This window comes from Streptomyces canus (assembly GCF_030815415.1).
In the GTDB taxonomy this organism is placed as follows: Bacteria; Actinomycetota; Actinomycetes; order Streptomycetales; family Streptomycetaceae; genus Streptomyces; species Streptomyces canus_F.
Window position 1 is genome coordinate 5,743,505 of sequence record NZ_JAUSWW010000001.1, and the last position, 56,334, is coordinate 5,799,838.

Annotated in this window: 49 protein-coding genes and 2 pseudogenes (2 of these 51 only partly in view); 25 read left to right on the top strand and 26 right to left on the bottom strand. The window is 71.0% G+C overall.

The features are described from left to right. On the bottom strand, positions 1 to 24 hold the 5' portion of the coding sequence (locus tag QF037_RS26715; RefSeq protein WP_046262934.1) for a TetR family transcriptional regulator. 612 nt of this gene lie to the left of the window's left edge; 24 of the gene's 636 nt are visible here — the first part of the coding sequence; the start codon lies at positions 22 to 24; its stop codon lies off the left edge, out of view. Between the two features lie 133 nt (positions 25 to 157). Here QF037_RS26715 and QF037_RS26720 point away from each other — a divergent pair, with 133 nt between their 5' ends. The 3 genes from QF037_RS26720 to QF037_RS26730 all read left to right on the top strand — a co-directional run bounded on the left by QF037_RS26720 (position 158) and on the right by QF037_RS26730 (position 4,120). Further along, positions 158 to 904 (top strand): VOC family protein, encoded by a 747-nt coding sequence (locus QF037_RS26720; RefSeq protein ID WP_307029366.1) that lies wholly within the window; start codon positions 158 to 160, stop codon positions 902 to 904. Positions 905 to 1,074: 170 nt separating this feature from the next. Beyond that, a complete protein-coding gene (locus tag QF037_RS26725) occupies positions 1,075 to 3,411 on the top strand; it encodes an outer membrane protein assembly factor BamB family protein (protein WP_307029368.1) in 2,337 nt (778 codons plus the stop codon). A 214-nt stretch (positions 3,412 to 3,625) separates the two neighbouring features. Further along, entirely contained in the window at positions 3,626 to 4,120 is a 495-nt protein-coding gene (locus QF037_RS26730) for a hypothetical protein (RefSeq protein ID WP_307029370.1), read from the top strand. 1 nt (position 4,121) lies between these two features. On the opposite strand, the gene QF037_RS26735 is transcribed toward QF037_RS26730, so the two are convergent. From QF037_RS26735 to QF037_RS26745, 3 genes are read right to left on the bottom strand one after another with little or no spacing between them, the layout of a single operon-like run. Next, positions 4,122 to 4,895 (bottom strand): enoyl-CoA hydratase/isomerase family protein, encoded by a 774-nt coding sequence (locus QF037_RS26735; protein WP_307029372.1) that lies wholly within the window; start codon positions 4,893 to 4,895, stop codon positions 4,122 to 4,124. Continuing rightward, complete coding sequence (locus QF037_RS26740; protein ID WP_307029375.1) at positions 4,892 to 5,299, bottom strand: Zn-ribbon domain-containing OB-fold protein; 408 nt, start codon at positions 5,297 to 5,299, stop codon at positions 4,892 to 4,894. The genes QF037_RS26735 and QF037_RS26740 overlap by 4 nt, the downstream gene beginning before the upstream one ends. Before the next feature lie 10 nt (positions 5,300 to 5,309). Then, entirely contained in the window at positions 5,310 to 6,458 is a 1,149-nt protein-coding gene (locus tag QF037_RS26745) for a lipid-transfer protein (protein ID WP_307029377.1), read from the bottom strand. Between the two features lie 94 nt (positions 6,459 to 6,552). Between QF037_RS26745 and QF037_RS26750 the strand changes: the two genes are divergently transcribed. Then, positions 6,553 to 8,130, top strand: coding sequence for a FadD3 family acyl-CoA ligase (locus QF037_RS26750; RefSeq protein ID WP_307029378.1), 1,578 nt, complete (start codon positions 6,553 to 6,555; stop codon positions 8,128 to 8,130). 103 nt (positions 8,131 to 8,233) lie between these two features. Here the strand turns inward: QF037_RS26750 and QF037_RS26755 are convergent, their stop codons facing one another. Beyond that, the gene (locus QF037_RS26755; protein ID WP_307029380.1) at positions 8,234 to 8,434 is read right to left on the bottom strand and encodes a hypothetical protein; all 201 of its coding nucleotides are present in this window, start codon (positions 8,432 to 8,434) and stop codon (positions 8,234 to 8,236) included. A gap of 224 nt (positions 8,435 to 8,658) precedes the next feature. After that, positions 8,659 to 11,613 (bottom strand): AfsR/SARP family transcriptional regulator, encoded by a 2,955-nt coding sequence (locus QF037_RS26760; protein ID WP_307029382.1) that lies wholly within the window; start codon positions 11,611 to 11,613, stop codon positions 8,659 to 8,661. 208 nt (positions 11,614 to 11,821) lie between these two features. Between QF037_RS26760 and QF037_RS26765 the strand changes: the two genes are divergently transcribed. From QF037_RS26765 to QF037_RS51040, 7 genes and pseudogenes are all read left to right on the top strand, one after another. Continuing rightward, entirely contained in the window at positions 11,822 to 13,063 is a 1,242-nt protein-coding gene (locus QF037_RS26765) for an amidohydrolase family protein (protein WP_307029384.1), read from the top strand. Between the two features lie 14 nt (positions 13,064 to 13,077). Continuing rightward, a complete protein-coding gene (locus QF037_RS26770; RefSeq protein WP_307037383.1) occupies positions 13,078 to 13,986 on the top strand; it encodes an LLM class F420-dependent oxidoreductase in 909 nt (302 codons plus the stop codon). An 11-nt stretch (positions 13,987 to 13,997) separates the two neighbouring features. Continuing rightward, positions 13,998 to 14,768, top strand: coding sequence for an SDR family NAD(P)-dependent oxidoreductase (locus tag QF037_RS26775; RefSeq protein ID WP_307029386.1), 771 nt, complete (start codon positions 13,998 to 14,000; stop codon positions 14,766 to 14,768). Between the two features lie 100 nt (positions 14,769 to 14,868). After that, entirely contained in the window at positions 14,869 to 15,987 is a 1,119-nt protein-coding gene (locus QF037_RS26780) for an LLM class flavin-dependent oxidoreductase (RefSeq protein WP_095046904.1), read from the top strand. Positions 15,988 to 16,108: 121 nt separating this feature from the next. Then, on the top strand, positions 16,109 to 17,839 hold the full coding sequence (locus tag QF037_RS26785) for an N-acyl-D-amino-acid deacylase family protein (RefSeq protein ID WP_307029388.1): 1,731 nt from the start codon (positions 16,109 to 16,111) through the stop codon (positions 17,837 to 17,839). Next, positions 17,836 to 19,287, top strand: coding sequence for an aldehyde dehydrogenase family protein (locus tag QF037_RS26790; RefSeq protein WP_307029390.1), 1,452 nt, complete (start codon positions 17,836 to 17,838; stop codon positions 19,285 to 19,287). The genes QF037_RS26785 and QF037_RS26790 overlap by 4 nt, the downstream gene beginning before the upstream one ends. 153 nt (positions 19,288 to 19,440) lie before the next feature. Beyond that, positions 19,441 to 19,788: pseudogene (locus QF037_RS51040) on the top strand (alpha/beta fold hydrolase); the annotation flags it as partial. Positions 19,789 to 20,058: 270 nt separating this feature from the next. On the opposite strand, the gene QF037_RS26800 reads toward QF037_RS51040, so the two are convergent. After that, positions 20,059 to 20,454 (bottom strand): nitroreductase/quinone reductase family protein, encoded by a 396-nt coding sequence (locus QF037_RS26800; RefSeq protein ID WP_307029392.1) that lies wholly within the window; start codon positions 20,452 to 20,454, stop codon positions 20,059 to 20,061. Between the two features lie 36 nt (positions 20,455 to 20,490). On the opposite strand from QF037_RS26800, the gene QF037_RS26805 reads away from it, so the two are divergent. Next, positions 20,491 to 21,324 (top strand): endonuclease/exonuclease/phosphatase family protein, encoded by an 834-nt coding sequence (locus QF037_RS26805; protein ID WP_307029394.1) that lies wholly within the window; start codon positions 20,491 to 20,493, stop codon positions 21,322 to 21,324. Between the two features lie 11 nt (positions 21,325 to 21,335). On the opposite strand, the gene QF037_RS26810 is transcribed toward QF037_RS26805, so the two are convergent. Further along, on the bottom strand, positions 21,336 to 22,853 hold the full coding sequence (locus QF037_RS26810) for a CehA/McbA family metallohydrolase (protein ID WP_307029396.1): 1,518 nt from the start codon (positions 22,851 to 22,853) through the stop codon (positions 21,336 to 21,338). 129 nt (positions 22,854 to 22,982) lie between these two features. Here QF037_RS26810 and QF037_RS26815 point away from each other — a divergent pair, with 129 nt between their 5' ends. The 3 genes from QF037_RS26815 to QF037_RS26825 all read left to right on the top strand — a co-directional run bounded on the left by QF037_RS26815 (position 22,983) and on the right by QF037_RS26825 (position 27,696). Then, positions 22,983 to 23,828, top strand: coding sequence for an LLM class F420-dependent oxidoreductase (locus tag QF037_RS26815; RefSeq protein ID WP_307029398.1), 846 nt, complete (start codon positions 22,983 to 22,985; stop codon positions 23,826 to 23,828). 169 nt (positions 23,829 to 23,997) lie between these two features. Next, the gene (locus tag QF037_RS26820) at positions 23,998 to 26,583 is read left to right on the top strand and encodes a bifunctional FO biosynthesis protein CofGH (protein WP_307029400.1); all 2,586 of its coding nucleotides are present in this window, start codon (positions 23,998 to 24,000) and stop codon (positions 26,581 to 26,583) included. A 555-nt stretch (positions 26,584 to 27,138) separates the two neighbouring features. Next, on the top strand, positions 27,139 to 27,696 hold the full coding sequence (locus QF037_RS26825; protein ID WP_307029402.1) for a L,D-transpeptidase: 558 nt from the start codon (positions 27,139 to 27,141) through the stop codon (positions 27,694 to 27,696). Here QF037_RS26825 and QF037_RS26830 read toward each other — a convergent pair. Beyond that, positions 27,693 to 28,187 (bottom strand): DUF2165 domain-containing protein, encoded by a 495-nt coding sequence (locus QF037_RS26830; RefSeq protein WP_307029405.1) that lies wholly within the window; start codon positions 28,185 to 28,187, stop codon positions 27,693 to 27,695. The genes QF037_RS26825 and QF037_RS26830 overlap by 4 nt on opposite strands. Positions 28,188 to 28,583: 396 nt before the next feature. Here QF037_RS26830 and QF037_RS26835 point away from each other — a divergent pair, with 396 nt between their 5' ends. The 4 genes from QF037_RS26835 (at position 28,584) to QF037_RS26850 (ending at position 31,322) form a co-directional block, all read left to right on the top strand. Continuing rightward, on the top strand, positions 28,584 to 29,366 hold the full coding sequence (locus tag QF037_RS26835; protein WP_307029407.1) for a helix-turn-helix domain-containing protein: 783 nt from the start codon (positions 28,584 to 28,586) through the stop codon (positions 29,364 to 29,366). A 100-nt stretch (positions 29,367 to 29,466) separates the two neighbouring features. Continuing rightward, entirely contained in the window at positions 29,467 to 29,814 is a 348-nt protein-coding gene (locus QF037_RS26840; RefSeq protein ID WP_307029409.1) for a DUF6247 family protein, read from the top strand. Continuing rightward, positions 29,811 to 30,071: a hypothetical protein gene (locus QF037_RS26845; RefSeq protein WP_307029411.1), complete on the top strand. Its 261-nt coding sequence runs from the start codon at positions 29,811 to 29,813 to the stop codon at positions 30,069 to 30,071. Before QF037_RS26840 ends, QF037_RS26845 begins: the two co-directional genes overlap by 4 nt. A gap of 135 nt (positions 30,072 to 30,206) precedes the next feature. Continuing rightward, positions 30,207 to 31,322, top strand: coding sequence for an ADP-ribosylglycohydrolase family protein (locus QF037_RS26850; RefSeq protein WP_307029413.1), 1,116 nt, complete (start codon positions 30,207 to 30,209; stop codon positions 31,320 to 31,322). Positions 31,323 to 31,337: 15 nt separating this feature from the next. Here QF037_RS26850 and QF037_RS26855 read toward each other — a convergent pair whose 3' ends face one another. Beyond that, positions 31,338 to 32,906, bottom strand: coding sequence for a sodium:solute symporter family protein (locus QF037_RS26855; protein WP_307029415.1), 1,569 nt, complete (start codon positions 32,904 to 32,906; stop codon positions 31,338 to 31,340). A 127-nt stretch (positions 32,907 to 33,033) separates the two neighbouring features. Continuing rightward, on the bottom strand, positions 33,034 to 33,819 hold the full coding sequence (locus QF037_RS26860; protein WP_307029417.1) for an SDR family oxidoreductase: 786 nt from the start codon (positions 33,817 to 33,819) through the stop codon (positions 33,034 to 33,036). Positions 33,820 to 33,896: 77 nt separating this feature from the next. Here QF037_RS26860 and QF037_RS26865 point away from each other — a divergent pair, with 77 nt between their 5' ends. Then, complete coding sequence (locus QF037_RS26865) at positions 33,897 to 34,760, top strand: hypothetical protein (protein ID WP_307029418.1); 864 nt, start codon at positions 33,897 to 33,899, stop codon at positions 34,758 to 34,760. A gap of 108 nt (positions 34,761 to 34,868) precedes the next feature. Here the strand turns inward: QF037_RS26865 and QF037_RS26870 are convergent, their stop codons facing one another. The 3 genes from QF037_RS26870 to QF037_RS26880 all read right to left on the bottom strand — a co-directional run bounded on the left by QF037_RS26870 (position 34,869) and on the right by QF037_RS26880 (position 37,252). Continuing rightward, positions 34,869 to 35,060, bottom strand: a complete 192-nt coding sequence (locus tag QF037_RS26870; protein WP_307029419.1) for a DUF397 domain-containing protein — start codon at positions 35,058 to 35,060, stop codon at positions 34,869 to 34,871. Positions 35,061 to 35,291: 231 nt separating this feature from the next. Continuing rightward, positions 35,292 to 36,149 (bottom strand): helix-turn-helix domain-containing protein, encoded by an 858-nt coding sequence (locus QF037_RS26875; RefSeq protein ID WP_307029421.1) that lies wholly within the window; start codon positions 36,147 to 36,149, stop codon positions 35,292 to 35,294. Between the two features lie 347 nt (positions 36,150 to 36,496). Continuing rightward, a complete protein-coding gene (locus QF037_RS26880) occupies positions 36,497 to 37,252 on the bottom strand; it encodes a GOLPH3/VPS74 family protein (RefSeq protein WP_307029423.1) in 756 nt (251 codons plus the stop codon). 964 nt (positions 37,253 to 38,216) lie between these two features. Here QF037_RS26880 and QF037_RS26885 point away from each other — a divergent pair. Next, positions 38,217 to 40,598 (top strand): D-alanyl-D-alanine carboxypeptidase, encoded by a 2,382-nt coding sequence (locus tag QF037_RS26885; RefSeq protein WP_444972133.1) that lies wholly within the window; start codon positions 38,217 to 38,219, stop codon positions 40,596 to 40,598. Positions 40,599 to 40,803: 205 nt separating this feature from the next. Next, the gene (locus QF037_RS26890) at positions 40,804 to 42,675 is read left to right on the top strand and encodes an MFS transporter (RefSeq protein ID WP_307029427.1); all 1,872 of its coding nucleotides are present in this window, start codon (positions 40,804 to 40,806) and stop codon (positions 42,673 to 42,675) included. A gap of 7 nt (positions 42,676 to 42,682) precedes the next feature. Here the strand turns inward: QF037_RS26890 and QF037_RS26895 are convergent, their stop codons facing one another. Genes QF037_RS26895 through QF037_RS26905 form a run of 3 tightly spaced genes read right to left on the bottom strand, consistent with a single transcriptional unit; the run spans position 42,683 to position 45,185 of the window. Next, positions 42,683 to 43,549, bottom strand: a complete 867-nt coding sequence (locus QF037_RS26895; protein WP_307029429.1) for a MerR family transcriptional regulator — start codon at positions 43,547 to 43,549, stop codon at positions 42,683 to 42,685. A 56-nt stretch (positions 43,550 to 43,605) separates the two neighbouring features. Continuing rightward, positions 43,606 to 44,112: a glutathione peroxidase gene (locus tag QF037_RS26900; protein WP_307029431.1), complete on the bottom strand. Its 507-nt coding sequence runs from the start codon at positions 44,110 to 44,112 to the stop codon at positions 43,606 to 43,608. 47 nt (positions 44,113 to 44,159) lie between these two features. Beyond that, positions 44,160 to 45,185 carry an ArsR/SmtB family transcription factor gene (locus QF037_RS26905; RefSeq protein WP_307029433.1) on the bottom strand — a complete coding sequence of 342 codons (1,026 nt, stop codon included), beginning with the start codon at positions 45,183 to 45,185 and terminating at the stop codon, positions 44,160 to 44,162. Positions 45,186 to 45,256: 71 nt separating this feature from the next. Between QF037_RS26905 and QF037_RS26910 the strand changes: the two genes are divergently transcribed. Next, complete coding sequence (locus QF037_RS26910) at positions 45,257 to 46,495, top strand: MFS transporter (RefSeq protein ID WP_307029435.1); 1,239 nt, start codon at positions 45,257 to 45,259, stop codon at positions 46,493 to 46,495. On the opposite strand, the pseudogene QF037_RS26915 reads toward QF037_RS26910, so the two are convergent. From QF037_RS26915 to QF037_RS26935, 5 genes and pseudogenes are all read right to left on the bottom strand, one after another. Beyond that, positions 46,466 to 46,570, bottom strand: a pseudogene (locus tag QF037_RS26915) (DUF397 domain-containing protein); the annotation flags it as partial. The gene QF037_RS26910 and the pseudogene QF037_RS26915 overlap by 30 nt on opposite strands. Then, positions 46,567 to 47,400, bottom strand: a complete 834-nt coding sequence (locus QF037_RS26920; protein ID WP_307029437.1) for a helix-turn-helix domain-containing protein — start codon at positions 47,398 to 47,400, stop codon at positions 46,567 to 46,569. The gene QF037_RS26920 and the pseudogene QF037_RS26915, both read right to left, overlap by 4 nt. 31 nt (positions 47,401 to 47,431) lie before the next feature. After that, complete coding sequence (locus tag QF037_RS26925; RefSeq protein WP_307029439.1) at positions 47,432 to 49,462, bottom strand: tetratricopeptide repeat protein; 2,031 nt, start codon at positions 49,460 to 49,462, stop codon at positions 47,432 to 47,434. After that, positions 49,459 to 49,887, bottom strand: a complete 429-nt coding sequence (locus tag QF037_RS26930) for a hypothetical protein (RefSeq protein WP_307029441.1) — start codon at positions 49,885 to 49,887, stop codon at positions 49,459 to 49,461. Before QF037_RS26930 ends, QF037_RS26925 begins: the two co-directional genes overlap by 4 nt. Before the next feature lies 1 nt (position 49,888). After that, positions 49,889 to 50,869 (bottom strand): toll/interleukin-1 receptor domain-containing protein, encoded by a 981-nt coding sequence (locus QF037_RS26935; protein ID WP_307029443.1) that lies wholly within the window; start codon positions 50,867 to 50,869, stop codon positions 49,889 to 49,891. 185 nt (positions 50,870 to 51,054) lie between these two features. On the opposite strand from QF037_RS26935, the gene QF037_RS26940 reads away from it, so the two are divergent. Together QF037_RS26940 and QF037_RS26945 are read left to right on the top strand one after the other, a co-directional pair. Next, a complete protein-coding gene (locus QF037_RS26940) occupies positions 51,055 to 52,164 on the top strand; it encodes a GNAT family N-acetyltransferase (protein ID WP_307029445.1) in 1,110 nt (369 codons plus the stop codon). 112 nt (positions 52,165 to 52,276) lie between these two features. After that, complete coding sequence (locus tag QF037_RS26945; protein WP_307029447.1) at positions 52,277 to 53,515, top strand: DegT/DnrJ/EryC1/StrS family aminotransferase; 1,239 nt, start codon at positions 52,277 to 52,279, stop codon at positions 53,513 to 53,515. A gap of 269 nt (positions 53,516 to 53,784) precedes the next feature. Here QF037_RS26945 and QF037_RS26955 read toward each other — a convergent pair whose 3' ends face one another. The 4 genes from QF037_RS26955 to QF037_RS26970 all read right to left on the bottom strand — a co-directional run. After that, positions 53,785 to 54,549 carry a hypothetical protein gene (locus tag QF037_RS26955; protein ID WP_307029449.1) on the bottom strand — a complete coding sequence of 255 codons (765 nt, stop codon included), beginning with the start codon at positions 54,547 to 54,549 and terminating at the stop codon, positions 53,785 to 53,787. Positions 54,550 to 54,668: 119 nt separating this feature from the next. Continuing rightward, positions 54,669 to 55,343: a polysaccharide deacetylase family protein gene (locus tag QF037_RS26960; RefSeq protein ID WP_307029451.1), complete on the bottom strand. Its 675-nt coding sequence runs from the start codon at positions 55,341 to 55,343 to the stop codon at positions 54,669 to 54,671. Further along, on the bottom strand, positions 55,343 to 56,023 hold the full coding sequence (locus tag QF037_RS26965; protein WP_307029453.1) for a glycoside hydrolase family 11 protein: 681 nt from the start codon (positions 56,021 to 56,023) through the stop codon (positions 55,343 to 55,345). Before QF037_RS26965 ends, QF037_RS26960 begins: the two co-directional genes overlap by 1 nt. A gap of 239 nt (positions 56,024 to 56,262) precedes the next feature. Continuing rightward, on the bottom strand, positions 56,263 to 56,334 hold the final stretch of the coding sequence (locus QF037_RS26970; RefSeq protein WP_307029455.1) for a hypothetical protein. Its footprint extends 81 nt past the window's final position; 72 of the gene's 153 nt are visible here — the last part of the coding sequence; its start codon lies beyond the right edge, outside the window; the stop codon is at positions 56,263 to 56,265.

Sequence of the window (56,334 nt, forward strand, 5' to 3'; positions counted from 1 at the left end):
CACGCGGCCGTCGACGGTACGCACTTGTCCTGTCATGCCGTCAGCTTACCGAGGGGGGATCGGAGCGCGATTCGGCCGACTGCAAATGGGGTGCGAGGGCACTTCGGGACTGGTGCGCTGGTCTGCGCGCTGCGTGAGTCGCCGCTAGTTTGGCGGTATGGCCGAAAACAGGGCATCCGCGTACGGAGAGGGCGTCCCGTGCTGGGTGGACGCGCAGCTTCCCGACGTGGAGGCGGGCAAGCGGTTCTACGGTGAGCTCTTCGGATGGACCTTCGAGGAGCAGCGGTACGGCGGGGCCGTATGGGCCCTGAAGGAGGGCGAGCCCGTCGCCGCGCTCGCGCACAAGACGGACGGGCGGATGCCCACCGTCTGGACGGTGTACTTCGCGACCCCGGACGTCGAGGGCCTCGCCGACCGGGTCTGGGCCGCCGGCGGACAGGTCGTCACCGCCCCCATGCCGGTCGGCGACCTGGGCACCAGCGCCCTGGTCACCGACCCGGACGGCGCCGTCTTCGGTCTGTGGGAGCCGGACTCCCACACCGGTTTCGGCGTACGGCACGAGCCGGGCACCTTCGTCTGGGCCGAGCTGTACGCCCGGGACACCGAGGGCGCCAACACCTTCTACGGCGGGCTGTTCCACGACGCCCTGTTCGGACCGGACGCGAGGCCCGATTTCGGCCGCGCCCCCGTCTCCGACGTCTTTCCGGCCGAGATGCCGCCCCACTTCCTCGTCCACTTCGGAGTCGAGGACTGTGAGGCCGTTCTCGGGACGGTGAACCGGCTCGGCGGGCGGGTCCAGGCTCCACCCTTCGAGACGTCGTACGGCAAAGTCGCCGTCGTCACCGACAATCAGGGGGCGTCGTTCGCCGTACTGGAACGTCTCGACGGCCGACCGGGGTGGTGAAAAGCACCGGTTCGGCGTGAGACATCCCGATTTGCAACCGGGTTCGCAACCTGCGCCTCGGCCAGGAAGAATCAGGGTGCGTGCCGCCATGGCGGGTGCGGTGGTGAGACGCTGCACGGGGTCGCGTGCATAAGGGTGTGACGCGGCCCGTACGGGGAGGTGGCAGGCAAGTGGTGGATCAGCTGACACAGCACGATCCGCGGCGGATCGGGCCGTTCGAGGTGCTGGGACGGCTGGGCGCCGGCGGCATGGGGCTGGTCTATCTCGCGCGCTCGGCGTCCGGCCGGCGCGTGGCGATCAAGACGGTCCGTACGGAACTCGCCGAGGACCAGCTGTTCCGCGTCCGCTTCTCGCGCGAGGTGGAGGCGGCCCGCGCGGTCTCCGGCTTCTACACGGCGGCCGTCGTCGACGCCGACGCCCGCGCCGCCGTGCCCTGGCTGGCCACCGCGTACGTCCCCGCACCCTCCCTCGAAGAGATAGTGAACGAGTGCGGGCCGATGCCGGCCCAGGCGGTGCGCTGGCTCGCGGCCGGCGTCGCGGAGGCGCTGCAGTCGATCCACGGGGCGGGCCTCGTCCACCGCGACCTCAAGCCGTCCAACGTGCTGGTCGTCGAGGACGGCCCCCGGGTGATCGACTTCGGTATCGCCTCCGGTGTATCGAACACCCGTCTGACCATGACCAATGTGGCGGTGGGCACCCCCGCCTACATGTCGCCGGAGCAGGCCAAGGACTCCCGCAGCGTCACCGGCGCGAGCGACGTCTTCTCGCTCGGCTCCATGCTGGTCTTCGCCGCCACCGGCCACCCGCCCTTCCACGGCGCCAACCCGGTCGAGACGGTCTTCATGCTGCTCCGCGAGGGCCCGGACCTCGAAGGCCTCCCGGACGAACTCCGTCCGCTCATCGAGTCCTGTATGCAGATGGACGCCACCGGCCGCCCCAACCCGGCCGACCTCCAGTCCCAGCTCGCCCCGCACCTCTTCGGCTCCGGCTCCGACGACAGCGGTACGGCGTCGGCCTGGCTGCCCGAGCGGGCCGTGGGCCTGATCGAGGCGCGCCGCAACGGACGCCCGGCCGTCAAGCCGGGCCCTGGCGGCCGCAGCGGCGGAGGCCGGGTCGCCCCCGTACCCCCGCCGCCCTCCCACGACCCCGCCCCCGTATCCGTCGGCGCCCCCGACACCGGCCCGGTGCGGCTGGCGGGCGCCCAGGTGCCCATCGGGCCCGGACCGCGCGTCTCCGACGCCCGCGCCGCCGCCGTGAAGGCGCCGCCGCCGGAGGCCGGCCTGGTCGCCAGCTGGTCCAAGCCGCGCCCCGGCGTCAACGGCACGGACGCCGCCGTGGGCCCCGCCGTACCCGCACCGCCCGCCCAGGAGCCGGGCGGCGGCTGGCGGCCGTGGCGTTTCCGCATGTCGAACGATGTGTGGGGGACCCCCTCCGTCGCCGACGACCTCGTCTACGTCACCTCCTTCGAGGTGCACGCCCTCGATGTGGCCACCGGCCGCCGCCGCTTCAAGACCCGGGACGTCGCCTGGTCGATGGCGGTCGCGGACGGCCGTATCCACGCCTCCGACGGTCCCACCCTGTTCGCCCTGGAGGCCCGCGAGGGCGCCGACCTGTGGCGGATCCAGACGGACGCCTGGGTGTACTCCCTCAAGGCCGACCGGGGCACGGTCGTCACCGGCAGCCGTGGCGGCGGTGTCCAGGGCTGGGAGGCCTCGGGCGGCCAGAAACTGTGGGAGCTCACCGGGGCGCAGACGGACTTCGAGACCCCGGAGGCCGGTCCGGCACTGCACGACGGCACGGTGTACGTCTGGCAGGACGCCCGGCTGCGCGCCCTGGACGCCCGCACCGGCGACGAGCGCTGGTCCTACCCCATCGGCGACGCGGCCTCCTGCGGCGGCGTACCGGTCCGGGTGACACAGGCGCCCGACGGCTATGTGTACGTCTCGGCCGGCACCCGGGTGCTCGCGCTGGACGTCGCGAACGGCCATGTGAAGTGGCACTTCGAGGCCCCGGCGGTCTTCCTCTGCCCGCCCGCCTTCGTGCCGGGCCCGGCCGTGACCGGCGGTGGCGTCTACCTGGCCGACTATCTCGGCACGGTCTACGCCCTCGACGCCGCCGACGGCCGCGACCGCTGGCGCATCGCCACCGAGGCCCGCGCCTCGATCGAGCCGGTGCTGGTGGTGGCGGGGCATGTGCACGTCGGCAGCGGCAAGGGTCTCTACACCCTGGACGCGGTCACCGGCACGCCCAAGTGGCGCTTCCAGGCGGGCGGCGACATCGTGGGCGCGCCCGCGGTGGCGGAGGGCCGCATCCACTTCGGCTCCACGGACCACCTGCTGTACACCCTGAAGGCCGACGACGGCCGGCTGCGCTGGAAGCTGGCGACCGGCGGCGAGATCACCGGCGCCCCGGTCGTGAAGGACGGCGTCGTGTACGCGTGCAGCAAGGACCGCTGCGTGTACGCGCTGGACGCGGAGAAGGGAACGGGGACGGCCAGGACCGCGTAGGCGGCTCTCGCGGCCGGGACGGCCGTCGTACCGGGCGCTCGGAAGGGGTTCCGGACGGCGGCCGCCGATGCGGGGAGCGGGTTCCTTGTTCCTTCACCGCTCTCACACAGACGCTACGCCCGGGGCCGGACGGACGCTGTGCGACGGCTGTTAGCCTGACGTGCTCACGATCATGACAGTGCCTTTCGGGGCTTTTGACAACGGGGGATCAGCAGTGAAGCTTCGCCATGTCCGTCAGGTGGCCGTCGTCGTCGGGGTGGTCGTCGCCCTGACCGGTGCCCGGCACTCGTCCGGTGGGGGCTGCTTCGGCGGCAGCTCGAACTCCCACGGTTCTTCGAGCAGTTCGACCGGCGGCAGCGGCAGCCACCACGATGATGACGACGACGACTCCGGTTCGGTCCCCGGGGGCGGCGGCGTCGAGTCGAGCTCCCTGGGCGAGGCGACCCAGGATCTGAGGATCGAGGAGTGCGAGGTCGAGGGCCAGACCCTCACCGCCGACGTCCGCGCCACCAACAGCAGCACGAGCGAGACGTACTCCTACATGTTCCAGGTGGCCTTCAAGGACGCCGCCGGGACGACGGTCGCGACCGAGAGCAGCGGGATCTTCTCCGTCGCCGCGGGCGCCACCGACTCCGCCGTCGTCACCGCGAGCACCACGGTGACCGACGGCACCTGCGAGCTGGTGGACCCGCAGCGCGTGGCCGGATAGCTCAGCGCGTCCTGAACTCCGGGCGGCGGGCGGCGAACAGCTCCGCCTGCCGCTCGTCCGGCAGGTTCCCGAGCGAGATGAGATGCGGGGCCTGCGCGAAGCCGGCGGCCAGAGCGGCCTCCCTGGCCGCCCACAGGGCGCGGACGGTGCCCTGCACCCCCTCGGTCGGATACCCGGCGATGACGGCGGCGCACTCCACCGCCGCCTCCAACGCGGCGCCGGGCTCGGTGAGTTCGCAGACCAGCCCGGTCTCGTGGGCCCGCCGCGCGGAGATCCGCTCGGCCGTCCCCATGAGCATCATCCGGGCGACCTCGCCGTACGGCATCCGCTGCGCCATGAGGACCGACTCGTACGCGCTGACCATGCCGTACGTCGTGTGCGGATCGAAGAACGTCGCGGTGGTGTCGGCGATGACGAACTCGCTCTCGCCGAGCAGGTAGAAGGCGCCTCCGCAGGCCATTCCCCGTACGGCGGCGACGACGGGCTTCCAGAGGTCGTTGGCCTTGGGCCCGACACGGAGGAGCGGATCGTCGGCCATATAGGGGGAGTCGGGCTGCGGAACCTCCGCGTCCCGGTCCAGCCCGGTGCAGAAGGCACGCTCGCCCGCCCCGGTGAGGACGACCGCCCGCACGGAGTCGTCGAACCGCAACTCCCGCCACGCCCCCACGAGTGCGTCCCGCAGGGCGAGATCGATCGCGTTGAGCCGGTGCGGCCGGTCGAGCGTGACGACGGCGACGCCGGAGTCCTTGTCGACGGCGACCCGCAGGCCGCTCACGACAGCACCCACTGCGGAAGCCCGCCGGAGAACACCACGTGCACCCGGGCGCCGATCCGGATCCGGCCCGGATCAAGGGAGTTGAGCGGTGCCCCGGCCGAGCTGACCAGGTTGCCGACGAGACGGATGCGGGGGTGGTCGGCGAGTTCGACGACGACCACGTTGTACGGCGCCTGCGCCGCGTAGTCCGGAAGGAGCGGGGGGTGGGGGACGACGTAGGACCAGATGCGGCCGTGGCCGGACACGGGCCGCCACTCGGTCTCGAAGGACTGGCAGTGCGGGCAGCACGGCCGGGGCGGGAAGCGGGGTTCGCCGCAGTCGGCGCAGGTCTGGACCCTGAGCTCGCCCTGGGCGGCGTAGCGCCAGAAGGGGGCGCCGTCGGAGTCGGTGACGGGGGTGAGCATGATGCCTCCTTCAGGTCCTCAGGAGCAGCGCGGAGGTGGGGACCCCCTCGCCGGCGGTGACCAGGCAGGTCGCGGCGTCCGGGACCTGGGCGGTACTGGTCCCGCGGAGCTGCTTGACGCCTTCGTTGATGAGGTTGAAGCCGTGGACGTAGGCCTCGCTGAGCCCGCCCCCGCCGGTGTTGAGCGGCAGCCGCCCGCCGATCTCGAGGGCGCCCTGCTCGGTGAAGGCGCCGCCCTCCCCGCGCCCGCAGAAGCCGTAGCCCTCCAGGGAGAGCGGGATGAGAGCGGTGAAGGCGTCGTAGATCTGGGCGACGTCGACATCCTGCGGGGTGAAGTCGGCGTGCTTCCACAGATGCCGGGCGGCGGTCCAGGCCGGGCCGGTGAGCGGGTCGTCGTTCCAGTAGTTGACCATGCCGTGGTGCTGGGCGGGGAGCCCCTGGGCGGCGGAGTGGACGTAGACGGGCGCGCGGCGGCAGTCCCGTGCCCGCTCCCTGCTGACGACGACACACGCCAACGCCCCGTCGGTCTCCAGGCAGTTGTCGAAGAGACAGAGCGGCTCGCTGATCCAGCGGGAGGTCATGTACATCTCGCGGGTGAGGGGCCGTTCGTACATGACGGCCGCCGGATTCTGATTGGCCCTGTTGCGGCAGGCGAGGGCGACATTGAACAGATGGTCGCGGGTCGCGCCGTACTCGTGCATATAGCGGCGGGTGAGCATGGCGATCTCGTCGACGGGCCGGAGCAGGCCGTAGGGCCGGGTCCACTGGGCGGGAGTCGGCAGCTGAACGGTCGTGTTCCGCCAGGGCCGGGGCCCGGACCCCCGCTTGCGCGACCGCCAGGCCACTCCCACGCTCGCCTGCCCGGCGGCTATGGCGGCGGCGAGATGGCCGACGGTGGCACAGGAGCCCCCGCCCCCGTACCCGACCTTGCTGAAGAAGGTGAGGTCACCGAAGCCGACCGCCTTCGCGAGCTCCACCTCGTCGGTCTCCTCCATGGTGAAGGAGGCGAGGGCGTCCACCTCTCCCGGGGCGATACCGGCGTCGTCGAGGGCGGCGAGCACGGCACGGCAGGCGAGCGTTCTCTCGTCCTCGGGAAGGTTTCTCGCAAACGACGTCTGACCTATGCCGACGATGGCGGTGGCGTCCTTGAGTCCGGTCATGAGGCACCTCCGCGGGGCTGTCCTCCGGGCTGACAGTGCGTCAGGCTACAGCTAATCTGACGGGTAGTCAGCTACTGGGTTCTGGAGGCTGGTTGTGCGCGGAGACGTGGAGTGGGGCAGCGTTCCGGGTCTGGTCCGGTCGGCGGCCGAGCGGTACGCGGACGTGGAGGCCGTGGTGGAGGGCCGTACCCGGGTGACGTACGCCGAACTGGGCGCCCGGGTGGAGCGCGCGGCGGCGGCGTGCGTGGCGAACGGGGTGGAGGCGGGCGACCGGGTCGCGATCTGGGCCCCCAACTCCCTGGACTGGATGGTGTCGGCGCTGGGCGCGGTGTCGGCCGGCGCGGTACTGGTCCCGCTGAACACCCGGTTCAAGGGAACGGAGGCGGCGGACGTCCTGCGCCGCAGCGGAGCACGCCTGCTCTTCGTGACGGGGACGTTCCTGGGGACGTCGTACGTGGCGTCACTGCGGCGGGCGGTGGCGGAAGGTCCGGGGCTGCCGTCCCTGGCCCAGGTGGTGGTCCTGTCGGACGACGCCCCGGCCGACTACTGGACGTGGAAGGACTTCCTGGCGAGCGGCGAGGGAGTGGGCGAGGCGGAGGTGCGGGAGCGGGCGGCCTCGGTGCGCGGTTCGTGGCCCTCGGACATCGTCTTCACCTCGGGCACGACGGGCCGCCCGAAGGGCGCGGTGATCACGCATTCCCAGACGTTGCGGGCGTACGAGGTCTGGAGCGACCTCGCGGGCCTGCGCCAGGGCGACCGCTACCTGATCGTGAACCCCTTCTTCCACACCTTCGGCTACAAGGCGGGCGTGATCGCCTGTCTGATGCGGGGCGCGACGATGATTCCCCAGCCGGTGTTCAACGTGGACACGGCCCTGGCGAACATCGCGTCGGAACGCGTCTCGGTCCTCCCGGGCCCGCCGACCCTCCACCAGTCCCTGCTGGACCACCCGTCCCGCGACGCGTACGACCTGTCGGCCCTGCGCCTGGTGGTGACCGGCGCGGCGGTGGTCCCCCTGACCCTGGTGGAGCGCCTGCGGACCGAGCTGGGCGTGGAGACCGTCCTGACGGCGTACGGCCTGTCGGAGGCGAGCGGCGTGGTGACGATGTGCCGCCGCGGCGACGAGCCGACGGTGATCGCGTCGACGTCGGGGCGGGCGATCCCGGGAACGGAGGTACGGGTGGTGTCCGCCGACGGCCGGTCGGTGCCCCCGGGGGTCCCCGGTGAGGTGCTGGTCCGGGGCTTCAACGTCATGCGGGGCTACTACGAGGACGAGACGGCGACGGCGGAGGTCCTCGACCCGGACGGCTGGCTGCGCACGGGCGACGTGGGCGTCCTGGACGAGGCGGGCAACCTCCGCATCACCGACCGTCTCAAGGACATGTTCATCGTCGGCGGCTTCAACGCCTATCCGGCGGAGATAGAGCAACTCCTGGGCCTGCACCCGGACGTGGCCGACGTGGCGGTGATCGGCGTCCCGGACCCCCGGCTCGGGGAGGTGGGAAAGGCCTACGTCGTGCGCCGGGAGGGGGCCCTGGCAACGGGCGACGACCTGATCGCGTGGGCCCGCAGGGAAATGGCGAACTACAAGGTGCCGAGAGCGGTGGAGTTCGTGGCGGAACTCCCGCGCAACGCGAGCGGAAAGGTGGTCAAGGGGAAGCTGCGAGCATGACCGGCAGATCCGTCCCACCCCGGTGACTCCCGGACACGCCTCGGCCGCGACGGCTCCCCCTCCGCGCCGCCGCGGCCGATCCCCGTGCGGGAAAAAGGTCTGGTCAGACGGGCTCTTCCGTGACGTGGGTGTTGTCCGGAGTGACCACGCCGCCGTCGTCCACGTCGGTGACGTGGGTGTTGAGCGGCTTGATCGGGCTGCCCGTCACGTGCGTGTTGAGCGGCTTGATCTCCTCGCCGCTGTCCGCGTCGGTGACGTGGGTGTTGTCCGGCTTGACGACCGGGTCGGTCTCGCTGCTGCTCATGTGCTGCCTCCCCTGGGGCGGATCATTGTGAACTGAGAGCCCACCCGGTCACTCCCCCGTGGGTGCCCGGGTGGGCTGCTCGGGCCGCCCACCCTAAACCGTGAGCGCTGCGGCCTTACCTGCGATCCGTCTGCCCCCCGACGCGACGGATCGACAAGACAGAGACTGCCGGGCCGCGATAAACGAACGATGAACGCCGACGGCGACGGCCCCGTGTGGTGGGCTCAGGCGGCGGCGACAGGAGTGAGGAGCATGCGCACCTCGGCCGCCTCCGGCGAGTCCAACCGCTCGTAGATCTCCAGCGCCTCGCGCCAGCAGACCTGTGCCCTGCCGGAGTGGCCGATGCCGTTCAAGGCCCGGCCGAGGACCGTGAGGACGTGCCCCCGGCGCCATTCGCCCCCGATGCCCCTCAGCACCGTGAGCGCCATCTCGGCGTTGCTCGCCGCCAGGGCCGGCTTGCGCGCGTCCAGTTCGACTTCCGCCAGCCTGCAGAGGGTCATCCCCTCCCACAGGCGCTGACGGCTGTCGCGGAACACGCGGAGCGCCTCCACCAGTTGCGCGGAGGCCTCGGTGTGCTGTCCCGTCTTGCCGAGAGCCATTCCCAAGGCGTACAGGCCGTTGGCGCCTCGAAGGGTGTGTCCCAGCCCCTGGTAGATGTCGGTTCCCTGGCGGGCGAGTGCGACAGCCGTGTCGGCCCGCCCGGTGGCGAGATGGAGTCGCGACAGATTGCACAGCGGGCTGGCGGAACCCGCCATGTCGCCGCAGTCGCGGAACTTGTCGAGCGCCTGGCTGAAGTAGCGCTCGGCCTCCGAGTGGCGGTTCTTGTAGAAGGCGATGCTGCCGAGGATGTTCGCCGCCCAGCAGGAGGGCAGCGGGTCGTCCGTGGCCTCGGCGAGCCGGATGGCCTCCTGGGCCTCCGGGTACGCCAGGTCGAACTGGCCGGAGAACAGTCGCGCGTTGCTCAGCACGACGGAGGCCCGGCCCTCGGCGCGGATGTCCCCGGCCGTGCGTGCGGCATCGCGCAGGGCCGTGGCGGACGCCTCGTACTCCTTCGCGTTGGCACCCGACTCGGCGAGGTCGACGGAGGCCCACAGGAGGTCGATCGCGCGTCCCAGGGTGCTTCCCCGGGCCGACTGCCGTGCACAGGCGAGGAGCGGCACGGCTTCGGAGTACAGCCAGTCCCGGGCCGCCTGGCGGTCGGGGAACGCCAGGCCCGCGCCACCGGTCGGATACAGGTGATCCACCAGCCGGTCACCCGGCCGCTCGATCGCATAGACCCCCGCCGCCGTGGCCAGGTAGAAGTTCAGCAGCCGTGACAGCGCCGACCCCCTCTCGCTGGGCGGCCACTCGTCCCGCTCCGCACAAGCACGCGCGTAGAGTCGGACCAGGTCATGGAACCGGTACCGGCCGGGCGCCGCCGATTCCAGCAGGGACGTGTCGACCAGGGACTCCAGGAGGTCCTCGGTCTCCTCCGCCTCCAGGTCCAGTACCGCGGCCGCCGCGGCGAGCGAGATGTCCGGGCCGTCGGCCAGGCCGAGCAGCCGGAAGGCGCGGGCCTGGGCCGGCTCCAGCTGGCCGTAGCCCAGCTCGAACGTCGCCTTCACCGCGAGGTCCCCGGCCTGGAGTTCGTCCAGGCGCCGGCGCTCGTCCGCCAGCTTCGCCGCCAGGACGGACACCGTCCACGTGCGGCGGGCCGCGAGGCGAGAGGCGGCGATGCGGATCGCCAACGGCAGGAAGCCGCACGCCGCCACCACGTCCAGGGCGGCGTCCCGCTCGCTGCCCACCCGCTCCTCGCCCACGATCTTCGTGAAGAGCGCCAGCGCCTCGTCCGGCGACATCACGTCCAAGTCGACCAGGTGCGCCCCGGCGAGGTCCACCATCCGCACCCGGGAGGTCACCAGCGCCGCGCAGCCCTCCGTGCCCGGCAGCAGCGGACGTACCTGGGCCGCGTCCCGCGCGTTGTCCAGCAGCACCAGCACCCGGCGGCCGTCCAGGACCGAGCGGTACAGTGCCGCCCGCTCCTCCAGGGAGTCCGGGATCGCCGAGTCCGCCGTGCCCAACGCCCGCAGGAACGAGCCCAGTACGGTCTCCGGCTCCGCGGCCCGGGACCCGGCGCCCTGGAGGTCGACGTACAGCTGACCGTCGGGGAAGGCGCCGCGCGCCTGGTGTGCCACGTGCACCGCCAGGGTCGTCTTGCCCACGCCGCCGATGCCCGCCAGCGCCGACACCGCCATCACGCGGCCCTCCGCCGACGCCAGGACCTCGCTCAGTTCGGACACGAAGGACGCGCGGCCGGTGAAGTCCGGGACCGTGGCGGGAAGTTGCGCGGGGCGGACCGCGACGGAAGCTGGCTCCGGCTGCGGGGACGGCGGTTCCGCGAGCCCGGGGTCCGCCCGGAGGATGCGCTGCTGGAGGTCGCGCAGGCCCGGGCGCGGGTCGACGCCCAGCTCATCGGCCAGCAGCCGCCTGGTGTCGGCGTAGACCGCCAGCGCCTCCGCCTGGCGCCCGCTGCGGTAGAGGGCGAGCATGAGGAGTTCCCGCAGCCGCTCCCGGAGCGGGTGGGCCGCCGTCAGGGCCGTCAGTTCCGAGACGGCCTCCGCGTGGCAGCCCTGCTCCAGGTCCATGTCCAGGCGGGACTCGAGGAGTTGGAGCCGCCATTCCTCCAGCCTGACCCGCTGCGAGGAGGCGTACGGGCCCGGCACTCCCGCCAGGACCTCGCCGTCCCACAGGGCGAGCGCCCGGCCCAGCACCTCCCGTGCGTGGCACAGATCGCCGGCGCCCCGCGCCTTCTCCGCCTCCGTGGCCAGCTCCTGGGCCACCGCGAGGTCCAGCGCGCCCTCTCCCAGCGAGCGGATCGCGTACCCGCCCGACTCGCTCACCAGGACGTCGGGGTCCAGGACCTTGCGCAGCCGGGAGGCGTACGTCCGCAGTGCCGCCAGCGCCTGGGACGGTGACTCCTCGCCCCACAGGGCGTCGATCAGTTCGGCCGCGGTGGCCGTACGGCCCTCCCGCAGCAGCAGCGCGGCCAGCAGGGCCCGTTGCTGCGGGGAGCCCATGGGCAACGACTCCTCGCCGCGCCAGGCGCGGACCGGTCCGAGCACGCTGAAGCGCAGCGGCAGCTCCGGCTCCGCCGAGGAGCCGGGACGCCGCTGTTCAGGCACCCGCGGTACTCCGTCCATCGCCGTCCCCCTAGACACAGTGAGCAACGACGCCAGTTTGCCTTGTTCATGGCAGATGCGTCAGCTGTGGAGACCCCGATCACAGGGAGGCGCGCGGGATATCACAAGCCCCTCACGTGGTCTTCGCACACTTCCGCACATAAAGCGCCACAGTCGGTCGTCACCGGCGTAGCTGACGGGCCGTCAGATCGGCGCTACCGTGACCCCCATGACCGAGACCACGGACACCACCCCGGCCTTTCCGTTGATCATCTCCGTCGACGACCACACCGTGGAGCCGGCGGATGTCTGGCAGAACCGGCTTCCGAAGAAGTACCTGGACACCGGGCCCCGCATAGTCCGCGCCCCGCTGAAGGAAATGACCTTCCTCGGCGGCCGCTTCAAGCCCGTGATGGGCGCCCCCGGCTCCGACGGCCCCCTCGGCGACTGGTGGGTCTACGAGGACCTGCACCGGCCCCTCACCCGCCTCGACACCGCCGTCGGTTACAGCAGGGACGAGATCAAACTCGAAGTCATCACTTACGAGCAGATGCGGCAGGGCTCGTACGACGTCCCGTCCCGCCTCGCCGACATGGACGTCAACCACGTCCAGTCCGCCCTCTGCTTCCCGACCTTCCCCCGCTTCTGCGGCCAGACCTTCACCGAGGCCGCGGACCGTGAGCTGGGCCTGCTGTGCGTCCAGGCCTACAACGACTGGATGGTGGAGGAGTGGTGCGGGCCCGACGCCCGGGGACGGCTCATACCCCTGACCCTGATCCCGTTGTGGGACGCGGAGTTGGCCGCCGCGGAGGTACGGCGCAACGCCGCGCGCGGCGTCCGGGCCGTCGCCTTCTCCGAGATACCCCCGCACCTCGGCCTGCCCTCCGTCCACACCGACGACTGGGACCCCTTCCTCGCCGCCTGCGACGAGACCGGCACCGTCATCGCCATGCACATCGGCTCCTCCAGCCGCATGCCGTCCACCTCCGCCGACGCCCCGCCCGCCGTCGGCTCCACCATCACCTTCGCCAACTGCTGCTTCTCGATGGTGGACTGGCTGATGAGCGGCAAGTTCGAACGCTTCCCGCAGCTCAAGGTCATGTACGCCGAAGGGCAGATCGGCTGGATCCCCTACATCCTCGAACGCGCCGACGTGGTGTGGGAGGAGAACCGCGGCTGGGGCGGGGTCGCCGACAAGGTCCACCGGCCGCCGTCCGAACTGTTCGCCGAGCACGTCTACGGCTGCTTCTTCGACGACGCCTTCGGCCTGAAGAACCTCGACGCCATCGGGGTCGGCAACGTCCTCTACGAGACCGACTACCCGCACTCCGACTCCACCTGGCCCAAGTCCCGCGAGGTCGGCGAGGCCCAGATGGGACACCTGGCCCCCGACCTGGTCGAGCGGATCGTACGAGGCAACGCCATCGAGTTGCTCGGCCTCACCCCCGAGGGCCTGTGGAGCCGCACATGAAGCACACCAAGCGCATGGAGTACGGCATCCAGCTCCCCATCCAGTCCCAGAGCACCCTCTACACCGAGCCCTGGGAAACCGCAGCCACCCCCGCCGACCTCCTCGCCATCGCCCGGGCCGCCGACCGCGCCGGCTTCGCCTACATCGCCGGCTGCGACCACGTCGCCATCCCCCGCCGGCTCGCCCCCGCGATGAGCACGGTCTGGTACGACCCCGTCGCCACCCTCGCCTACCTCGCCTCCGCGACCGAGCGCGTACGCCTCCTCAGCCACGTCGCCGTGGTCGGGCTGCGCCACCCGCTGCTCACCGCCAAGCAGTACGCCACCCTCGACCATCTCAGCGGCGGCCGGCTGATCCTCGGGGTCGGGGCCGGGCATGTGCAGGAGGAGTTCGAGGCGCTCGGGTTCGACTTCCGGCAGCGGGGCGCGGTGCTCGACGAGTGCCTCGACGCCCTGCGCGCCTGCCTCGGGCCCGAGGAGTTCCCCGAACACCACGGCAAGCTCTACGACTTCGAGGGCCTCGGCCAGCGGCCCCGGCCGGCCCAGCCGCACGTCCCCCTCTGGGTCGGCGGCTCCTCGCCCGCGGCCGTCCGGCGCGCGGCGCTCAAAGGCGACGGCTGGCTGCCGCAGGGCGACCCGCGGGACCGGCTGCCCGCACAGATCGCCCGTATCCGGGAGCTGCGCCAGGACAGACGAGGCCCCTTCACCATCGGCGCCATCGCCGAGCCCCTCTACGTCGGCCGGCCCGCGTGGGAGGTCGGGCGCCGCACCCTCACCGGCGGCCCCGAGCAGCTCGCCGCATCTCTGCGGGCGTACGGCGAGATGGGCGTCGACCAGATCCAGGTCCGCTTCCGCAGCCGCGGCAGCGACGAACTCACCGATCAGATCGCCGCGTTCGGCACCGACGTGGCACCCCACCTCTGAGGAGTCACCGCATGGGCAAGCTGGACGGACGCGTCGTCATCGTCACCGGCGCGGCACGCGGACAGGGGGAACAGGAGGCGCGGCTCTTCAGGGAGGAAGGGGCCGACGTCGTGGTCGCCGATGTGCTCGACGACCAGGGGGAGGCCCTCGCGAAGGAGATCGGGGCGTCCTACGTCCATCTCGACGTGGGCGAGGAGGAGCAGTGGCGGTCGGCCGTCACGGCCGCGAAGGACGCGTACGGCCACATCGACGGGCTCGTCAACAACGCCGGCATCCTGCGCTTCAACTCCCTCCTCGACACCCCGCTCGACGAGTTCATGCAGGTCGTCCAGGTGAACCAGGTCGGCTGCTTCCTCGGCATCAAGACCGTCGCCCCCGAGATGACCGACGGGGGGACCATCGTCAACACCGCCTCCTACACGGGGGTCACGGGGATGGCGGCGGTCGGGTCGTACGCCGCCACCAAGCACGCCGTCCTCGGCCTCACGCGGGTCGCCGCGCTGGAGCTGGCGCGCCGCGGGATCCGCGTGAACGCCGTCTGCCCCGGGGCCATCGACACCGCCATGGCCAACCCCGCCCTCCTCGAGCCCGGGGGCGATGCCGAGGAGATCTCGCGCGCGGTCGGGAAGCTCTACCGCAAGCTCGTGCCGCTGGGGCGGATCGGGAAGCCGGAGGAGGTGGCGCGGCTCGCCCTCTTCCTGACCTCGGACGACTCCTCGTACATCACCGGGCAGCCCTTCGTGATCGACGGCGGGTGGATGGCGGGAGTCAGTCTCACCTGACGAGCCATCAGCTATTGACGCTCCATGCGGCCGGTGGAACAGTCTGGGCAGTGAATCTGACGATGCGTCAGGTAACGACTCGTGGGGACGGTGAACCTCCTTGGAATTCGGGCTCTTTGTACAGGGATACGTGGGCAAACGCGCCGAGACCGACCCGCTGGCCGAGCACAAGGCGCTGATGGAGGAGACCGAGTACGTCATCCAGGCGGACAAGTCCGGGTTCAAGTACGCCTGGGCCTCCGAACACCACTTCCTGGAGGAGTACTCGCACCTCTCCGCGAACGACGTCTTCCTGGGATACCTGGCGCACGCGACGGAACGGATCCACCTCGGATCAGGGATCTTCAATCCTCTCGCCCAGGTCAACCACCCGGTGAAGGTCGCCGAGAAGGTCGCCATGCTCGACCATCTCACCGGAAACCGCTTCGAGTTCGGGAGCGGACGGGGAGCCGGGTCGCACGAGATCCTCGGCTTCCTTCCCGGCATCACCGACATGAACTACACCAAGGAGATCTGGGAAGAGACCATCGCCGAGTTCCCCAAGATGTGGCTCCAGGACGAGTACGTCGGCTTCCAGGGCAAGCACTGGCAGCTGCCGCCGCGCAAGGTGCTGCCGAAGCCGTACGGGAAGTCGCACCCCGCGATGTGGTACGCCGCCGGGTCGCCGCCGTCGTACGGGATGGCGGCGCGCAAGGGGCTCGGGGTGCTCGGCTTCAGCATCCAGAAGGTGTCCGACATGGAGTGGGTGCTGGAGAAGTACAAGACGGCGATCGTGAACGCGGAGCCGATCGGGGACTTCGTCAACGACAACGTGATGGTGACGACGACCGCGATCTGCGCGCCCACGCACGCGGAGGCGATCGAGGTCGCGGTCAACGGGGGGCTGCACTATCTGCCCTCGCTGGTGTTCCGGTACCACGACACGTTCCCTCGTCCCGAGGGGTTCCCGGTGTGGCCGGAGACGTTGCCGGAGTACACCGCGGAGTTCGTGGAGCTGCTCATCGAGGAGGAGCTGCTGATCTGCGGGGATCCGGACGAGGTGCTCACGCAGTGCAAGCGGTGGGAGCAGGCGGGGGCGGATCAGTTGAGCTTCGGGTTGCCGGTGGGGGTGCCGAAGGAGGAAACCCTTCAGACGATTCGGCTCATCGGTGAGCATGTGATTCCGAAGATCGATACGGATCCTGTGCATCGGACTTCCCGGTTCCGGGCTGCCTCTTAATCGCCGTTGCGGGGTGCGGGTTCGCTGTGGCTGGTCGCGCTCACGCGGCGGTAGCCGCAAATTGACACAGCCCCGCGCCCCTAGGTGGGTCATCCCGCCGTCCATCAGGAGGTGAACCCCCATGCTCGATCACGTCATCAAAGGGGCGACCGTTGTCGACGGGACCGGCGCCCCCGCCATCACCGCCGACGTCGGCATACGCGACGGGCGTATCGCCGTCATCGGTCAGATCACCGAAGAAGCCCGCACCACCGAGGACGCCACCGGCCTCGTCCTCGCCCCCGGGTTCGTGGACCCCCACACGCACTACGACGCCCAGCTGTTCTGGGACCCCTACGCGACCCCCTCCCTCAATCACGGCGTCACGACCGTCGCCGCCGGGAACTGCGGTTTCACGCTTGCGCCCCTCCATCCCGACCGGCCCGAGGACGCCGACTACACGCGTCGGATGATGTCCCGGGTCGAGGGGATGTCGCTGGTCGCCCTGGAAGAAGGGGCGCCCTGGAGCTGGAGCTCCTTCGGGGAGTATCTGGACGCTCTTGAGGGGCGGATCGCGGTCAACGCCGGGTTCATGGTGGGGCATTGCGCCCTGCGGCGATATGTCATGGGGGCGGAGGCGGTCGGCGGACAGCCCAGTGAGGAGCAACTCGGCGAGATGCTGGGGCTGTTCCACGCGGCCATGGACGCCGGGGCCTGGGGGTTGTCCACCACCCAGTCGTCCACGCACTCCGACGGAGACGGACAGCCCGTCGCCTCCCGGCACGCCGAGCCCGCCGAACTCATCGCTCTGGCCAAGGCGGTCGGTGAGCACGAGGGGACGCAGATCGAGGCGATCGTCGCCGGGTGTCTCGACCAGTTCAGCGACGCCGAGATCGATCTGTTCGTGGAGATGACCGCGGCGGCGGGACGGCCCCTCAACTGGAACGTCCTCACCATCGACGCCTCCGTCCCCGAACGCGTGCCCCGGCAGCTGTTCGCCAGTGAGCAGGCACGGAAGGCCGGCGGGCGGATCGTCGCGCTGACCATGCCGATCCTCACGCCGATGAACATGTCGCTGGGCACCTTCTGCGCGCTGAACCTCATCCCCGGGTGGGGACCGATCCTCGGGCTGCCCGTGCCCGAGCGGATCGCCAGGCTCCGGAACCCGGACGTACGGGCCGAGATGCTCCGGCGCGCCGACTCCAAGGAGGCGGGCGTCTTCCGGCGGCTCGCGCACTTCGGGCGGTACGTCATCGGCGACACGTACAGCGAGGCGAACCGTGGGCTCAGCGGGCGGGTCGTGCGGGACATCGCCGAGGAGCGGGGGCAGGACGCCTTCCAGTGTCTCGTCGAGATCTGCGCCGCCGACGATCTGCGGACGGTCCTGTGGCCCATGCCCACCGACAACGACCCCGCCTCCTGGGCGCTGCGCGCCGAGACCTGGCGGCACGAGGACGTCATGCTCGGCGGGTCCGACGCGGGGGCGCATCTGGACCGGATGTGCGGGGCGCCGTACACGACCCGGTTCATCGGGGACTGTCTGCGCGGGCGGAAGCTCGCCACCCTGGAGCAGGCGGTGAAGATGCTCACCGACGACCCGGCCCAGCTCTTCGGACTCAGGGAACGCGGGCGGATCCAGGAGGGCTTCCATGCGGACCTCGTGCTCTTCGACCCGGAGCGGATCGCCGCGGGCACGGCCACCCTGGTGCACGACCTGCCGGGTGACAGTCCGCGGCTGGACTCCAAGGCCCTCGGGATACGGGCCGTGTGGGTCAACGGGGTCGAGGCGATCCGGGACGACGTGGTGAGCGGGGCCGTGCCGGGCAAGGTGCTGCGGTCGGGGCGGGACACCCGGACGGTGGCGACCAAGTGACCTCGAAGCAGCGGCTGTTCGTCGGCGGGGCGTGGACCGAGCCGGAGGGCGGGCACTACGAGGTCGTCGATCCGGCGACCGAGCGGACCGTCGGGTGGGCACCGGAGGCCTCGCGGGATCAGGTGCACGCGGCCTGTGCCGCGGCCCGCGAGGCCTTCGGTCCGTGGTCGCGCACGGCGCCCGAGGAGCGGGCGGCGATCCTCGCACGGGCCGCCGATGTCATCCGGTCCCGGTTCGTGGAGTACGCCGAGCTCGCCCAGGCCGAGACCGGTGCCACGACCGGGACCGCGCGGGCGATGCAGGTCGGGGTCGCCGCCGCCCGCTTCCAGCGGTACGCGCGCGTGGAGCCCGCCGAGTGGGCGATCCCACCGCAGATCAACGAGGCCGGACCCATGGGCAGGGCGGGGATCATGGGCGCGCTCGCCGTCCGTCAGCCCGTGGGGGTCGTCACCTGCATCACCTCGTACAACAACCCCTGGGCCAACCCGGCCGGCAAGATCGCCCCCGCCCTCGCCATGGGCAACACGGTCGTCGTGAAGCCCGCCCCGCAGGACCCGCTGTCGGTGTACCGGATGGCCGAGGCGCTGGAGGCCGCCGGGGTGCCGAGGGGCGTGGTCAACGTGGTCTCCGGCCGGTCCGTCGAGGTCGGCGAGGCCGCCGTGGACTCGCCCGACGTCGACATGGTCTCCTTCACCGGCTCCACCGCGGTCGGACAGCGCATCGGCGAGGTGTGCGGGCGCGCCATGAAACGGCAGCTCATGGAGCTGGGCGGGAAGGGGGCGGCCCTCGTCTTCGACGACGCGGACATCGCCTCCGCCGTGGCCGGGATCGGGACCACCTTCTCCTTCTACAGCGGGCAGATCTGCACCGCGCCGACCCGGGTGCTGGCGCAACGCGGGGTGTATCAGCGGCTCGTGGACGGTCTCGCCGCGTATGCCGGGCATCTGAAGGTGGGGGATCCGCGGGCGGCGGACACCGTCGTCGGGCCGGTGATCTCCGCCGGGCACCGGGAGCGGGTGGAGTCCTACGTCGACATCGGGCGCAAGGAGGGCGCGGTGGTGGTCGCGGGCGGCGAGAGGCCCTCGTACGACCATGGCTTCTACGTCGCTCCCACCCTCCTCGCCGACTGCACGAGCGGGATGCGGGTCGTCCGGGAGGAGATCTTCGGACCGGTCGTGTCCGTGGTGCCCTTCGATGACGCGGAGGAGGGCATCGCCCTCGCCGGCGACTCCGAGTACGGCCTCATCGACTACGTCTGGTCCGGGGACGTGGCGCGTGCCTTCCGCGTGGCGCGGCGGCTGCGGGCCGGCGGGGTGGGGGTGAACACCGTCGGGCGGAACATGGAGGCGCCGTTCGGGGGGTTCAAGAAGAGCGGGGTCGGACGGGACGTCGGGTCGTACGCGCTGCACGCGTACAGCGAGGTGCAGGCGATCGTCTGGCCGGGGTGACGGGGGGCACGGGCGGGGACGGGGTCCCGGTCACGCCGCTGCATCCCGGGATCGCGGACCCAAGGTGCTGGGAACCCGTACTGCCGGACCTCGTCGCGCGCCACCGCGTGATCCTCCCCCACTCTCCGGCTTCGCTCGAGCGGGGGCACCCCCATCGACGCCCGGAGGTTCGGGCGTTCGCCGAGCCCGACCGCCACCTACTCCCTCGCCGAGGATCTGCGGGCCGTGCTCGACCACTTCGGGGTGGGGCGCGCGGTGCTCGTCGGTACGAGCATGGGCGGGGTGACCGCGGTCAGCGGGGCGCTGAACGAGCAGTCGCGGGTGGCGGGGCTGGTGCTGCTCGTGCCGGGAGTCACCGGCTACCCGGATCTGGAGGACCCCGAACTGACGGCACGGATCGCCGAGTTGGCCACCGCGGGAGACATGGGCGGTCTGCTCGCCCCGGCCCTGGAGACCTGGGCCGCGGCCGGCACACCCCCCGACGCGCGGGCCGCGGAGTGGCTGCGGGCGGCGATCCCGGCCTGGTTCACGACGTACGGCCACCAGACCGAGGGCCCCCCGGCCTTCCCCCGCCTCGGCGAACTGGCCATGCCCTGCGTGCGCCCTCCTCCTCGGCGAGAAGGACACGCCCAGGACGGTCCGCTGCAACGAGGACATGGCCGCCCCGATCCCGGACTGCCACCTCGTACGCCTGCCGGACTGCGACCATCTGCCGACGCTGCGGGCGCCCGAGGCGGTGCGCGACCTGGTGCTGGAGATGTGCGCCAGGTCCTAGCCGTCCAGGTCCACTCGCACCGTCAGCAGTCCCGACCCCATCGCCCGCACGGCCGTGCTGTTCATGCGCGGCAGACCCCGCAGCCGGGCGATCGGGTCGTCGTCGGGCAGGAGATGGGCCGTTCCGGTGTGCCAGCGGCCGCGGAGACGGACCCGGACGCGCGGGTCGGCCTTGATGTTGCGGACGTACTGGGAGCGTTCGCCGAATTCCGAGACCAGCCAGAAGGAGTCCCCGACCCGGCGGCCGCCGACCGGGGTCGGGCGGGGGAGACCGGAGGTGCGACCGGTCGTCTCCAGGAGGGTCTGGAAGGGGAGGCGGCGCAGGATCGGGTTGCCGATCCGGCGCTGGAGGGCGGACACGGCACGGTACTTGCGTTCGTTGTGGCGGGGCATGGTTACTGAGTCTCCAGGAGATTCGGGTGGTGGGCCATGCGTGTGGTGACGTGGAACCTGTGGTGGCGCTTCGGTCCGTGGGCCGAGCGGCAGAAGGCGATTGTCGCCGTCCTGCGGGAACTGCGGCCCGATGTCGTGGGCTTGCAGGAGGTGTGGGCCGATCGCGGCAGCGGGGAGAACCTCGCCGCCTGGCTCGCCGGGGAGCTCGGACTGCACTGGACCTGGGCCGCCTCGAACGCGCCCGAGCGCTGGCAGCGGCGGATCGGGGACCCGACGGTCGATATCGGCAACGCGGTGCTGAGCCGCTGGCCGGTGCTGGAACAGGACGTCCTGCGCCTGCCCGCCCCGGCCGACCTCGACGACGGCCGCCTCGCCCTCTATACGCGGCTGGCCGCCCCCGGCCACCCCCTCCCCTTCTTCACCACCCACCTCGCCTCACCCCTGCACGCCTCGGCCGTACGCCGTGAACAGGTCACCGCCCTCGCCGAGTTCGTCGCCGCACACCGGGACGGCACCGCCTTCCCGCCCGTTGTGACCGGCGACTTCAACGCCTCGCCCGACTCCGACGAGGTCCGCCTCTTCGGCGGCCTGCGGACCGCGCCCGTCGTCCCCGGCCAGGTCTTCTTCGACGCGTGGGAGTACGCCGACCCGGCCGCCCCCGCCACCACCTGGGGCCCGGCGAACCCGTATGTCCACCCGGGCCTGGGACCGGGCGGCCGCATCGACTACATCCACGTCGGCGGCCCGGCCGGGCCGGCGGGGGAGGGCACGGTGCTGGGGGTGCGGCGGGCCGGGGACGGACCGGTGGACGGGGTGTGGCCGTCCGATCACGCGGCGGTCGTCGCCGACCTCGCGTCCCGGCATCCGTGATCCGCCCGGGCCTAGTGGACGCGGCCCAGGAAGATCGGGTTGGTGAACGCCGCCAGCGCGCCCGGCAGCGGTCCGGCCGCCGTCTCGTGCCGCAACTCCGCCCGCACGTACGCCGCGTAGGCAGGCGTGGTCCGCCACTCGAACACCCCCGACCCCGCGACCGGCAGGGGCCCGCCGGTGAACAGCACCCCCTGATCGGTCACGAACCGGACGGTGCAGCGGGGCGCGCCCGCCACCTCCAGGCGTACCGTCACCGGCGTATCCGGGGCGGCCTCCAACCGCCCGCCGATACCGGTGTGTTCGCCCTTGCCGCCCGTCGCCGTGAAGCTCAGGGACACGTCCTTCGACTCGGCGACATACGACCGCCCGGCCCGGATCCCCTCCTGGATCGCCTCGCGGGACAGGTCGTCGGCGAGGACGACGGTCTGGGGCAGGCCGACGACGTCCGGGTCCCGGTGGGCGTCGCTGTTGCCCATGGCCGGAATCCAGTCCCGTCCCTCGCGTACGGACGCCACGAGCATGCCGTCCCAGTCGGCCAGCGCCACCTCGTCGTCGGGCGTGTAGGGGCCGTTCCACACCTCGACCGCGTCCGCCTCGCCGAAGCCGAACTTCCAGTTGCAGCCGATGCAGGTGGCGTGCGGATGGGCGGGGACGACCAGCCCCCCGGCCTTGCGGATCCGGCGGGCGAAACGGCCGAACCGGTGGTCGCGGGCCCGGTAGCGCCAGTCGACGAAGGTGCCCGGGTCGGTGCCGAGCGCCACCACATGGCCGTTCCTGGTGGTGACCTCCTCGCCCAGCATGATCAGCAGGTCGTCCCCCGCCTCGTCGGCCCAATGGGCGTGCGCCGCATGGGTGTTGTGCTCCGAGGTGTTGATGAAGTCCAGGCCCGCCGCCCGCGCGAGGGCCGCGATCTCGGCCGGGGTGCGGCGGCCGTCGGAGTACCAGGAGTGCAGATGGCAGTCGCCCCGGTACCAGGCACGGCCCCGCCCCTTCGCCCGCCCGGGCGGGTAGACCGGCTCGACGACGGGGCCCTGCTCGCCGTAGGTGAGCGTGACGGTGATCTCGTACGACAGCCCCTGCGGCGCCACCGTGTACGGACCGAGCGCGATGTGCCAGGTACCCGCGCGCACCCGCCCCGGGAGGTACCCCGGCGTCGCGTCGTCGGCGCGGAGGAAGAACTCGCTGCGGGCCCCTCCCGACCAGCCCCGGAAGCCCGGCCCGCCCAGCTCCGTCCCCCGCTCGTCGAAGATGCCGATGTCGAGGGCGTTGCCGGCCGTGCCCGCCGGGACGGAGGGGCGGTCGTAGGTGTAGGAGACCTTGATCTCCCGCACGCCGGACGGGACGTCGACCGGCACGTACACGAAGTCGGGGGACCCGGTGGGCAGGGTGCCCCGGATCGTCCTGGTCTCCTGGTCACCGTCGGCGGCCGCGGCGAAGGTCACGCTTCCCAACGTAAGCGCGGCGGCGGTTCCCGTCACGAGGAGTGTGCGTCTTCCGATGCTGTGATGGAGCTCGTTGTCGTCACACATGCCTCAACTCTCCCGGACGTCCGTGAACTGCCGTGGAGAGACAGGGGAATTGGGGCGACAGAGAAACCCGGCCGAAGATGCCGACCAGTCGGTATGGACAGATGTGGCCCCTCCGGGTACAGATAGGGCATGCGTATCTCCGCGACGATCTTCCTCACCGACGAGACGATCACCCCGACCCGGCTCGCCCCTGAGCTGGAGCAGCGGGGGTTCGCCGGCCTGTACCTGCCCGAGCACACCCACATCCCGGTGGAGCGTGTGACGCCGTACCCGGCGGGTGGCGAGCTGCCCCCCGAGTACGGCCGCACCCTGGACCCCTTCGTCGCGCTCGGCCAGGCGGCGGCGGTGACCGAGCGCCTCGGCCTCGGCACCGGCATCACCCTGGTCGCCCAGCACGACCCGATCGACCTCGCCAAGCAGATCGCGACGCTGGATCATCTGTCGGGCGGCCGGTTCACCCTCGGCCTCGGCTTCGGCTGGAACGTCGAGGAAGCCGCCGACCACGGCGTCGCATGGCGTACCCGGCGGGAGCTGGTGCGGGACCGGATGGCCCTGATGCGCGCGCTGTGGTCGGAGGAACCGGCCGCGCACGAGGGCGAGTTCGGGAGCGTACGGCCCTCGCACGCGTACCCCAAGCCGGTCCAGAAGCCGCGCGGCCCGGTGGTGGGGCCACGGACCCTGGTCGGCGGCGCGGCGGGCCCGAAACTCTTCTCCCACATCTGCGAGTACGCCGACGGGTGGCTGCCGATCGGCGGGCGCGGCCTGACGGAGTCGCTGCCGGTGCTGCGCGCCGCCTGGGCGGACGCGGGCCGCGACCCGGAGGCCCTCCAGATCGTCCCGTACGCCGTCTTCCCGACCCCGGGCAAGCTCGCGCACTATGCGGAACTCGGCATCGAGGAGGTCGTGGTGCAGCTGCCGCCGGCGGGCGAGTCGGAGGTGCTGCGGTTGCTGGACGAATACGCCGCGTACTTGTGATCCAGAGCTGTGCAGCCCCCACCCAGGGGCGCGGGGCTGTGTCGATGTGCGGCTGCCGCCGCGCGGGCGCGATCAGCCACAACGAACCCGCACCCGCCAACGCACCACAACCCCCCAAGACAACCCCCGACCCTGCTGAACCGGCGGAGCCCCTCCGTATGCTCGAAGGATGACGACTTCCGCGACCCCCGGAACCGGCCCGACCGAGAACTCCATGCGTCGCGCCCTCAAACGCGCCCGTGACGGCGTGGCCCTCGACGTCGACGAGGCCGCGGTCCTCCTCCAGGCCCGCGGCGCGGCCCTCGACGATCTCACCGCCTCCGCCGCCCGCGTCCGTGACGTGGGCCTTCAGGCGGCGGGCCGTCCCGGTGTCATCACGTACTCGAAGAGCGTCTTCATCCCCCTGACCCGGCTGTGCCGGGACAAATGCCACTACTGCACGTTCGTGACCGTCCCCGGCAAGCTGCGCCGCGCCGGGCACGGAATGTTCATGTCCCCTGACGAGGTGCTCGACATAGCCAGGCGCGGGGCCGCGCTGGGTTGCAAGGAAGCGTTGATCACTCTGGGCGACAAGCCGGAGGACCGCTGGCCGGAGGCTCGAGAGTGGCTCGACGCGCACGGCTACGACGACACCATCGCCTACGTCCGCGCCATCTCCATCCGCATCCTGGAGGAGACGGGCCTGCTGCCCCACCTGAACCCCGGCGTGATGTCGTGGACGGACTTCCAGCGTCTGAAGCCGGTCGCGCCGTCGATGGGCATGATGCTGGAGACGACGGCCACCCGCCTCTGGTCGGAGCCGGGCGGCCCGCACCACGGCTCCCCCGACAAGGAACCGGCCGTCCGCCTGCGGGTGCTGGAGGACGCGGGCCGCTCGTCGGTCCCCTTCACCAGCGGCATCCTCATCGGCATCGGCGAGACCTACGAGGAGCGGGCGGAGTCCCTCTTCGCGCTGCGCCGCGTCGCCCGCTCCTACCACGGCATCCAGGAACTGATCATCCAGAACTTCCGCGCCAAGCCGGACACCGCGATGCGCGGCATGCCGGACGCGGAGCTGGACGAACTGGTGGCGACCGTGGCGGTGGCGCGGCACATCATGGGCCCGTCGGCCTGTCTGCAGGCCCCGCCGAACCTGGTCGACTCCGAGTACGAACGTCTCATCGGCGCCGGCATCGACGACTGGGGCGGGGTCTCGCCGCTGACGATCGACCATGTGAACCCCGAGCGCCCCTGGCCCCAGATCGAGGAGCTGGCCGAGCGTTCGGCCGCCGTCGGCTTCTCCCTGCGGGAACGCCTCTGCGTGTACCCGGAGTTCGTGGGGCGCGGCGAGCCGTGGCTGGACCCGCGGCTGCTGCCGCACGTACGGGCGCTGGCGGACCCGGAGACGGGACTGGCACGTCCCGACGCCGTCGTGGAGGGCCACCCCTGGCAGGAGCCGGAGGAGGCGTTCGTGTCGTCGGGCCGTACGGACCTCCACACCACCATCGACACGGAGGGCCGTACGTCCGACCGCCGCGACGACTTCGACGAGGTGTACGGCGACTGGGGCGCCCTGCGGGAGGCGGCGGCACCCGGGATGGTCCCGGAGCGGATCGACACGGACGTACGCCAGGCGCTGCGGGTGGCGGCCGACGACCCGACCCGTCTGACAGACGCGGAGGCGCTGGCGCTGCTGCACGCGGACGGCCCGGCCCTGGACGCGCTCTGCGGTGTCGCGGACGACGTCCGCAAGTCGGCGGTCGGTGACGACGTCACGTACATCGTCACGCGGAACATCAACTTCACCAACGTCTGCTACACCGGCTGCCGCTTCTGCGCGTTCGCGCAGCGCCGCACGGACGCGGACGCCTACACCCTGTCCCTGGACCAGGTGGCCGACCGCGCCCAACAGGCGTGGGAGGTGGGCGCGGTGGAGGTCTGCATGCAGGGCGGCATCCACCCGGACCTGCCGGGGACGGCGTACTTCGACATCGCGAAGGCGGTGAAGGAACGGGTCCCGGGGATGCATGTCCACGCGTTCTCCCCGATGGAGGTGGTGAACGGCGCGACCCGCACCGGGATGTCGATCCGTGAGTGGCTGACGACGGCTAAGGAGGCGGGGCTGGACTCCGTCCCCGGCACCGCGGCGGAGATCCTGGACGACGAGGTCCGCTGGGTCCTGACCAAGGGCAAGCTGCCGACGGCGACGTGGATCGAGGTCATCACGACGGCGCACGAGGTGGGCATCCGCTCCTCGTCGACGATGATGTACGGCCACGTGGACCAGCCCAGGCACTGGCTGGGCCACCTTCGCACCCTGGCCGGCATCCAGCAACGCACGGGCGGCTTCACGGAGTTCGTGACGCTCCCCTTCATCCACACCAACGCGCCGGTGTACTTGGCGGGCATCGCGCGCCCCGGACCGACGATGCGGGACAACAGGGCGGTGACGGCGATGGCCCGTCTCCTCCTGCACCCCCACATCCCCAACATCCAGACCAGCTGGGTGAAGCTGGGCTCGGAGGGAGCGGCGGAGATGCTGCGCTCGGGCGCGAACGACCTCGGCGGCACGCTGATGGAGGAGACGATCTCGCGGATGGCGGGCTCGTCGTACGGCTCCTACAAATCGGTGCGTGACCTGGTGGCGGTCGCGGAGTTGGCGGGCCGCCCCGCGAGGCCGCGCACGACGCTCTACGGCGAGGTCCCGGAGGAACGCCAGCGGGCGGCAACGGCATCCGACGGCCATCTGCCGGAGCTGCTGCCGGTGCTGGACTGAGAGCGACGCCAGGCGGGGCGCGGGGCGGCCCGCGGGCCGGGCTGGACCGGGGCCAGGGGGAAGGCGGGGCTGGTCTTGGGGCTCGGGCTGGGCCAGGGGCGCGGGCCGGGCCGGGCTGGAATGGAGGCGCGGGCGCGGGCCGGGCCGAGGCGAGGGGGAAGGCGGGGGCTGGGTCACGGGCTGGGCTGGGCTGGAGGCGTGGGCGCGGGCCGGGGCTGGGCGAGGGGGAAGGCGGGGGCTGGGTCACGGGCTGGGCTGGGCTGGACTGGAGGCGTGGGCGCGGGCCGGGGCTGGGTGAGGGGGAAGGCGGGGGGCTGGGCATCGGGCTTGGGCTGGGCCGCGGGCGTGGGCTGGGCCGGAGGCGTGGGTGTGGGCCGCGGGCGGGGCGAGGGGGAAGAGGCTGAGCGGCCTTGGCGAGGTCGAGTGCGGCACCGCGCCCCGTAAGGAACGTACTGCCCTTCCAGCGGAGCGCTTGGGCTTGGGGCGGGAGCTCGGGGTGGCTCACAGTACGATGATCGGACCCCTGTTTGTCCGGAGGGGGCCGTAGCTGAGGAGATGCGTGCCGTGCCTGCCCCGAAGGTCTGGGTGACCGGTCTGACGGTGGGGGCGATAGCCGCCGTCGCGGTCCTCGCCGTCAAGGCGGACGAGGGCACGAAGCCCACGGCCGCCCCTCGCCCGAGCGCCTCCGCCTCGGCGCATCCCTCTGCCTCCCCCACGAAGTCGACGCCCGCCGCGGTGCCGGACGACTCCGGCACCGGTCGGCGGATCGTCTACTCCCTCGCCGAGAAGCGGGTCTGGCTGGTCGACGCGAGCGACGCGGCCCAGCGCACCTTCCCGGTCTGGCCGGGCACGGTGAGCCCCGACCCCGGCACCTACAAGGTCGACGTCCGCCGCGACGCCACGACCGGCTCCGACGGCGTCCAGATCGAGCACATCATCTACTTCGCCAGCAAGTCGGGCCTCTCCATCGCCTTCTCCAACGCGGTGGACGGCTCATCGCCGCCCGCGGTCGCCTCCAGCGCGCAGACGAGCGGCATCCGCATGGCGAAGGCGGACGGCTCGGCGCTGTGGACGTTCGGGGAGACGGGGACGTCGGTGGTGGTGGTCGCCTAGCGTTCGGCGGACGGCAACTGCACCACCACGAGCGTGACCCCGCTCAGCAGGAACACCCGCAGCGCCGCGTCCAGCCCGTTCCAGTTCTCCGACTGCCACATCGAGAACCACTCGCCGCCGATCGCGATGAACCCGGCACCGAAGAGCAGCATCACCATGAGCAGGCCGTACGTGGAGAAGCGCCGGGCGCGCAGGTCGTCGCGCCGGGTCCACAGCCAGGTGCCGTAGATCAGCACCAGGGCCGCGATCACCTCCCACACGATGATCGCGACGTACGCCGTGTCCTGAAGCCCCTTACTGGTGATGGCCCGCCACATCAGGTCGTCGTCCTTGAAGGTGGTGTCCATCGCCAGGACATGCTGGACGAACGCCTGGTTCGTCCCGAAGTCGGTGATGTTCCCGAAGGCGACGAGGCCCATGTAGAGGGCGACGGTCGCCGTGAGCAGGGTGCCGGTGAGATGGAGTGCGCTGCGTGGGGATGTCGTGGCCATGGCGATCAGCTTTCCCCGTCGGCGCCCGCGGTACGCCGTACGCATTGAGCCAGAGTGGCCGACGCCGGGCGACCGGGTCCCGCGGATCCCGGATGCGGCGACAGCCGACGCGGGACCCGCTGACTGCAAGACCGTACGGGCGAAACTGGCACCGGATCGCGGGGCGTCATGACCCGGTCGTGCGCGACATCAAAGACCAAAGAACCGGGGAAAGAACCAAACCCACCCCCACCGCCCCCGTTGATCACTCTCCGGAGTGAATCTCGCCAACTCGGCTGGCGTGGCAGGGGCGTTGTGGTGCAGCGTCTGCGGAAACAACTCCAGACATACTTCGGCCCTCGCGGGGACGGCAATCCCGCTGCGAGGGCCTGATCACCCAGGAAGAAGCGCTTCCCGATGACTGACAAGCACCCTAGCGCGCCCGCGCCCGCGAAGACCCGGCAATCCCACTCCGGTGTCATCCATGTGAATGAACCCCACACCGAGAACTTCACCGTGGTCGGCAATCACCTCGCCCAGCACCCCGAGTTGTCGCTGATGGCGATCGGCCTCGCGGTCCATATCCAGTCGCTGCCCGCCGGGGTTTCGATCGGGATCAAGACGTTGGCGGGGAAGTTCCCGGAAGGAGAGATCCGGATCGCCGCCGCGCTGCGGGAGCTGGAGGAACACGGATACCTCACGCGTGCCAGGGAGCGTCTTCAATCGGGGCAAGTGACGACCCGGACGACCTCGTACAACAAGCCGCGGACGGCGACGACGCCGGTTTCCGAGCCCGCTGCCCCGGCTGCGGCTCCTCCAAAGACGCCCGAACAGAAGTCACCGGCCGCCGATCTGCTGACCCGCCTGCGTACCCATGACTCCCGCCTCCTGCTGTCCGAACGGGACGTACGGCGGCTGGTCCCGGACGTCGCGGCGTGGCTTGAGCGGGGCGTGCCCGCCACCGTCGTGGAGCGGACCCTGACGAGCGGCCTGCCGCAGGATGCGATCAAGCACCCGGCGGCCTTCCTGGCCCACCGCCTCACCGCGCTGCTGCCGCCGCCCCTCCCCATCGTGCCTCCGCCGCCTCCCGTCCACGTCCCCCGCCCGGACCCCTTCCACACCTGCGACGGCTGCGAGCGGGCCTTCAGGGCCCCGCAACCAGGCCGGTGCCGGGACTGCCGCATGTCCGGCGCGGCGTAGAGACGCTGAGGGCGATCCCATGACGAGCGCCGCCCAGGCACCGCGCCAGGTACTCCGCCGGTACCGTACGAGGACCGAGCCACCCGCACCGGAGGTCACCGTGAGCGCCCAGACCGACGGCCCGTACGGACCGCTGATTCCCATGCCCGAACTCACCCCGGACGCATTGCGGGCGGCTGTCACACGGATTGCTCCGAGCCGGGTCCCGGCGCTCACGCAACACCTCTTTGAGGCCACGACGAACGCGCAGCAGACGCAGAGCCTGGCACCGTTGCGGGCTTTCGTGCACTCCTGGGCGGTCTTCGTGGCGATCGAGCGGCACCCGGAGCGAGCCGCCCGGCTGCGTGAGCTGGAGCGGCTCGTGGACGCGGGAGAGCAGGACCCGGCAGCGGCCATCGCAGAGATCCGCGGGATCCGGGAGACGGCCGAGGCGGAGGCCGGGCTGTGACGGACTGGGCCTGGGACTACAACCCGAGCGCCGAGTACGTCACAGAAGGGCTGCCGCCCGGCGTGGTGGCGGAGGTCGAACGGCTCGCCACCGAGCTGGCCGCACTTGGTCATGACTCGGTGAAGGTCGGCAGGCCGCTGGACCGCGAGGGCGGGCTGCGCGAGTTCGACATCCTCGGGGGGCGCGGTTTCATCAGCTTCCTGGCCGTGCCTCGCCACGAGTGTGTCTACGTCTGCAACGTGACTTGGTACGGGTGATACCTGACCACCCGGGCCCATTTCTGACCACTCCGGGCACACCCCCCATACCCCTACGCCCCTGAACCGACCGTTCCTGGTCGATTACAGTGCTGAATCGTCGTGTACGCGGGCGGTGCCGCTGGGGAGGTCTTGGTGGGTGCGACAGCCGGGGCCATATGGGGCCGTGTCGAGCAGCAGGACTTTCGGAGCCGGGTGCGGGGGACGTTGCTCGGGGCCGCCGTCGGGGATGCGCTCGGGGCGCCCGTCGACCAGCTCGATCTCGAGGGGATACGGGAGGCGTACGGCGCCGAGGGCGTCGTCGATCTCGGTGCCGCCTATGGCAGACGCGGGGCCGTCACTCATCTCACCCAGCTCACCCTCTTCTCCGTCGACGGGCTCATACGGGCCCAGGTGCGCCGCGACATAGGGGCCTGGCATCCGCCCACCGATCTGCACCGGGCGTATCTCCGATGGGCCGCCACCCAGCGGGACTGGGGGCCCGACGAGCGGCGCAAGGAAGACGGGTGGCTCGCCAGGGAGGAGTGGCTGTACGCCCGGCGTGACCCCGCCCGCTCGCTGCTCGTCGGGTTCGGCGACGAGAACATGGGGACCCTCGAGGCCCCCAAGAACCCCGGCGAGGCGGGGCCCGAGGCGGCCGCGCGGTCCGCGCCCTTCGGGCTGCTCGTCGGATGGGAGCCGCAGCTCGTCGCACAGCTCGCGGTGGAGTGCGCCGCGCAGACGCACGGGCACCCGGTCGCGTACCTCTGCGCCGGGGCGTACGCCGTCATCGTGCACGCGCTGGCCCGCGGCGAGAGCCTCGACGGGGCCGTGCAGCGGGCGCTGGCGCTGCTGGCCGCCCGGCCGGGGCATCAGGCCGTCTCGGACGCGTTGCAGCACGCGCTGGGCGCCGTACGGCAGGGCATGCCGACCCCGGGGCGGGTCGGGGAGCTCATGGGGGAGGGGACGGCCGAGGGGCTGCTCGCCGTCGCCGTGTACTGCGCCCTCGTCGGCGAGGACGTCCGTCAGGGGCTCTGCCTCGCCGTCAACCACGACGGGCCCTCCGCCGCGGCCGGCGCCCTCACCGGCGGGCTCCTCGGCGCCCTGCACGGCGAAACGGCCCTCCCGCCGGCCTGGCTGGCCGAGCTGGAGGGCCGTCCCACGTTGCTGGAACTCGCGGACGACTTCGCCATGGAGATGACCCAGGGGCCCGCGCTCCACGGTCCGGCGGGGTCGTCCCCGGGATGGCTGGCCCGGTACCCGAGGGGCTGACCCCCGGGAGTCGGCCTAGTCCTTCGTCCGTACCACCTCGTCCACCGGACCCGCCGGCACCGGCACCGCGGCGGCCGCCGCCCCGTCCCCGTCGGTGTTGATCTTCTCGATGATCGCGAGCCGCTCCGGGGTGTCCTCCGGCTTCACGAAGCCGATGAGGATGTAGAGGACCAGCGACACCGCGAGCGGGATCGAGACCTGGTACTGGAGCGGGACGCCGCCGTCGACGTTCCAGTTGATCGGGTAGTTGACCAGCCAGAAGGCGAGCAGACCCATTGACCAGCTGGTGAGCGCGGCCGTCGGGCCGGAGCGGCGGAAGGGGCGGAGCAGGCCGAGCATCATCGGGATCGCCATCGGGCCCATCAGACCGGCCACCCACTTGATGACGACCGTGATGATGTCCTTGAACGCGGGGGAGTTGACCTGCGTCGCCGCCGCCATCGACAGGCCCAGGAAGACGACGGTCGCGATGCGGGCGACCTTCAGGCCCTGGCCCTCGTTCCACGTCCGCGCCCTGCGCCAGACCACCGGCGCGCAGTCCCGGGTGAACACCGCGGCGATGGCGTTGGCGTCGGAGGAGCACATCGCCATGGTGTGGGAGAAGAAGCCGACGATGACCAGGCCCAACAGACCGTGCGGGAGCAGCTGTTCGGTCATCAGGCCGTAGGAGTCGGAGCCGTCCGGCTTCTGGGACTCGACCAGCAGCGGCGACATCCACATGGGGAAGAAGAGGACGACCGGCCAGACCAGCCAGAGGATCGCGGACAGCCGGGCCGAGCGCTCGGCCTCGTACGCGTTGGCCGTGGCCATGTAGCGCTGGGCCTGGTTGAGCATGCCGCCGTTGTACTCGAAGAGCTTGATGAAGAGGAACGCGAGGAGGAAGACCGTGCCGTACGGGCCGACCAGCGGCTCGCCGTGGCCCTGGAGCTCCGGTCGGTCCCAGGCCTCGAAGAAGCCGATGCCCTTGTCGCCCAGTTCCGCGACGACGGCGATGAACATCGCGACACCGGCGAGGAGCTGGATGACGAACTGGCCGAGCTCGGTCAGCGCGTCCGCCCACAGGCCGCCGATCGTGCAGTAGACGGCGGTGATCGTGCCGGTGATGAGGATGCCCTGGTTCAGCGAGATGCCGGTGAAGACCGACAACAGGGTGGCGATCGCCGCCCACTTGGCGCCCACGTCCACGATCTTCAGCAGCATGCCGGACCAGGCCAGCGCCTGCTGCGTCTTGAGGTCGTAGCGGTTCTTCAGGTACTCCAGCGGGGAGGCCACGTGCAGACGTGAGCGCAGCCGGTTGATGCGCGGCGCGAACAGCTTCGAACCGATCGCGATGCCGAGGGCGATGGGGAACGACCACGTCACGAAGGACGTGACACCGTAGGTGTAGGCGATGCCCGCGTACCCGGTGAACATCACCGCGCTGTAGCCCGACATGTGGTGCGAGATGCCGGAGAGCCACCAGGGCATCTTGCCGCCGGCGGTGAAGAAGTCACTGACGTTGTCCACGCGCTTGTGCGACCACACGCCGATCGCGACCATCACGCCGAAATAGCCGATGAGCACGGCCCAGTCGAGACCGTTCATGTGCGCCCTCCCAGGGGTTCGACCCGGCGCTCATCGTGGGCGCTGTCGCGTGAACACGACAAGTGAGCGTAAGGTCAAAGGGAGGTAAAAGTATTCGGCATGATGGCCTTGGTTCACCTACGTGAACTCACCGCATCAGCTCCCCGGCGTTGACCAGCAGTGATTGTCCGGTGATCGCCCGCGCCCGATCCGACGCCAGGAACACCGCCGCGTCCGCTACATCCCCGTCCGTGGCGAGATCGGGCAGGGCCATGCGCTCGGTGAGCCTCACCAGCACCTCGGACTCCTCGACCCCTTCCGTGTGCGCGGTGAACTGGACGTACGCCTGCACCGGCGGCCCCCACATCCAGCCCGGCAGCACGGTGTTGACCCGGATCCGGTGCGGCCCCAGCTCCCGTGCGAGGGAGTACATCGCACTCGTCAGGGCCCCCTTGGAGGCCGCGTACGCCGCCTGCCGCACCTGCGAGGGGGCGGCCACGGACGACTGCGTCCCGATGAAGACGACCGACCCGCCGCACCTCTTCAGCGCCGGCAGACACGCCCGCGTCATCCGCAGCGATCCCAGCAGATTCACGTCGATCACCGACTGCCAGGTGGTGAAGTCCGCGTCCTCGATGCCGCCGAAGTAGCTGTCCCAGGCGGCCACATGGACCACCGCGTCGATCCGCCCGAACCGCTCGCCCGCCAACTCCGCCAGCGCCACGCACTGTCGCTCGTCGGTGATGTCCGTGGGCCGGTACGCCGTGTGCGTCCCGTCCGGGTCGATCTCGGCGGCGCTCTTGGCGAGGTTGGCCTCGGTGCGCGCCCCGAGCACGGCGTTCCCGCCGTCGCGTACGACGGCGGCGGCGACCTGGTGGCCCAGTCCGGCACCGACGCCCGACACGACCACCGTCTTGCCTGTGAGCAGTGGCATAAGACCCCTCCCTGACCCTGGCGGTATATCTGACGGGGCGTCAGAGTATGGGCGAGCCACCCAGGAAGGGGAAGGGAATGAGCGAAGAGACCCGCAGTCAGACGTACGCCGAACTGGCCGCCGTGGGCCCGTACGGAGTCCGCCCCGGCCATGCGCTCATCACCATGGTCGAGCCGCATCCGGGCCACGAGTACGCGTACAACCGCTGGTACGAGGACGACCACTACTACGCCGGCGCGATGGCGATGCCCTGGATGTACGCCGGGCGCCGCTGGGTCGCCACCCGGGACCTCCAGCTCCTGCGCTACCCCGAGAAGTCGGCGATCGCCCAGCCGGTCACCGCCGGGTGCTACCTCTCGACGTACTGGATCACCGACGGCCGCTACGACGACCACATGAAGTGGACCGTCGGCATCAACAAGCGCCTCAACCGGGACGCCCGGGTCTACCAGGACCGGACGCACGTCTTCACCGCGTTCCAGGACCACGAGGCGACGGTCTACCGGGACGGGGCGGCCGGGCCCCGCGACTTCCACGCCCTCGACCACCCGTACAAGGGCCTGGTCGTCGAGGTGATCGACGCCGAATCGGCCGCACAGCGCGAGGAGTTGCTGGAGTGGCTGCGGTCCCGGCACCTGCCGAAGCGGATCGCGGGGTCACCGGCGGCGATGGTGACCGTCTTCAGGCCGACGCCGCTGCCGGGCGACCGGATGACGTATGTGAAGCAGGTCGAGGGCGTCGACACCCGGCTGACGCTGCTGTGGTTCCTGGAATCGGATCCGCGGGAGTGCTGGGAGGAGCACTTCACGGGCCTGGAGAAGCCGGTGGACGCTGCCTCCATCAGCGGCGCCGCCGCGGGCGGCCTGGGGAGGGTGGAGTTGGTGGCACCGTTCATCCCGACCGTGCCGGGGACGGACACGTACGTCGACCGTCTCCGGTAGGCCCGCGCCGGGACACAAGCCGAGCCCCCTCGGCAAGGACGGCGATCTGGTCGAGAGGGCTCTTCGGTGATGCTTGTGCAGTTGTGTAGTGCTCGGTTACTCGCCCATTTACGCCTTGACCGAGCCGACGAAGGCGTTCCACGCGTCCGCGGGGAAGGCCAGCGTGGGGCCGTTCTGGACCTTCGAGTCCCGGACGGCCATCGCCGACACGACAGGGGACTTGATCTCGACGCACGCGCCATTGCCCTGGGAGTAGGAGGACTTGACCCACTGGTCCGTGGCGCCCTGCTTGATTGCCATTTTCGCTCCGATTAGCCAGTTGCTGAGTTGCTGTCGCCGCGGCGTGCGTATGTCTCCATCTGCACGGCACGGGTTTACGCCAACGTTGTTATCCGATGGCGTGATCGACGCTACTCGCCAACATCGGGGAGCGGAGGAAGTATTCACCCGGGCGGGTGGCATATTCCATTGGGGTCTTCCGCTGCGACCGGGCGAAGGTGTACCTTGCGGCGCCTCGCCTTACAGAGTGGGTCAGCGTGCGTAGTCCTTGGCGATACTTGAGATGAATTCCCGGCTTTGGTCCACATTCAGGGCCTGTGCCCGCAGATGTTCGTACATGACGCTGTACTTCTGTACGTCCTGCGCCTTCTCCAGGTACAGGTCGCTCGTCACGCCCTCGATGTAGACCACGCTGGAATCGGCGGCATCGGGGAACTCGAGGATCGCGTACTGCCCACTCACCCCAGGGTGCGCGCCCATCGTGAACGGGATCATCTGCACCGTCACATGCGGCAGTTGCGACATCTCGATCAGATGCTCCAGCTGCTCGATCATCACCTGCCGGTTGCCGACCTCGCGGCGCAGCGCCGCCTCGTCCAGAACCGCCCACAGCCGGAGCGGGTTCTCGGCGGCAGAGATACGTTCCTGTCGGCGCAGCCGCACCTGGACACGCTTGTCGATGTCGGTGGGCGTCGCCTCGGGCAGCGCGCCGGAGATGAGGGACTCGGCGTAGGTGCGGGTCTGCAGGAGCCCGGGGACGACCTGGGGGTCGTAGACGCGCAGACTCGCCGCGTCCGTCTCCAGGCCGATGTAGACGCTGTAGGGGATGTCGCCGAAGGAGTGCCACCAGCCCTGCTGGCGGCTGTCCTTGGCCATCTGCATCAGGGAGTCGACGATCCGGACGTCCTCCACCTCGTACACCCCGCACAGATCGCGGACGTCGCGCTGGCTGATGCTGCGCCGGCCGTTCTCCAGCCGGCTGATCTTCGACTGCGACACCAGAAGCCGTTCGGCGACTTCCTCGGCCGTCATGCCCTTGAGTTCACGGAGCCGGCGCAACTCCTGGCCGAGCCGGCGTCGCCTGACGGTGGGATTGACATTGGACGCCACGGGAACGTGCACCTCCGGCTGCGTGCCTTCGAAAATGGCCACTTTGCGTATCTGCTGTTGAGCAGACTGCCACCAAGGTGGTTTCTACCGCTGGGAAACAGTGGATATGCGCTGCGTACGCGCCAGTTCGCCATGATCACAAGGCAGTTGGCGCCTACCGGAAACAACTCGGCCCTGATCCGGGGCACAAAAAGGCCGCGCGGGACGGCGGGACCGTGTGTCCTCTCGGACACACGGTCCCGCCGCCCCGCGCGGACCAGCGGCTCCCGATACCGGGTCTGGGGTACGCCGGAGGTGCGTGTGGTGCGTGGTGCGGTGCTACGTCGGTCGTGCCGTGGAACTGCGGCTCAGTGAGCCACGACACGCGCCATGGCGCCGCGGCGCGGTTGCACCGGAACGCCGCGGGCGGGTTCCGGTGCCTGCCTGGCACCTGGTCCGGCCGGACGGCCGGTCGGGGCCGGGCTGCGGCGTGGCTGCGCGGCCACACCGTTCTGGACGTCCATCACGGCGTGCGCCACGAGACCGCCCATGGGGTCGTGCCTGATCAGGTCCCGCAGCCGGGAGCGAGAGGAGCGTCCCTCGTTGCCCGGATACAGGTGCTTGCCTAGGCCGACCGCGTGCGCCAGGGCGGCGAGCGCCGCGGTCCGCGGGTCCGGCGGTACGCCGGTGCGGATCGCGGAGTCCAGTCGGGATCTGATCTCCCGGCTGATCTCGGTCTGACTCGCCTGGTAGCGAGTCGTCGGCAGCACTCCGCACATCTGGCCCGCCACGGCATGCACCATGCCGCACCGCTCCAGATGCGAGAGATAGGTCTGGCGCAGCCCGAGACGCGGCCCGCCAATCCAGTGGATAGCGCGTACCGGAGCGCCACGCCTTCGCAGCAACTCCAACGCGCAGTCCAGTGTTGGATCTCCAGTCGGCCGTGGGGACACCACGGCGATACGATCCCCGTCTGGGGCTATCCGTCCGGCCAGCGCCAGCTCCACTAGCTGTGCTCCGGCCAGACCGAGGTCGAGCGACTGCGGCTGTGCGGTGGTACCCGTGGCCGGGTCCAGCGCCAGTAGCAGAAGCTCCTCCGGAAGTGTTCTGCGGCTCATGCCCATCCATGCCTCCCCGCGTGGATGAAAGACAGGGTGACCCCTCTCACATTGGTCTGTCGAGGGTGCGTGACCTGTTTGTAGTGGAACCGGTAGGTATGTCGTTCTCGTCTACCGCAGGAGCCAAGCCCTCACACAGGACACTGGTACATGGTTCGGACACCGTGGGGGAGCGGTGTCGGGGCGAGGCGGTCCATACGCGTTCACGGTTTAGGAGGCATCGGTGGCGGGCGAGTTCCCCGACAGGTCGAAGCAGCGCGAGTCGTCGGCAGAACCGACGTCGGGGAGCGCGAGTCCGGTTCCCGAAGCCCGGGGTGAGGTGCGCGACCCGCGCCTCGCGGTCGCCCGCGACACCGAGCCGCCCGCGGCCCGCGGTGGCGTGGACACGGCGACACGGGTCTTCTCGGCCCGCGACGTGGCCCAGGCCCGAGCCGCGGCCCAGGAGCCGAAGCCGACCCCTCCGGGCACGCCCGACGAGGACACCACGGCGACGGAGGGCCCCCAGGACGCCGGGAAGGCCGGAGCAGGCGACGCCGATGACGCCACGGCCGACGCCGAGACCCCGGACGCGACCGAGGGCGCCGCAGGGTCTGCGGAGGCCGGTGCCGGGCTCCCGGAGGCCGCCGAGGGCGCGAAGGAGGCACCGGTGACCGAGGACGTCCAGGACGCCGTACCGACCGAGGGCGCGGAGGCCGAGGGCGGGCCCGCGAAGGACGCCGAGGGCGCGGAGGATTCAGCGGCGGCCGAGGATGTCCAGGACGCCGTACCGACCGACAGTGCCGCAGGTGAGCGGGACGCGGGGGCTTCGGCGGCGGCCGGTGAGTCGGCGCCTGCCGGGGCCGAGGGCGCCGCGGGGGCTGCGGAGGCCGGTGCCGAGGTCTCGAAGGGCGCGGTCGCCGACGACGGGCCCGCGAACGGCGGCGAGGGCGCGGAGGATGCAACGGCGGCCGCGGATGTCCAGGACGCTGCGCTGACCGACAGTGCCGGGGGTTCGCGGGACGCGGGGGCTTCGGCGGCGGCCGGTGAGTCGGGGTCTGCCGGGGCCGAGGGCGCCGCGGGGGCTGTGGACCCCCGTGCCGGGGTCTCGGAGGCTACCGAGGGTGCGGAGGGCGCCGCGGCGACCGACAGCGTGCCCGTGAAGGGCACGGGCGCCGGGGATGCGGCGGCGGCCGAGGATGTCCAGGACGCGGTGCCGATCGGCGGTGCCACGGGTTCGCGGGACGCGGGGGCTTCGGCGGCGGCCGGTGAGTCGGCGTCTGCCGGGGCCGAGGGCGCCGTGAGGGCTGCGGACGGCCGTGCCGGGGTCTCGGAGGGCGCGGAGGCCGGGGACGGGCCCGTGAAGGGCGCCGAGGGTGCCGGGGATGCAACGGCGGCCGAGGACGCCCAGGACGTCGCGCCGACCGACAGAGCCGAGGGCGCCGCAGGGTCTGCGGAGGTGGAGGGCGGGCCCTCGAAGGACGCCGAGGGCGCGGAGGACGCGCCGCCGGCCGAGGACGTCCAGGACGCTGCGCCGACCGACAGTGCCAGGGGTTCGCGGGACGTGGAGGCTTCGGCGGCGCCCGAGGACTCGTCGCCTGCCGGGGCCGAGGGCGTTCAGGATTCCGCGCCGACCCGCGGTGCCGAGGGTTCGCGGGACGTGGAGGGATCGGCGGCGGCTGACGGGGCCATGGGTGAACCCGGCGGCGACGCCAGGTTGCGTGCTGCTGTGGCCGCCTGGGTGCGGTCCGGGGATTCTCCGGGGGCGGCGGACTCGGGTGCCAAGGACGGTGAGCGACCGGCGAGCGCCGCGAAGTCTGACGCTGCGGCCGACCCGCGCGCCACCACGGACCCGAGCGAGGCCGTGGACGCCCGTGCGGAGGCCGCGCAGGGGCCCCGTGCCGGCGCGGACCCCAGCGACGCCGTGGATGCCCGTGAGCCCGGGGAGAAGGCTGACGAGCCCGCGCCGAAGGCTCGCGTGGACCAGCCCACGACCATGCTCAAGCTGCCCAGCAAGTTCGTCGCGCTCAAGCCCGACGTCACCACCGCCATCCCCCAGGTCGGCCCCGAGCGCACCACCCAGCAGCCCCTCCCGCCCAAGCCCCCGCTGGACCTGCTGGCCGAGCTCACGAACACCCCGCCGCCCCCGCAGACACCGCTGCGGACCACGTTCCGGCGGGTCAAGATCTGGACCCCCCTCGTCCTGCTCCTCGCAGTTGTCTTTGCGGTCGCACAGGCGATGCGCCCCCTGCCCACCCCCACCCTCGAACTCACCGCCGAGGACAGCTACTCCTTCGACGGCAGCAAGGTCGACATCCCGTGGCCCGCGGAGGGCCAGGCCGCCCTCGACGTCCAGGGCATCGGCAGCTTCGGCTCCTCCGGTGACCAGAAGCCCGTCCCGATCGCCAGTGTCGCCAAGGTCATGACGGCGTACATCATCCTCCGCGACCACCCGCTCAAGAGCGGCGCCGCAGGCCCGAAGATCAAGATCGACCAGACCGCCGAGGTCCAGTCCAAGGCCGGTCAGGAATCGACCGTGAACGTGACCGCCGGGGACTCCATCTCCCAGCGCGAGGCCCTCGAGAGCATCCTGATCGCATCCGCGAACAACGTGGCGAGGCTCCTCGCCCGCTGGGACGCCGGCTCGGAGAAGGCGTTCGTCGAGAAGATGAACGCCGCCGCCGAGGACCTCGGGATGACGAACACGACGTACACCGACCCCTCGGGTCTGAACAACACCACCGTCTCCACCGCCGTGGACCAGGTGAAGCTGGGCAAGAAGGCGATGGAGGAGCCCGCGTTCCGCGAGGTCGCGACGATGATGTCGTACGACGACTACAAGGGCGTCAACCACCCCAACTGGAACCAGATCGTCGGCAAGAACAACGTCGTCGGCATCAAGACCGGCACCACCACCTCCGCCCTCGGCAACCTCCTCTTCGCGGCGAAGAAGGAGGTCAACGGGGAGACCCGCACCATCGTCGGCGCCGTCGTCCGCCAGCCCGCCGGTGGTGTGGACAACACCATCCTCAGCGCCGCCCTCACCTCGGGTGACCAGCTGATCCGGGCGGCGCAGGGCGCGCTGGAGTCCGCGACGATCCTCAAGAAGGGCGATGTCGTCGGCTACGTCGACGACGGCCTCGGCGGCAGGACCCCGGTCGTCGCCACCAAGGACGTCACGGCCGTCGGCTGGTCCGGGCTCACCGTCAAGCTGACCTTCGCCGCCGACGACGTACCGCACACCGCGAAGGCCGGCACCAAGGTCGGCACCCTCACCGTGGGTGACGCCTCGGCCGGTGCGGTGAAGGTGCCGGTCGCGTTGCAGAAGGACCTCGTCGAGCCGGGCTTCACGGACAAGCTGACGCGCATCAGCTGACCCGTAGAGCGGCTCGTACGGCAAAAGAGGAGCGAAGATCCTGTATGCACCCCGTCGACCGGGTACCCGTCAGGGCGCCCGGCGGCGGGCTGCGTGCTAGCGTCACGAATCGGGGCAGGTCGCCGCTCCCGGAGACGCAGCCGTGAACATGGCCGGAACGGGACGGGGCCGAGAACAGAAGACGGGACACGGGGAGTGCCTGAAGGTGGCCACAGCCGAGCCGACACGCGCCGACGACGCCGATCCGGGCCCGGGAACCGGCCCGCGAATACGTGTGCCCGCGCCGCGTGACGGCGGGGGACGCACGAGCAGTCCTGCGGAGGATCCCGCGGAGGAGCAGCCGTCGGCTGCGTACACCGCCTTCCTCGCTCTGCGTGAGCGGCTGCTGAGACACCCGGTCCTCTCCCTCACCGCACTGTCCGGTGTGCTCCACATCGTCTGGTTCTTCACCTTCGCCAACAGCGGCGGCGACCTGGCCGCACAGGACGCCTGGGCCGAGTTCGTCGGCCGCCACCCGGACTCGGCGTACAACCTGGCCTGGTACGGCGGGATGCACCCGGTGTCGTACAGCGTGGTGTCGCCGTATCTGATGTCGGTTCTCGGTGTCCGTACGACGATGATGATCGCGGGGACGATCTCCGCCGGGCTGCTCACGATGATCCTCATCCGCAGCCGGTCGGTGCAGAACCCGCTGTGGGCGGCGCTCGCCGGGCTCGTCGCCTTCCTCTGCAACGCCGCCTCCGGGCGGGTCACCTTCGGTCTGGGCACGGCGTTCGCGCTCGGCGCGGTCGCCGTCGTGTTCTGCTGGCCGCACCGCTGGCGCTACAAGCGGTGGGCGAAGGCGCTGTGCGCGGCCCCGCTGGCCGCGCTCGCGACGATGGCCTCGCCGGTGGCGGGCCTGTTCGTGGGGCTGGTGGCCGCGGCGCTGTTCCTGCAGAAGCGGCGGCCGGGCGCGTGGGCGCTGGGGCTCGCGCCGACCGCGGTGGTCGCGGTGTCGGCCTGGCTCTTCCCGTTCTCCGGCACGCAGCCGATGGGGTTCGGCTCGGTGATCCTGCCGTTCTCGTACGGCGTCCTCGTCTGCGTGCTCGTCCCCAAGCAGTGGAAGACGGTCCGGCTGACGGCCGGGGTGTATTCGCTCGGTGTCGTCCTGGTCTGGCTGATCAGCTCGCAGATCGGGACCAACATCTCGCGGCTGCCGATGCTCTTCGCCGGGGTCGTGCTGGTGGCGGCGCTGCCCTTCGCGGTGCCGCGCTCCCGCAAGTGGTACGCGATCGTCCTGTCGATCGCCGTGTTCACCGGCTGGATCGGGTTCAAGTCGGTCGACGACATCGTCCACACCACCCCGGCCGCCTCCTGGGCCCGCGAACTGGCCCCGCTCGTCAACGAACTCCAGGGGGTCGGCGCGGAGAAGGGCCGCGTCGAAGTCGTGCCCGCGCGCTCCCACCGCGAGGCCTCCGCGCTGGCCCCGTACGTCAACCTGGCCCGCGGCTGGAACCGCCAGGCCGACATGGAGCGCAACCCGCTCTTCTACGACGACACCCTGAACTCGGCGAACTACCACGAGTGGCTCGGCCGCTGGGCCGTGCACTTCGTGGTGCTGCCGAAGGACGCGCCCGACGGGGACGGCGGGGAGCGCGAGCGGGAGCTCGTGCAGCGCGGGATGCCGTACCTCAAGCAGGTCTGGGGCGACGCCAACTGGCAGCTGTTCAAGGTCACCGACCCGGCCCCGCTCGCCGAGCCCGACGCGGTCGTCGAGCGCGCCGAGCAGGGCGAGTGGACCCTCCAGGTGACCAAGCCGGGCCGGATCCTCGTCCGCATCCCCTACTCGCCGTGGCTGAGCATCGTCGACGCCGAGGGCAAGAGCCTCGAGGGCCCCCGGGAGACGGAGGCGTCCAAGGACCGGCCCGACGGCGAGCCGAAGTCGTACGACAACGTCAACGGCTGTCTGATGGAGACGGAGGAGGACGTCCACGGCGACAAGTGGACCGAACTGCTGGCGCCGAAGGCGGGGACGTACCGGTTGGCGGCGCCGTATCAGCTGCCGCGCGGGACGCCGTGCCCCGACGAGCTGAAGTGAGTGCGGCTCACCTGACCGGGAACGCCACGTCGCACACCGCGTCGTCCGGTCCCGCCGCGTCCCAGTCCGCGAAGTAGATCTCCCGGCAGGGCCCGGCCTGTTCCAGGCCCTGCGAGGTGATCCACTCCTCCACCGCCTCGAACGCGGCCAGGATCTGCGGATGGGCCACCTGGGCCTTGGTGATGCGCGTGTACGCGAACCGCTGGGCCGGCTCGACGCGGACCTGGGTCTCCCGGGCCCGCCCGTGCTCCGCCGCCCACGCCCGTGCCGCGGCCTCGTCGGCGACCGGCACACAGGACTCGGCGGGGCCGTCGCTCTCCATGGAGACCTCGGAGTGGTAGACGACGAACGGCGCCGCCGTCACGCCCCCGCACTCCCGCGAGGCCCCCTCCAGACGCCCCAGCGACGCCCCGATCCACGCCGGCAGCTCGTCCGCCAGCGTGTGCCGCTTCTCGGCGATCACCACCTGCTCCGGCAGCTGAACCGTCTCCACCACGAACTTCCCGTACATCTCGGAGCTCCTCCCCGACAGTCGTCCACGGAGGTACTCGGCGAGCGTCCGCTGCCCCGCCACCCGCGCCTCGACGTCCGCCCAGTACGCGGCCAGTACGTCCGCGCCCGTGGCCCCGCCCGCCTCGACCACCTCGGCGATCCGGGCGAGCGGCATGTCGAGCTGCCGCAGCAGCGCGACGAGCCGGGCGCGCTCGACCTGGCCGGGGCGGTAGTAGCGGTAGCCGCTGGCCTCGTCCACCTGGGCCGGGGCCAGCAGGCCGAGCCGGTCGTACAGCCGCAGGGCCTTGGCCGAGAGGCGGGCCCGCGCGGCGAACGCGCCGATGGTGAGCAGTTCGTCGGTCACCGGTTCATCCTCCGTCACCGGGCGGCTTCCTCCGCCCGGTGATCAGGAGGTTCAGCCCTGCCCCAGGGACAAGGTCAACCGGCGAGCTGCGCCTCCACCGCGGCGACCAGTTCGTCCGACTCCGGCTCGGTCTGCGGCGAGAAGCGGGCGACGACCGTACCGTCGCGGCCGATGAGGAACTTCTCGAAGTTCCAGCGGATGTCCCCGGTGTGCCCCTCGGCGTCCGCGAAGCCGACCAGACGCTCGTAGAGCGCGTGCCGGCCCTCGCCGTTCACCTCGACCTTCTCGGTCAGCGGGAAGGTCACGCCGTACGTCGCCGAGCAGAACTCCGCGATCTCCTCGGCGCTGCCGGGCTCCTGCCCGAGGAACTGGTTGCAGGGCACGCCGAGGACGGTGAAGCCGCGCTCCGCGTACCGCTCCTGGAGCTTCTCGAGCCCGTTGTACTGCGGGGTCAGCCCGCACTTGGAGGCCACGTTCACGACGAGAACGGCCTGGCCCGTGTACTGGGAGAGGTCGGCGGAGCCGCCCTGGAGGGTGTCGATGTCGACGGCGAGGGGGGAGGTGCTGTCAGAAAGCGTCATAAGCGGATGCTAGGCGCTCCGCTGGGGGCAGCCGAACGAAGGTCGTATTACGGCTGCGGGCCGTCCGTGGCTGGTCGCGCCGTTCCCCGCGCCCCTTTGGGGCGCGGACTGGCACCCGGCGCCTCGACCAGCACGTCCCCCGCCGCAGTCCGCTCGTACAGCACCGACCGACCCGCCCGCCGCCGCTCCACCAGCCCCGCGTCCAGGAGCACCCGCAGATGACGGCCGACCGAGCCGAGTGACTGGCCGGTGACGGCGACGAGCTGGGTCGTGCTCATGGGGGAGCCGAGCAGCGTGAGCACCGTCGCCCGCGCGGGCCCGACCAGCGCGCCGAGCCCCGCCGGGACCGGCCGCCGGTCGTGGTCCTCGGCGAGCACCCCGGAGCACGGGTAGACCACGGCGTACCGCTCCCGCCCCTCCCACGACACCCAGCCGCGTCCCGTCGTCACCGGGACGAAGGCCAGCTCCGCCCCGGAGGCGATCTCCCGCGGCGGATACTCGTGCAGGTTCACCTGGAACCGGCTCCCGCCGAGCCAGCGGGTCCAGGGCCGCAGCGAGTCCAGTACGGCGGCCCAGCCCCCCTGGCTCACCTGCGCGGTCCGCGCGACCACGTCGGCCTCCAGGACGCGCCGCCGACGGTCCCAGTACGGCCGTACGGTCTCCTCCCAGACGTACGTGAGGAGCGCGGCCGCCCGCTCGGGCAGGTCGTCCCGCTCCAGGACGGCGGGGAGCGGTCCGGCGAGGGACACCCGGAGGTTGGCGCGGGCCGCTTCGGGGGCGGCCGCCCGCACCCGGACCACCGTCTCCTCGAAGGTCTCCCCGGCGCACGGTGTGGGACAGAGGAAGTCGGCGATCCACGACCTGAGCCCGGCGTCGACGAGCGGTCCCGCCACCGGGTCGGCCGCGAGGAGCGCGCGGTAGCCGGGCAGATGCGCGCGCAGCCACGCCTCCTCGCCCGAGTGGGCGCCGGCCCCCGCGTGCAGCAGCTTCAGGCTCGCGAAGGTCTCCGGGAACGGGGAGACCAGGAAGCGGCTGCGGGCGAGGGTGTCGGCGTCGATCAGCCACAAACCCATGCGTCGTACGACCTTTCGTGTCTGCGCGAAACATTAACGACCGGCCGGTGATCGCTCCGAGACTCCCGTCTATGCGCAGCTACCGCGACCTGTTCCGCACCCCGGAGTTCACCCCGTTCTTCCTCTCCTACGCCGCCTTCAACGCGGCCTTGACGATCGGCGGTCTGTCGCTCGCGACGCTGGTCTACCGGGCCACGGACTCGCCGCTGCTGGCGGCGATGAGCATGTTCGGCCCGCAGCTGGCGCAGGTACTGGGCGCGACCTTCCTGCTCTCGGGCGCCGACCGGCTGCCCCCGCGGGCGACGCTGGCCGGAATGGGACTCGCCTTCGCGGCCCTCACGGCGGTGCTGGCCGTGCCCGGGCTGCCGGTCTGGGCGGTCTTCGCGGTGGTGCTGGTACAGGGCCTGATCGCGTCACTGGGCGGGGGAGTGACCGGCGGGCTGCTGAACGAGATCCTCCCCAAGTCCGGCTTCGTGCTGGGGCGTTCGATGTTCAACATGGCCTCGGGCCTGATGCAGGTCCTGGGTTTCGCGATGGGCGGCGCGCTCCTGGCACTGCTGTCCCCGCGCACCTGCCTGCTCCTGGCGGCGGCCTTGTACCTGACGCAGGCCCTGGGCTACCGCCTGGGCCTGACCGCCCGCCCGGCCCGCGCCTCGGGTCGCCTCTCGGTCCGGGCGACCTGGAGCAGCAACGCCTTCCTGTGGTCCTCCCGCCCCCGCCGCCTCACGTACCTGGGCCTGTGGATCCCCAATGGCCTGGTGGTCGGCTGCGATTCCCTGTACGTCTCCTACGCCCCGGAGGCCGCGGGCGCGCTGTTCGCGAGCGGGGCGCTGGGCATGTTCGCCGGTGACGTGTGGGTGGGCCGCTTCGTACGCCCCGCGCTGCGCCCCCGGCTGGCCACCCCGCTGCTCCTGCTGCTGGCGACGCCCTACCTGCTCTTCGCGTTCCACCCGCCGGTCGCTGTCGCGGCCATGGCGGTATGCCTCTCCAACGTCGGCTTCGCCGCGAGCCTGGTCCAGCAGGAGCGGCTGATGTCCCTCACCCCGGACGACATGGCGGGCCACGCGCTCGGGCTGCGATCCGCCGGGATGCTCACCATGCAGGGCGTGGCGGCGGCGCTGGCGGGCACGGTGGCCCAACTGACGTCCCCGGCGACGGGGATGACGGTGATGGCGACGGGGTCGATCGCGGTGACCCTGGCTCTAGTGGCGGCCGGCAAGCGTGAGGAACGACGTCCAGGTGTCGGGCGTGACGGTGAGGGCGGGGCCGTCGGTGTGCTTGGAGTCGCGGATGTGGATGGTGTGGGGTGAGGTGGCGACTTCGAGGCACGCGCCGCCCTGCTCACTGCTGTAGCTGGACTTGAACCACTGAAGCGTGGTGCTCATGTGTCTCCTAGCAAACGGTCCAACAGGCCCGTGCTTTCCTGCGGGTTGAGAGCCTGTGCCCGCAGCATCGCATATTTGCGCTCCAGGACAGAGACCTCGTCGGGATCGGCGATCAACCTGCCGTGCAGCTGCCCTTCGACGTAGCCGACGCGCTGGTGATCGGCCGTCTCGACGAGGATGAGCGGTCCGGAGAGCCCGGCGTGGAACCTGCGGCCGACAGGCATGATCTGGAGGGTGACACACGGCAGGTCGGCCAACTCGCGCAAGCGGCGCAGCTGCCCGAAGTAGACGTCGTCATCTCCGAGGCGGTCCATCACTGTCACCTCGGAGATGACGAAGCTGATGGTCGGAGGCTCCTTGCGCTGGAGGATCTCCTGGCGCTCCATCCGCGCCGCCACCCGCTGCTCGACCTCGTCCTCGGCGAGCGCGGGAACGTCGTTGAGGAAGACCGCCCGCGCGTATGCCGGGGTCTGGAGCAGGCCCGGCAGCACCTGGTTGTCGTACCAGGACAGCGCCAACGCCTCGCGTTCCAGGTCGATGTACTCCTCCGCCCACCGCGGGAACAGGTCGACCTCGGGCATGTGTGCCAGCGCGACGGCCAACGCACCCTTGGTGTCCAGGAGTTCGTCCAGCAGAGCAGCCAGATCCTCCTTCAGCGTCCGTCTGCCCTGCTCGATCGACGCGATGGTCTCCTCGTCCACACCCACCCGCTCGGCGAGCGCCACCTGCGTCAGACCGGCCGCCCGCCGAAACGTACCGACGAGACTCCCGACCATCTTCACGGCGGACGCGTTCTTCCTCATCCGCGAGCTGCGGCTCTTGTTGCTCATGCGGGGGAACTGCCCATCAAGGGACGTACGTTCACTCTTTGTCACCCGTACAAGAATTTTGTACGGGTCGCCGCTGGCTGGTGCCGGCCCGGGCCGTGGCCAGGTTCTCGCGTGCGGTCAGGGTGTTGGGATGGGTGTCACCGAGGATCTGCTCGGCCTGGGCGAGGACGGTTTCCAGGAGGGGGGCGGCTCGTTCCAGGTCCCCGGTCTCGACGTAGGCGAGGGCGAGGGCGTGGCGCGCGGTCAGGGTGCTGGGTCGGTCGGCGCCGATGGTCCGCTCGTACTGGGCGAGGACGGTTTCCAGGAGACGGATGGCCCGTTCCAGGTCCCCGGCCTGGGCAAATGCGCGGGCGCGGGTGTGGCGGGTGCTCAGGGTGTTGGGGTGGGTGTCACCGAGGATCTGCTCGGCCTGGGCGAGGGCGGTTTCCAGGAGGGGGACGGCTCGTTCCAGGTCCCCGGTCTCGGCAATTGCGCGGGCGAGGTTGTGGCGGGTGCTCAGGGTGTAGGGATGGGTGGCGCCGATGGTCCGCTCGAACTGGGCGAGGGCGGTTTCCAGGAGGGGGATGGCTCGTTCCGGGTGCCCGCCCTCGGTATACGCGCGGCCGAGGTTGTGGCGGGCGGTGACGGTTCTGTTGTGGCTGTCACCGAAGTCCCGTTCGCGCTGGGCCAGGACCTGTTGACGCAAGGCGACGGTCTGGCTGTCACGCAGCTGCCGGAACAGGGACTGGGCGACGCCGAGGTAGACGTCGGCCATCGCCGAGCTCGGAGCGGTGCCGACGGGGGCGCTCTCGGCGAGGGCGATGATCTGAGGGATGAACTCCTGCCAGCGGTCGTCGGTGGCGGTCTCGGCCTGTTCGTCCGACGGCCGGGCACGCTGAAGGGCGTGTTCGGCGTCCAGACGTCCGGGCGGCGGGTCATCAGGTCGGTGGGGCCTGTTGCGGAGCACCGTCTGCACCAGGCGGTGGACCTTGAGGGTGTTCTGGTCGCCGAAGCTGACCATGTTGTACGTGTGCAGCACACCCAGCGCCCTGTTCAGCGCGACCAGGTCGGGTGCCAGAGGGACGAGATACGCGCGCGGAATATCGTCCGGCGCCAGCCATGCCATGGCGTCCAGCAGCCTGACAGCCAGCGGATCGCGCCCCGTGACGGCAACGATCGTCCGATCCCAGATCCGAGCGATCGTCCGCTCCGGATCGATCCCCTCGCTCGCCTCGTCCAGCACCAACCCCAGTGACCGCCGATACTCGTCCAGCCCGGCCCCCGTCTCATGGACGTAGGCCCCCGCCTGCTCCAACGCCAGCGGCAGACACCCCAGGACCCGCGCCAACTCCGTGGCCGCCCCCCACTCCTCACTCGTCGGAGCCCGTTCGGGAATCGCAAGCCGGGTCAGCAGGTCGACCGCGTCCTCCAAGGGCAGTACCCCCAGGGCCATGGTCCGTGTGGTCACCACATGCCACCCCGTCGCCTTGCGGCTGGTCGCCAGATGGTGCCCCCGGTGCAGCGTCCCCACATACGGCTTCAGCACCGCCGGATCCTCGACGTTGTCGAAGACCAGCAACCACCCCTCATGCTCCTGGAGCCACAGCACCGCCCAGGCCGCCCGCTCGTCCGACCCCACCGCCCCCGCCCACTGGGGGCTCAAGGCCATGGCCAGCGCCGCCAGGCTCGACACGATCGACTCGGCGCTCTCCGCGGTGATCCACCAGACCAGTGAGTACGACTCCCGGTACTCATGGGCGTAGTGCAGGGCCAGCGAGCTCTTCCCCACTCCGCCCAGCCCATGGATGGCCCGCACGGCGACCTGCTGGGTCACCGCGGCCGAACCACCACCGGTCAGCAGCGCACGCAGCTCCCGGAGCTCACTCTCCCGCCCCACGAACACCCCGGACGCCGACCCCGGCAGAAACCCCGCCCCCGCCGGCGCCACGACCGTCCGCGCCCAGTGCACGGCCTCCGCGGGCAGCACGACGACCCGAGCGTTGTCCCCACTGACCGCGACCCCGATCGACTCACCCGCCGCGATGGCCCGCTCCCCGGACGCCTCGACGCCCTCCGTGCTCATGGCTTCGAGGAACCGTGACCGTCAGCGGTGATCGCGACACCGATGTTCCCGCCCGCCGCGATCGACCGCGTTCCCGACGCGATGACGGTCGTCGTACCACCACCCGCGCCCGCCAGCAGCGCGGCCAACTCCCCTTCGAGCCCAGGATGCTTCCGCAACGCCCGCCGGATCTCCTGCCGAAGCGCCCCCACCGCGTCCTCGTTCCCGGGCTCCGCGGCGGCCTCCTGGACCGCCTCCTCCAACCCCTCACGCCCCCGCTCGTCGACCCGCCGGTACGTCGCCCGCAGCAACCCCCGCCCGACCTCCGCCGCCGCCGTACCCGAGGCGCCGGCCGCGGGCTCACCCGTCAGCACCCCATCGCCGTACGCCCCCAACGACTCCCGCAGGAACGGCGTCATCCCCTGCACGAACTCGGCCTCCGCCATCTCACGTACCCCCGTTCCGCAACGCTCCGGGTATCTCCTCCTGCCGCGGCGGCCACCCCGGAATCACGTACGCCGCCCGGAAGTTGGCCACGAGCCACTCACGGCCCACTCGCCTCATCAGCAACGACCGCTCCGGCGAGCCCCCGTCCGACGAGCCCATCTCCACGATGGTGTGGTCGGGGCCGACCTGGCGCGGAGTCCCCACGGGACCCCAGGAGGACGGGTTCACGGCGGCGTAGTGACCACGCAGCACCTCCACTCTGCCCTCCAGCAGCGGCTCGGCCAGCGCGTGCCGAGGCGGCTCCTCCGCCAGAACCTCGGCGAGTTCGTCGCGGTCGTGTCCCCGGACCTCCGGATGACCGGAGTTGGCGGTGATCCAGTCCTGGGCGAGGGCGAGACGGAGGTCGGGGTCGAGCCGCCTCCAGACCTCCCGTGCATTTCCCAGATACAGGTCGATCTGCCAGTCCCGGGCCGCGTCCTCCGGCAAGGAGCCGAGCGTCACGGGAACGGCCCCGGGGCTTCCCCGCAGGACCCGGAGAAGCGGAGCGAGGTCCCCGTCACCGGTCTCGCCGACGACGTACGACGTCGTCAGGTTCAGGGGCACGGGGATCAGCCGCCGGTCCTCCTCCCGCAGCACGACCGGCAGGAATCGCGCCTTGTCCTGCCGCCCGTGGTACAGCCCGGCGGTGATCAGCGCGCCCTCCCACCTGACCCCGGACCCGACGCCCTGCGGTGAGTCCCGGTTGAACCGCTCCAGGTAGACCTCGGTGACCACGACCAGTACGAAGTCGGCCTTGGTGAGCTCCCGTCGCATCCAGTCCGGCCACGACTCGGGCGGCTCGTGCTCCTCGAACTGGTCGATCCAGGCGTCGATGCCCGCATGGCGGAGCCGGTTCGCGAGGTTGAGGACCGCCTTGCGGTGTCCGTCGCCGTCGTGCGAGTACGAGATGAGCACACGGACATCGGGAACGGGCACGGCCATGAGATCAATGTAGGGGTCGCGGAAACGCGGAGGGAACGGAACCTCCCAGTCCGTACGGTTCCGTTACGACAGGCACTCTTGACAGTCTGCGTACTGTTTCGCGACGTTTGAGCCTCACCGCACTCTGTGCGCGTGGCAGGACGCGGTAGACGCGTCGTGGGGGGAACTGGGGGGAGCGGTCGCCCATGCGATCCACGAGCAACTCCATGAGAAACCGGATCACGATCCACAGACCCGAGGAGCTGGGCGGAGAGCTCCGTGCGGCCTGGCACCGGGTGACGGACGAGTCGCCCGACTTCGGAAACCCGTTCCTGGCACCGGAGTTCGCGGCCGGGGTCGGAAAGTACCGCGGCGGCGCCCGGGTGGCGGTCCTGCACGAGCACGGGGAGCCCGTGGGCTTCTTCCCGTACGAACGCAACGCCTTCGGTGTCGGCCGGGCCATCGGTCTCGGCCTCTCGGACTGCCAGGCGCTGGTCCACCGCCCCGGAGTCACCTGGGACACGGGGGAGCTGCTGCGGGCCTGCGGTCTCTCGGTCTTCGAGTTCGACCACCTGGTCGACGAGCAGAAACCTCTCGGCCGGTACGTCACCGGGACGTTCGCGTCCCCGGTCGTCGATCTGAAGGCCGCCGAGGGGACGTATCCGGAGTGGCTGCGCGGCTCCTATCCGGGACTCGCCAAGACGGTTCTGAAGAAGGAACGGCGGCTGGCCCGCGACCTCGGTGAGCTGCGGTTCGTCTTCGACGAGCGGGATCCGGCGATGCTGCGGCAGCTGATGCGGTGGAAGTCGGCCCAGTACCGCCGCACGGGCCGTATGGACCGCTTCGCCCGCCCCTGGATCGTCGGTCTCACCGACCACTTCTTCCAGGTGCGCGAGGAGCACTTCACCGGCGTCCTGTCGGTCGTCTACGCCGGTGACCGTCCGGTCGCGGCCCACTTCGGCCCCACCTCGCGCACCGTGTTCGCGGCCTGGTTCACGGCGTACGACCCCGAACTCCGGTACTACTCACCGGGGTTGATCATGCATCTGCGCATGGCGGAGGCGGCGGGCCGGCAGGGCGTACGGGTGATGGACCTGGGGCGCGGCGACAAGGAGTACAAGGACTGGCTCAAGACCCGTGAACTGCGCGTCGGTGAGGGTTTCGCGTACCGGCCCCACCCGGTCGCCGCGACCCACCGTCTGTGGCGCAGACCGGTCAGGGGCCTGCGGAACACGGTGCTGGCGCATCCGCGGCTGCGGGAGCCGGCGGACCGTCTGCTGAAGACGGTCGGCGGTCTGCGCGCGAGGACGCGCTGAGCCGGTCGTCCGGCCTGGCGTTCGAGAGCGTGCAGCGCTCCCGGGTGCCCCTTCGGAGATCCCTCTCGCGGGGCTCCGACCCCTTCATGACTCCTTGCTGGAAGAGGTGACGATGCCGTACGGATCGCGGCTCGCCGCGACGATGACACGGCGGCTCGGACGGGAATGCGTCTACACGCCCTCGGCGCGACTGGCCCTCTACCTGGCCCTGCGGCGCTGGTGCCGCCCGGGCGGCCGGGTCCTGATGTCCCCGGTGAACGACGACGTGATCCTTTTCGTCGTCCTCGCGGCCGGCCTGCGCCCGGTCCAGGCCCTGGTGTCGCCGTGGGACGGCAACATCGACCCGGCGGCCGTACCGGAGTCCACCTGGCGCGGTGTGGACGCGGTGCTGACCACGAGCCTGTACGGGATGCCCGACCGGATCGTCGAACTGCGCGACCGCTGCGAGCAGTTGGGGATACCGCTGATCGAGGACGCGGCGCATGCGATCGGCACGCACGTGGACGGGCAGCCCATCGGTACCTTCGGCAAGGCGGCCGCCTTCAGTCTCTCCAAGCACGTGGCGGGGATGGCGGGCGGCTTCCTGGCGGTCGAGGACGCGCGGGCACGCAGGGAGTTGGAGCTGCTGCGGGACGACCTGCTGACACCGGCGAGGCTGACGGCGGACCTGTCGACGGCCCTGCGCCCGCTGGCCCGTTCCACGGTCCGCGCGCTGCACCTCGTACGCCCCACCTGGCGCACCATGCAACGCCTGGGCCTCCTGGAACGCGACGACTTCCGCATGTCCCTGCACGCACCGAGGCTGTCGCTCTGTGCCCACGAGGCCCCGAGCCTGCTGCCGTACGACCCGTGGATCCGCGTGGACCTGCACGACTACCGCGCCCGCCACGGGCGGCTGGTGCGGGCGGGCCTGAACCTGCGCATGAACATGCTGGACGAGAACCTCTCCCGCCGCAGGGAGGGCGTCACCCTGCTGTCAGGCACCCCCTGGGCCTCCCCGGCCCTGAACGACCGGGCGGCCCACCACGGCCCGCTGCCCCTGTTCCGGGTCCCCCTGCTGGTCGATGACCGCGACGCCCTCGTAGAACGCCTGGTCACCCACGGGATCGTCTCCGGCTACATCTACGACCCGCCCCTGGACGACTACGCGGGACCGGAGTTCACCGACCCGTCCCCCGACCCCACCGCGGCCCGCTGGTTCGCCTCCCACGTCCTCCCGGCCGACCCCCTGCTGGCCCGCAAACTGACAAAAGCCCTGACCAAGGAACGCACGAAAACAGCCCACCCACCGGCCCCGTCCCCCGCAAAGCCCATCCCGGACACCACACCACCGGCGCCACTGGGCCAGTGAGCCGAGGGGGAGGAGCGGGCCCGGCTGTCAGGTGGACCGCACCACGATGCTCACGGCGCGGTAGTCGTAGCCGTGGTGAGGGTGCGGAAGCCGGGGCGTTGGATGTCGGCGTAGTGGCCGAAGCAGCCGCCGGGGGTCTCGGGGCTGTCGAGGACCCCCCAGCCTTTCCCCAGAGGTCCCTTTGAGACGTTCGGCTGCCCTCGCTCTGCTGTGCGCGGCGCTTGTGCCCACCCTCGCCCCCACCCCCGCCTCGGCCGTACGGGTTCCGGTCAGCGCACGTCGACGAAGTCGCCGGTGGCCTTGACCGCGGCGGTCGTGGCGGTGCCGCCGAAGCTCCAGCGCCAGTAGCCGTCCTGGGCGGCCTTGACGGTCGTCCTCAGCTTGCCGGTGCTGTCGCTCGTCACGGTCTTGACCGTGGTGTACGTGGCACTGTTCTTCGGCCGGAACTGCAGCTTGACCGGCTGCGAGGTGTAGCCGGCGTACATGTACTTGTCCCAGTTGGCGCGGGCCAGCTTGCCCGTGACCGTGAGGGTCTTGCCCTTGGTGACGGGCTCGGGCGAGGCGTCGACACCGAGCGTGGAACGCCGCTTCACGGGGTGGGTCTGGTAGACGCCCCCGTAGTAGTCACCGTCCTTGGCCTGGAACTGGACGTACACGTCCCAGGGGCCCGCGAGGGTGTTGCGGGGCAGGTCGATGTCCTTCTCCAGCTTGACGCCGAGCTTGCAGTTCGACGTCGTGGTGCTGGTGGCGGTGCACGTGGGCTTTCCGTGGAACGACCAGTAGTCGTCCCCCTTCTCGCGTTCGATCGCCAGGAACGCGAGGTCCTTGCTGATGCCGGAGTCGTCGGAGACGGTCACCGCGATCGTGAACGACTCCGTACGGGACGTACCGAAGACGATGGACTTGCCACCGTTCACCGACACCTTCTCGATCACCACTCCCGTCTCGGCCGCGGACGCGGCCGGGGCGGTGAGCACGGAACCGGCAAGGAGGAGGGCGCCGCCGAGAGCGGCGCCCATGACTGCTGCACGCATGGATCCCCATTTGCTTCGAGCCGGCCGCCGACCCTGGAACCCCCCAGGTCACGGGCACGGCAGGTGCGGTGAGGATACGACATTCCCGCGTACGGCGGTCGGCTGCGCCCGCTCGGCCGCTAGCCCGGGGCCACGGCTCGGCCGGTCGTGGGGGAGATCATCCCGGAGCACAGCCCCTTGGCGGCCAGCGTCTGGGCGATGCGCGGGATCGCCGCGCGGGTGTTGGCGGGCCAGTCGTGCATGAGGATGACCTGCCCGTTGGTGAGCCGGCCGGCCGCCGCGACGATCGCGTCGGTACTGGCGTTGTTCCAGTCCTGCGAGTCGACGTTCCAGATGATCTCGGTCAGCCCGTATCTGGCCGCCACGGACTTCACCGTCGCGTTGGTCTCGCCGTACGGCGGCCGGAACAGCTTCGGTGTGCCGCCGCCCGCGTTCGCGATCGCCTGCTGGGTGCGGGAGATCTCCGAGTCGATCGTGGCCTGGCTCTGCTGGGTCAGATGCGGGTGCGTGTAGCTGTGGTTGCCGACCCACATCCTCGCGTTGACCTGCGCCCTGACCAGGGCCGGGTTGGCGGCGGCGTACTGGCCCTGGTTGAACATGGTGGCCCTGAGGCCGTTCTGCGTCAGGGAGTTGAGCAGGGCGGTGGTGCCGCTGCCCGGGCCGTCGTCGAAGGTGAGTCCGACGTATCCGGTGCAGGCGGCGCTCTGCGCGGAGGCGGCGGTGGGGACGGTGAGGGTGCCGGCGGCGGCCAGGGCGGCGGCGGCCAGTAACGGTAGGTGCGTCCGGGTCCTCATCAGGCCACCGTGATGCTGGAGTTGCCGCTGCTCTGGTAGCCCTCGGTCGCCATGATCATGTAGTAGCGGAAGCTGCCGAGGGTCATCCCCGCGCGGGCCCACGCGTCGAAGTGGTTCCCGGTGGTGATGGAACCACCGGTCCGCCTGGACTGCCGGACGCTCCAGTACTGGTTGAAGGTGCGGGTGCCTTCGACGGACGGGGCGTTGTACCGGGTGGTCTGGTAGATGTCGTACGTACCGCCGTCACTGGTGACGCTGCCCTTGTACGTCCCGGTCGGCCGGTAGGTCCCCCAGCTGTCGACGATGTAGTACTCGACGAGGGGGTTCGACGTCCAGCCGTAGAGGCACAGGTAGGCGTTGCCGGACGGGTTGAAGGACCCCGAGTAGCTGACGGTCCTGCGGCTGCCGTTGCTCCATCCCTTTCCCGCGACGAAGTTTCCGGTGTTCCGCCATGAGGTGCGGTAGTTCCCGCCGGAGCTCAGGGTCATGGAGACGGTCCCCGGTGCGTCGGTCCAGAACGAGTAGTAGTACCCGTTGTCCGTCCCGGTCTGGTTCGACGTGATCACCGTGTCCGCGTGAGCGGTTCCCGGCAGGGCCACTCCGGCCGTGACCGCCAGCGCGGTGGTACCGACACCGCTGACGAACGTCCTGCGGCTCATGGGTGCGGGTGCGTCGTTCATGTGCCTGCTTCCTCTCGTCGAGTAGCTCGGTCATCGACAGCTTTGGAGTGACCCTGACAACTGTCAATAGTTTCGGTAATTGTTTCGAAACGTTCGAGCGAAGAGAGGAAGGCTGGCGTGACTGTCTTGCCTGCTCAGCGCCCCTGTTTGAGGGGTTGCGCCGATACTGGTCGACCATGCCTGCCTGGGCAAGATCAAGGCAGGGCTTCGACTTTACGAATGTTTCGGAGATTTTCCGATCAAGAGGAGGGCTGTGCGTCCTCGATCGGGAAGGTGTCGTCGTCCCCGAAGTCCCCGAAGTCCGGGGCTTG

Excerpts from the sequence above, each read along its gene's own strand:
- QF037_RS26965 (WP_307029453.1), bottom strand. The coding sequence starts at position 56,023 with ATGAACGACGCACCCGCACCCATGAGCCGCAGGACGTTCGTCAGCGGT.
- QF037_RS26830 (WP_307029405.1), bottom strand. The coding sequence starts at position 28,187 with ATGGCCACGACATCCCCACGCAGCGCACTCCATCTCACCGGCACCCTG.
- QF037_RS26865 (WP_307029418.1), top strand. The coding sequence starts at position 33,897 with ATGAGCGAAGAGACCCGCAGTCAGACGTACGCCGAACTGGCCGCCGTG.
- QF037_RS26860 (WP_307029417.1), bottom strand. The coding sequence starts at position 33,819 with ATGCCACTGCTCACAGGCAAGACGGTGGTCGTGTCGGGCGTCGGTGCC.
- QF037_RS26910 (WP_307029435.1), top strand. The coding sequence starts at position 45,257 with ATGCGCAGCTACCGCGACCTGTTCCGCACCCCGGAGTTCACCCCGTTC.
- QF037_RS26800 (WP_307029392.1), bottom strand. The coding sequence starts at position 20,454 with ATGCCCCGCCACAACGAACGCAAGTACCGTGCCGTGTCCGCCCTCCAG.
- QF037_RS26960 (WP_307029451.1), bottom strand. The coding sequence starts at position 55,343 with ATGAGGACCCGGACGCACCTACCGTTACTGGCCGCCGCCGCCCTGGCC.
- QF037_RS26785 (WP_307029388.1), top strand. The coding sequence starts at position 16,109 with ATGCTCGATCACGTCATCAAAGGGGCGACCGTTGTCGACGGGACCGGC.
- QF037_RS26855 (WP_307029415.1), bottom strand. The coding sequence starts at position 32,906 with ATGAACGGTCTCGACTGGGCCGTGCTCATCGGCTATTTCGGCGTGATG.
- QF037_RS26870 (WP_307029419.1), bottom strand. The coding sequence starts at position 35,060 with ATGGCAATCAAGCAGGGCGCCACGGACCAGTGGGTCAAGTCCTCCTAC.
- QF037_RS26815 (WP_307029398.1), top strand. The coding sequence starts at position 22,983 with ATGCGTATCTCCGCGACGATCTTCCTCACCGACGAGACGATCACCCCG.
- QF037_RS26760 (WP_307029382.1), bottom strand. The coding sequence starts at position 11,613 with ATGGACGGAGTACCGCGGGTGCCTGAACAGCGGCGTCCCGGCTCCTCG.
- QF037_RS26945 (WP_307029447.1), top strand. The coding sequence starts at position 52,277 with ATGCCGTACGGATCGCGGCTCGCCGCGACGATGACACGGCGGCTCGGA.
- QF037_RS26940 (WP_307029445.1), top strand. The coding sequence starts at position 51,055 with ATGCGATCCACGAGCAACTCCATGAGAAACCGGATCACGATCCACAGA.
- QF037_RS26925 (WP_307029439.1), bottom strand. The coding sequence starts at position 49,462 with ATGAGCACGGAGGGCGTCGAGGCGTCCGGGGAGCGGGCCATCGCGGCG.
- QF037_RS26935 (WP_307029443.1), bottom strand. The coding sequence starts at position 50,869 with ATGGCCGTGCCCGTTCCCGATGTCCGTGTGCTCATCTCGTACTCGCAC.
- QF037_RS26740 (WP_307029375.1), bottom strand. The coding sequence starts at position 5,299 with ATGCTCACCCCCGTCACCGACTCCGACGGCGCCCCCTTCTGGCGCTAC.
- QF037_RS26930 (WP_307029441.1), bottom strand. The coding sequence starts at position 49,887 with ATGGCGGAGGCCGAGTTCGTGCAGGGGATGACGCCGTTCCTGCGGGAG.
- QF037_RS26720 (WP_307029366.1), top strand. The coding sequence starts at position 158 with ATGGCCGAAAACAGGGCATCCGCGTACGGAGAGGGCGTCCCGTGCTGG.
- QF037_RS26755 (WP_307029380.1), bottom strand. The coding sequence starts at position 8,434 with ATGAGCAGCAGCGAGACCGACCCGGTCGTCAAGCCGGACAACACCCAC.
- QF037_RS26820 (WP_307029400.1), top strand. The coding sequence starts at position 23,998 with ATGACGACTTCCGCGACCCCCGGAACCGGCCCGACCGAGAACTCCATG.
- QF037_RS26745 (WP_307029377.1), bottom strand. The coding sequence starts at position 6,458 with ATGACCGGACTCAAGGACGCCACCGCCATCGTCGGCATAGGTCAGACG.
- QF037_RS26805 (WP_307029394.1), top strand. The coding sequence starts at position 20,491 with ATGCGTGTGGTGACGTGGAACCTGTGGTGGCGCTTCGGTCCGTGGGCC.
- QF037_RS26825 (WP_307029402.1), top strand. The coding sequence starts at position 27,139 with ATGCGTGCCGTGCCTGCCCCGAAGGTCTGGGTGACCGGTCTGACGGTG.
- QF037_RS26900 (WP_307029431.1), bottom strand. The coding sequence starts at position 44,112 with ATGACGCTTTCTGACAGCACCTCCCCCCTCGCCGTCGACATCGACACC.
- QF037_RS26920 (WP_307029437.1), bottom strand. The coding sequence starts at position 47,400 with ATGAGCAACAAGAGCCGCAGCTCGCGGATGAGGAAGAACGCGTCCGCC.
- QF037_RS26765 (WP_307029384.1), top strand. The coding sequence starts at position 11,822 with ATGACCGAGACCACGGACACCACCCCGGCCTTTCCGTTGATCATCTCC.
- QF037_RS26835 (WP_307029407.1), top strand. The coding sequence starts at position 28,584 with ATGACTGACAAGCACCCTAGCGCGCCCGCGCCCGCGAAGACCCGGCAA.
- QF037_RS26810 (WP_307029396.1), bottom strand. The coding sequence starts at position 22,853 with ATGTGTGACGACAACGAGCTCCATCACAGCATCGGAAGACGCACACTC.
- QF037_RS26880 (WP_307029423.1), bottom strand. The coding sequence starts at position 37,252 with ATGGGCATGAGCCGCAGAACACTTCCGGAGGAGCTTCTGCTACTGGCG.
- QF037_RS26775 (WP_307029386.1), top strand. The coding sequence starts at position 13,998 with ATGGGCAAGCTGGACGGACGCGTCGTCATCGTCACCGGCGCGGCACGC.
- QF037_RS26955 (WP_307029449.1), bottom strand. The coding sequence starts at position 54,549 with ATGCGTGCAGCAGTCATGGGCGCCGCTCTCGGCGGCGCCCTCCTCCTT.
- QF037_RS26905 (WP_307029433.1), bottom strand. The coding sequence starts at position 45,185 with ATGGGTTTGTGGCTGATCGACGCCGACACCCTCGCCCGCAGCCGCTTC.
- QF037_RS26770 (WP_307037383.1), top strand. The coding sequence starts at position 13,078 with ATGGAGTACGGCATCCAGCTCCCCATCCAGTCCCAGAGCACCCTCTAC.